Here is a 55,228-nt window from a genome sequence, read left to right on the forward strand (position 1 = left end):
GAACGATCAGGTCGTTTCTCTCATGGATACTCCCGTCCGGAAAGGATACCGGCCAAGAGCTCCAGACAGACAACCGCCGTCCACATTTCTCTTTCTTCTCAATCTTCAATTGTCAAAGAACACGCCACAAAACATGTGTCGTCGGATAAAACAGACAAAAGCCTGACATACCCTGAGGAGGGTCGCTATACCAGCGGCACTCGAAAAACAATGATGAGGCGGCGCGAATTCAAACCGGCCTGAACCTTTCGGTCCGAACCAGCTCTTGGCTCCCCGTCTGGGTCGCCCCGGCGCCGCCGCCGTCGTTGTTGAATGCTGTATAGGCGGTGCCCGATCCCCCTGTCAACGCCAACCTTCGCAAAAAGTTCAAAAACCTGCTCGGGCCCTGTCCGCGCCGCCTGTAGCGCCTGTCCGGCCGGGCCACACCCTGTCCTGCGCAGGTGAAGCGTCGAACCGGAGGCGTTGGCGACACGATACCCGTAAAGGCACCGGTGGCCGCCGATGGTATTGCCCGCGCCGTCACCGGCCCTCCCCCCGCCGGGACACCCACGCTTCGCGAATGCCGGCAGCCTCGCGCAGGTGACGTACCTGCGCACGAACCCGCGCGTGGATCTTGAGCCGTTGCAGTCGGGACGGTATGGCCGACGAAGGGTTCATCGTTCATAAGGATGGCGCGCGGCGGAATTCCGCCACCTTGTTGGTGGATGGCTGCCCACTGGAATGTAGGGGGATACCAAGCTTGCCGCAGGACAAGCCGTTCTTTGGCGACGAGCCAGCGCTCGTTGCCGATCGACGCCGCAGACCCGATCGCCGACAGGTGTCGGCGCGATGGCTTGCGGGCACTCTGCTGACCGGCCTGACCTCGACGGCCCTGATGGGCATCGCCCTCTCCGCCGCGCTCGACGGCTACCAGGGCGCGGCGCGGCCCGCCGGCCGCCTGGCCAGTCTCGCACTCCCCGCCGGGTCGTCTGAAAAGGGCGAGCGGGTCGTCGCGACGGCGATTCCGATCGCCCGCAGCCGGCAGATCCTCGAACTCTCGACCATGACCCGCGAGGGCGACCGCGAGGTCATCCGCACCCTGCCCTTCGGCTACGTCAACATGCTGCTGGCGGCGCGGCACCAGACCAGCACCGATTACCCGAGCTTCGACCCGCTGAACATGTTCGGCGATCCGGCCGACGCCGAGGCAGCCGCGGTCGAGCAGCAGGCCGCGCAGATCTACGGCGCCCGCGTCGAATCGGAACTGCGGCTCAAGGTCGAGCCCTTCACCTTCGATGCGGCGAGCTACCAGCCGGGTGGCGAGGTGGGCGTCGCGGAAGCCGAGCGGGCGATCCGCTCCGTCGAGCCGATCTTGTCCTACGAGCCGGTCCGCGTGGCGGCGCTGACGATGATCGATCCGCAGCGATTCGACCTCACCAGCGACGCCTCCGAATACGAGCCGGGTTCCGCCTTCCGGGTGATCGAGGAGAACGTCTCCCTCGCCGCGCCCGATGGTCCCGAAACGATGCCCCGCTTCCACGAAGAGATCATTCCGGTCCGCGAGAGCGCCGAGATCGCAGCGATTCTTGACCGCAACGGCCATACCGAGGAAGAAGGCGCCGAGGCGACGACCGCGCTCGTCGAGCTTCTGGGTGCCGCGGAGTTGAGCGCCGGGGACGCCCTGCGGGTCGGCGTCGAGACGACGGGTGATACCGCCCATGTGGTGCGGCTGTCCGCCTATCGCGGCGACGACCATCTCGCCACCGTCGCCGAGACCGAGGACGGGCCGTTCGAGCCCGCCCTGGCGCCCGAGCTCGGCGATTCGGTCGCGGACGCCTTCGACGACAACGAGGACGAGGCGCCGCTGCGGGCCGACATGCCCACCGTCTATGACGGCATCTACCAGGCGGGGCTTGCCTACGGTCTCAACGACCGGCTCTGCAGGCAGCTGCTGCAGATGCTGGCCAGCGAAGTCGATTTGCAGTCGCGGCTCGGCCCGACCGATCGCCTGGCTGCGTTCTTCTCGCTGGAAAAGGGCGAGGAAGTCGCCACCGACGCGTCCGAGATCCTGTTCGTGGACGTGCGCTTCGGCGAGAACACCCGCCGCTTCTACCGTTTCCGGCCGAACGACGCGGAGGCCGCCGACTTCTTCGATGAGGACGGCCGCAGCGCCAAGCAGTTCCTGCTGCGCAAGCCGCTGCCGAAAGGCCGCTTCACCTCGTCCTTCTCCACCGGCCGCAAGCATCCGGTGCTCGGCTATGTCCGGCCGCACTGGGGGGTCGACTGGGCAGCGCCCCGCGGCGCGCCGATCCTGGCGTCCGGCGACGGCGTCATCGAGAAGTCCGGCTGGTTCAGCGGCTACGGCCGGCAGACCGTCGTCCGCCATGCCAATGGCTACGTGACCTCCTATTCCCACCAGAGCGCCATCGCCAAGGGCATCAAGCCGGGCGTCAAGGTCCGGCAGGGACAGGTGATCGGCTATGTCGGTTCGACCGGCCTGTCGACCGGCAACCATCTTCACTACGAGGTCGAGGTCAACGGCCAGAAGGTCGACCCGATGCGCATCAAGCTGCCGTCGGGCAAGGTCTTGGCCGGGGCGGAACTCGAAAGCTTCCAGCACGAGCGCCAGCGGATCGACAGCCTGCTGCAAGAGCAGGTGGAATCGCCGCTCGTCGCCGGGCGCTGATCGCCCGGCACCAATCCAACCGTACTATTCCGACGGCTGAACCCGGGACTGGGCCCGCCAGAGATCGATCCCGCCTTCGGTGGCGTGGCGATCGATCGCGGCCAGTTCGTCGGCGGAGAAGTCGAGATTACTCAGCGCCTCGAGCGAATCGTCGAGCTGCTCGACGCTGCGCGCCCCGACCAGCGCCGAGGTGATCTCCGGCCGCCGCAGCACCCAGGCGATGGCCATCTGCGCCAGACTCTGGCCGCGCGCCTCGGCGATCGTCGCCAGCTGGCGGATCCGCGCGATATTCTCCTCGCTCAGCATCGCCGGTTTCAGCGAGCCTTCCCGCGTAGCGCGCGTGCCCGCTGGCACGCCGTGCAGATACTTGCGGGTCAACAGCCCCTGGGCCAACGGCGAGAACGCGATGCAGCCGAGGCCGAGCCCGGCGAGCGTATCGAGCAGCCCCTCCTCCACCCAGCGATTGAGCATCGAATAGGATGGCTGGTGGATGATGAAGGGCGTGCCCTGCGCGGCGAGGATCGCGTGGGCGCGATGGGTCAGCTCGGGCGAATAGGACGAGATGCCGACATAGAGCGCGCGGCCGGAGCGCACGATATGGTCGAGCGCGCCCATCGTCTCTTCCAGCGGCGTCTCGGGGTCGGGCCGGTGGTGGTAGAAGATGTCGACATAGTCGAGCCCCATGCGCTTCAGGCTCTGGTCGCAGGACGCCACGAGATACTTGCGCGAGCCGAGATCGCCGTAGGGCCCCGGCCACATGTCGTAGCCGGCCTTGGAACTGATGATCAGCTCGTCGCGATAGGGCTGGAAATCCTGCGCCATCCAGCGGCCGAAATTCTCTTCCGCCGAGCCGTAGGGCGGGCCGTAATTGTTGGCGAGATCGAAATGCGTGACGCCGCGGTCGAAGGCGCGCCGCAGGACGGCCCGCCCGGTCTCGAACACGTCGGCGCCGCCGAAATTCTGCCAGAGGCCGAGCGAGATCGCCGGCAGCTTCAGCCCGGATCGCCCGACCCGGCGATAGGGCATGGAATCGTAACGGCTGGCCTCGGCGAGATAGGGCATGGCAGATGCTTTCCGGACGGGATCGATGCCGCCGATATAGGCGTCACCGGCTGGCGGGAAAGTCCCGGCCTGCTGGCCCGCTACTTGCAGTAGGTCCCGTCGTTCTTCCGCGCGGCGATGTCGAGATGGAAATGCGTCGCATGGTCTGCGTCAGTGCCGGGCCCGAGGACCGTGCGGAACGGGCCGCAGGCGCCGACGCGCACCGCCCGCTGGAACTTCGCTTCGGGCGAACCCGGCGCCTGCGCCTCGACCGAGATGTCCGGCCCCTCGTCGAAGACGAAGGCCGCGATGTCCACGGCACTGCCGCGCGCATGCTCGGAAATGCCGCTCTCGGAGGCGCGCTTGCGGCAGACATAGGTCGAGGCGTGGCGGAACTCCGTCAACGCCCGATCCTCGAGATTGACCCTGGCCGCCGGCACCACGCTCGTCGTCATCCATTCGTCGAGCGCCAGCGCCGCGCGGCAGAGCAGCTGGGTCTTCGGCGAGACCGCGATGCCGGAGGAAAGCCGCTCGACATTGACCGGCCGCAGGACACCGCAGGCGCCTTCGCTGATGCTCGGCTCGACGGTGAAGACGACGCCGCGCTCGGTGAGTTCGGCCTCGCAGGCGACCGCGTCGGCGATGGCGGCGGCGGCGAGCACGCTCGCCGCCGGGGTCACGGACTGTTCGAGCTGCCGTAGGTTCGCCGGGGTCAACGGCTCCTCGTCCGCATCGGGAACCTCCGGCGTCACCGGCATGGCGTCGGGAATCGGCTGCGTCTGCCTTGCCGGCTCGTCTACCGTCGGCTCTGCAGGCGCGGAATCAACCGCCTCGGGCACCGGCTGAGGGTCCGCCGGCTCGTCCGAAGCGCGATCCGGCCGCGCATCCGGCGTCGGAATCTCGCCGGTGGGCGGGATCTCGGATAGGTCTGCAGGAGATGCGTCGGTCGGCTCGGGCCCCTCTGCCGCGGCGTCGTCGTCATCCGCCGGAGCCGATTCGCTCTCCTGCGGCGCGGCGACGGCGTCATCGTCAGCCGTTGTGTCCTCTGTCGAAGCTTCCCCGTCGGCTGGCGCAGCGCCTTCCTCTGGCGCGTCATCCTCTGCCGTATCGGGGCGGGCTTCCGGCGTCGGCACGGCGGCTTCGGCCGGCGCCTGCGCCACGACCGGCGCCTTGGGCGCTCGGCGCTTCTGCGCCGCAGCCGGGCGCGACGGCCGGTCAATCGACTGCAGCGGATTGGCGTCCGGCCAGGGCAGATTCTGCGCCAGGCCAGGCGTTACCGCCCCGACGCACAGGCATGCGGTGACCAGGAGATTGCTTCGGCGCAGAAGCCGGCTCAACCCTCGAACTCCACGACCGTGACGCCGGGCTCGACCAGCTTCGCGAGCGTCTCGGCGTCCCAGTTCGTCAACCGCACGCAGCCATGGCTGTTGCTCTTGTCGACGAGTTCGGGATGGGCCGTGCCGTGCAGGCCGAAGGTCGGCTGCGAGAGGTCGATCCACATCGAGCCGACCGGACCGTTCGGCCCAGCCGGAATGGTCAGCACCTCCTTGTTCTCCCCCTGCTGGAAGTTCGTCTCGGGCGAGTAATGGTAGGTCGGGTTCGGCGCAATCGCCTGCACCGTCAGGACGCCGTCCGGCGAGGGCGTGTCGGCGGAGCCGATCGTCACCGGATAGGCGAGGACGATGGCGCCGGCGGCGTCATAGGCGAAGAGCTCGCCGCGTGTCTTGTCGACGACGATCTTCGCCACCTTGGCTTCGGGACCCTTGCCGATGTTCGGCACCAGGATGGCCGTGCCCGATGCGTTGAAATCGGCGTTGGGATTGAGCTTCTTCAACAGGTCGGCATGGACGTGGAAGCGCTCAGCCAGCATCTCGACCGGATCGCGGTAGCCGAGCCATTCCATTTCGGCCATCTCGCCGTAGTCGCTCGGGATTTCCTCGACGAAGCGTTCCTCGAGGTCGGCCTCGGTGATCTCGTAGGTGGTCATCGCCTTGCCCTGATCCACGGCGAGGATGTTCCACAGATCGGCGTCCGGCTCGCCGTCGGCCGGCAGATCGCGCATCCGCTCATAAGCCTCGATGGCCTTGCGGGTGTTGTCGCCGAGATAGCCGTCGATCACGCCCGGCGAGGCGTAGGCCCGATCGAGCAGCACCTGCAGGCGGATGAGGAACGGGTCGGGGGTCTTCGGCTCGTCGGCGGTCTCGAGCGCCGCTTCATCCGGACCATCGGTCGAATAGGCCGGCGTCTCGACCACCTGCCCGGGCTCGTCGGTGACGGCGATCTCCGGGGGCGCGGGACTGTCGATGCCGTCGGCCGCCGAGGCGACGGTTTCCGGGTCGGTCGACGGGACGGCGGCCTCGTCGGGGCCCTCGGCTGCTTCGGTATCCGGGATCGTCGGATCGTTGCGCGCCGAGGCTGCGACCGAATCGGCTTCCTGCTGCTGCTGTGTCCACACGGCGAAGTCGGCCGTATCGATCGAGCTTTCCGAAAGCGGCTCCGAGAAGGCGTAAGCCGGCAGCGGCGCAAGGCCCGCCGCGAGGATCAGGAAAGCGGTCGAAACGGTCTTCATGAAAGTCCCCGAGGTGCCAAGCCGCTGTAAACAAAGGGAAACCATACGGCTTCCGTCGCCTTAGCTGGTATCATCGGCGTAGTTAACCAGAGGTTAATATCCGCTTCTACTCCTCGAACTCCACCGTCACGCCGGCCTTGACCATCTTGGCCAGCTCCGTCGCATCCCAGTTGGTCAGGCGGACACAGCCATGGCTGTTGGTCTTGCCGATCTTCGACGGTTCGGGGGTGCCATGAATGCCGTAGGTCGGCTTCGACAGCGCGATCCAGACCGTGCCGACCGGGCCGTTCGGTCCCGGCGGGATGGTCAGCACCTTGTTGTTCTCGCCCTGCTTGAAATTGACCTTCGGATTGTAGGTGTAGTTCGGGTCGAAAGCGATGCGGTTCACCTGGACGACGCCGGTGGGCGACGGGGTGTCGGAGGAGCCGATGGTGGAGGGATAGGCCGCGATGAGCGAGCCGTCGGCCGCATAGGCCCGGACCTGTTCGCGGCCCTTGTCGGCAACGATGCGGGCAACCTCGCCCGTCGCGCTCTCGCCCACCGACATCACCTTGAGCCGCGTGCCCTGGCGGTTGAAGTCGGCGCCGGGGTTGATCTCGATGAGATAGGCCTCGTCCATGTGGAACTTCTCGGCGAGCCGTTCGGAGACCCGCTCGAAGCTCATCTCCGGCAGCAGCGCCTTCTCGCCATAGTCGGCGGGGATCGACGCGACATAGGGGCCCGACACGTCTTCCGGGGTGATCTCGTAGGTGACGATGGCGGGACCGCCCGTCGCGTCGAGTTCCTCGGCGAGGGCCCGTGAATCGCCCGTCGGCAGCGTGCGCCCGTAGCGTTCCTGATAGGCCGCGACCGCCTTGTTGACGTTCGAGCCCATGCGGCCGTCGATGACGCCCGGCGACATGCCGGCGCGATCGAGCAGCACCTGCAGCGCGGCGATCTCGGCCTTGGCGTTCTTGCCGGTGGGCATCGCGACCTGCGGGGCGGGGTCGCTCTCTTCGATCGTCTGGCCCTCGACGATCGGCGCGCCCGGCGCCGGCAGGTCGGACGAGTAACCCGGCAGGTCCTGCATGCCGCGGGGCAGTTCCGCCTCCTGGACCGGTCCGCCGGCGTCGGGCAGCGGCGCGCCCTCGATCGCCGCGTTGTAGCCGCGGTCGTCCTCGTAGGGGCCGTCGTAATAGGGATCCGCCGACGGCGGCTGGCCGCCGAAACCGGGGTTGTCGAAAACGCCCGGAGGCGCTGGCAGGTCGACGCGCCCCTGCAGCGTCACGCCGGGCGGCGGCGGCGCGTCGATGATGGCGCCGCGCTCCTCGAACTGCCTGCGGCGCTCCTGGAAACGTTCGCGGCGCGGCTCCTCGATGGCGACGATGCGCCCGGCTTCGTCGATGACCACCCGCCGGCCGAACTCGTCGATGTAGATTTCCGCGATTCCGGCGTCGCCCGGCTCATAGTACTGGGCGAGTTGGACCGGCGCGTCCTGCGCCATCGCGACGGCCGGTAAAGCGAGCAGCGGCAGCAGTGCCGGGAGCAATCGCAGGTCTCGCATCATCGTCGTCTCTCCAGCCGGCTTTCGCGACCATCGTCTCACGGCCACACGTCAAGCTTGCGAAATGGCAGATGAACCGGACATGAAAATGTCCAAGCCGCAGATAAGTCTCACGAAGGCGACACCGCTCCAGCCTGGGGCAAGGCCGGGACGGCCGCAGCCTTGGCAAAGTCGCCGCCGCCGTTATGTCAGGCCCTATGAACACAGAGACCGGCAGAGACATGACCGACACGCTTCCCGACCGCCTTTCCTCCGATCCCGCCAGCGAGTTCCATGACGCGGCGCTGCTGGAGCGCGGCGTCGGCGTGCTCTTCAAGGGCGTCGAGAAGACCAATGTCGAGGAATATTGCGTCAGCGAGGGCTGGATCCGGGTGCAGGCCGGCAAGGCCAAGGACCGCAAGGGCCAGCCTCTGACAATCAAGTTGAAGGGGCCGGTCGAGGTCTTCTTCAAGGAAGACTGACCGACCCCGGAAGCGTCTGGCTCAGATGATCGCCAGCGGCTGCTTGCTGTGGGGTGGCGGGAAAGCCGCGTCGAGTTCGGCCATATCCTGTGCATCGAGCGTCAGATCGAGGGCCGCCGCGTTGTCGCGGACATGGTCCACGCTGCTGGCCTTCGGGATGGCGATGACGCCCTCCTGGCGGAGCACGAAGGCGAGTGCGACGCGTGCCGGCGTCGCGCCGTGGCGTTCGGCGATCCGCGCCAGCGTGGCGTCGTCGAGCAAGTCTCCGCCCTGCCCGATCGGTGAATAGGCCATCACCGGGATGCCCTGTTCGGTGAGCATCGGCAGGAGATCGTGCTCGATGCCGCGCTCTGACGGATTGTACAGCACCTGGTCGGTCTGCACGGCCTCGCCGCCGGCCGCCGCAAGCTCCGCCATGTCGTCGACGTCGAAGTTCGAGACGCCCCAGCGCAGGATCTTGCCGGAATCCTTCAGCGTCTCCAGCGCCGCGACTGTTTCCGCCAGCGGCACGCTGCCGCGCCAGTGCAGCAGATAGAGGTCGAGGCGGTCGGTGCCGAGCCGCTGCAGCGAGGCCTCGCAGGCGCGGATCGTGCCCTGCCGCGAGGCGTTGCCCGGCGCCACCTTGGAGACCAGGAACAGCGCGTCCCGGCGCCCCTCGATCGCTTCCGCCACCAGCTCCTCGGAGCGGCCATTGCCGTAGATCTCCGCCGTGTCGAGCAGCGTCATGCCGCGGTCGATCCCTTCGCGCAGGGCGGCGATCTCGGCGTCGCGGCGCCCCGGCTCGTCGCCCATCATCCAGGTGCCCTGGCCCAGCACCGGCACGGACGTGCCATCGGGAGTTCTGGTCTGTCGCATCGGTCTCTCCATCGATCGCTCGCCGTTCCGGCGAGGCCTGTGAGCGGAACGGGCACCTGGCCGAGGCGTTGCAAGAAAGAGAAATCCACGAAGGAGAAGACGTCATGTCATCGACCGAAGGGCAGAGCATCATGGGTACGGACGATCCGGCCGGCACCAGCGTCGGTGTCGACAACATCGAGGCGAGCCGGGTTTCCGGCACCGCCGTCTACAACACCGACGGCGACCATCTCGGGCACATCCACGATCTCGTGCTCGGCAAGCGCGACGGCAAGGTGAAATACGCCATCATGTCGTTCGGCGGCTTCCTCGGCATCGGGGAGGAATACCACCCGCTCCCTTGGGAGACGCTGAAATACGACGAGCGCCAGGGCGGCTACGTGGTCGGCATCACGATCGACCAGCTGCGCGAGGCGCCGCGCTACGCCGCGGGCGCCGCGCCGGACTGGGATCTCGAATACGGACGTCGCATCGACGACTTTTATCGGCCGGCCTACATCTGACCGGTAGGCTGAGGCAGGGCTGAAACCGAAACGGCCGCCGGGGATCTCGTCCCGGCGGCCGTTTCGTATCGGTGTCATCGTGCGCAGGCGGCGGCGGCCACTTGGCCGCTCAGGCCCACTCCTGGTCAGGCCGCGACCCGGTCTCCCGGTGCGCCGGACTTCGAGCCGACGACGTGGAAGATCAGGTGCTCGCCGCCGCCGGTGATCTTCACGATCGCCTCGTCGCCGATGTCGCCGAGCAGGATCCGTTCCGCCAGCGGGTCCTGGACCTCCCGCTGGATCACCCGCTTCAGCGGCCGCGCCCCGTAGGCCGGATCGTAGCCCTTCTGGGCCAGCCATTCCCGGCCGCTCTCGTCGAGCAGGATGGTGATCTTGCGGTCCGCCAGCAGCTTCTCCAGCCGCCCCATCTGGATATCGACGATCGCCCCCATCTCGGAGCGATGCAGGCGGTGGAACAAGATCGTCTCGTCGACGCGGTTGAGGAATTCCGGCCGGAACGACGCCCGCACCACCGCCATCACCTGCTCCCGCGCGGCCTCGGCATCCTCGTCGTCGCGCAGCGAGACGAGGTATTCGGCCCCGAGATTGGACGTCATGATGATCATCGTGTTGCGGAAGTCGACCGTCCGACCCTGTCCGTCCGTCAGGCGCCCGTCGTCGAGCACCTGCAGGAGGACATTGAACACGTCCGGATGCGCCTTCTCGATCTCGTCGAACAACACGACCTGATACGGCCGGCGCCGCACCGCCTCAGTCAGCGCGCCGCCCTCCTCGTAGCCGACATAGCCGGGAGGCGCCCCGATCAGCCGTGAGACCGAGTGCTTCTCCATGTATTCCGACATGTCGAGCCGCACCATCGCCGTCTCCTCGTCGAAGAGGAACGAGGCGAGCGCCTTGGTAAGCTCGGTCTTGCCGACGCCGGTCGGGCCGAGGAAGATGAACGAGCCGATCGGCCGGTTCGGGTCCTGCAGCCCGGCACGGGCCCGCCGCACCGCCCGCGACACGGCCTGCACCGCCTCGCCCTGGCCGACGACGCGCTTCTGCAGCTCGTCTTCCATCCGCAGCAGCTTGTCGCGCTCGCCCTCGAGCATGCGGTCGACCGGAATGCCGGTCCAGCGCGACACGACCTGGGCGATGTGATCGGCGGTGACCGTCTCCTCGACCATCGAACCGGCCGTGCCCTTGCCGTCCTGGGTCTCCGCCGTCTTCAGCTCGGCTTCCAGCTTCGGGATCACGTCGTAGGCCAGCTCGCCGGCGCGCTGGAACTCGCCGCGCCGCTGGGCGATGGCAAGATCGTTGCGGGCTTCGTCGAGCTGCCGCTTGAGGTCGGCGGCATGGCCGAGCTTCGACTTCTCCGCCTGCCAGGCCGAAGTGATGGCAGAGGACTCCTCCTCGAGGTTGACGAGTTCGCCTTCCAGCCGCTCGAGCCGGTTCCGGGACGCGTCGTCGTTTTCCTTCTTCAGGGCCTCGCGCTCGATCTTCAGCTGCATGATGCGCCGGTCGATCTCGTCCAGCACCTCGGGCTTGGAATCCACCTGCATCCGCAGCCGCGCCGCGCCCTCGTCGATCAGGTCGATCGCCTTGTCGGGCAGGAAACGGTCGGTGATATAGCGGTTCGACATCTGCGCCGCGGCGACCAGCGCCGAGTCGGAGATGCGCACCTGGTGGTGCTGCTCGTACTTCTCCTTCAGGCCGCGCAGGATCGAGATCGTGTCCTCGACCGTCGGCTCGGAGACGAACACCGGCTGGAAGCGCCGCGCCAGAGCGGCGTCCTTCTCGACATGCTTGCGATACTCGTCGAGCGTCGTCGCCCCGACGCAGTGCAACTCGCCGCGCGCCAGCGCCGGCTTCAGCAGGTTGGAGGCGTCCATCGCGCCATCCGCCTTGCCGGCGCCGACCAGCGTGTGCATCTCGTCGATGAACAGGATGATGCCGCCGGCGGCAGCCGTGATCTCCGACAAGACCGCCTTCAGCCGCTCCTCGAACTCGCCGCGATATTTCGCGCCGGCGATCAGCGAACCCATGTCGAGCGACATCAGCTGCTTGTCGCGCAGCGCCTCCGGCACGTCGCCATTGACGATGCGCTGCGCCAGGCCCTCGGCGATCGCGGTCTTGCCGACGCCGGGCTCGCCGATCAGCACCGGGTTGTTCTTGGTGCGCCGGGACAGGACCTGGATCGTCCGGCGGATCTCGTCGTCGCGCCCGATCACCGGGTCGAGCTTGCCCTCGCGCGCGGCCGTCGTCAGGTCGCGGGCATATTTCTTCAGCGCGTCGTAGCCGCTCTCGGCCGACTGCGAGTCGGCGGTGCGGCCCTTGCGCAGCGCGTTGATGGCCTCGTTCAGCCCGTTTGCCGTCAGCCCCGCCGCCTTGAGGATCTCGGATGTCTTGGCGGCCTTCTCGATCACCATCGCGAGCAGCAGCCGCTCGACGGTGACGAAGCTGTCGCCGGCCTTCTTGGCGATCTCCTCGGCCGTAGCGAAGACCTTCGCCAGCGGCTGCGCCAGGTACATCTGGCCGCCGCCGCCCGACACGCGGGGCAGCGCGTCCAGTGCGGCGTCCACCGCCAGCTTGACGTCGGCGGGGCGACCGCCAGCCTTCTCGATCAGGCCGGCCGCCATCCCCTCCTCGTCGTCGACGAGCACCTTCAGGAGGTGTTCGGGGGTGAACTGCTGGTGGTCCCGCGAGACCGCCAGGGTCTGCGCGGCCTGAATGAAGCCGCGCACGCGCTCGGTGTATTTTTCCAGATTCATGATGTCGCTCTCCTGCCGCGAACCTCCCTCACTGCAGAGGCAAGGTCCGAGTGTTCCTGGAGTCCGGCCCCCGTTCCGGCGAGCCGCCCAACCAACATATGGGGAAAGCGCATCGCCGCCGGAAGGGGCCCGACGCGCGACTGTTGCAGAACTGCACGTCCTGTCATTGCGCTATGTCAGGGCAATCCGGAAATCGCCAGGAGGCCACCGCCGAAACGACGAATGGCGCCGCGGAGACCGCGACGCCATTCGAATTCCTGCAGCCTGACCGCCCGCGGGCGGCTGGTCAGCCGTTGGACGCCAGCAGGAAGGAAGGCAATGCGTTGCCCTCGCCGTCGCTGGCGCCGCCCGAACCGTCCTCGGGCTTCTTCTTGCGCGGCCGGCCGGGCCGGCGCTTGACCGGGGCTTCGCCCTCCGGCGCATCGGCTTGCGCCGCCGGCTGCGTGTCGGCCGCCTCGATGGCGGGAGCCTGAGCCGGCGACGCGGCAACTGCCTCGTTCGAACCGGTCTCCTCGTCGCGGTTGCGACGCGGACGACCGCGACGCCGCGGCTGCGGTGCCTGCTCATCGGCCGAAGCGGACGCGCTGGTCGGCGCTGCGTTCACGACTTCCTCGGTCTCGCCGCTTCTGTCGGCGTCGCGGCGCGGCGCATTCTCGTCGCGTGGCACGGCGCCATTGCCGGCGTGGGCCGTTTCTTCGCGATCGCGTCGGCCGTCGGCCTCCTGGCGCGGTGCCCGCTCGTCGCGCTGACCGTCGCCATTGCGCGGCGCGTCATGGGCGATGACCGGCTGCGGCCCGGTGCCCTGCGGCTGGATGCGATCACGACGCTCGCGGTTGTCGCGGTTGCCATCTCGATCGCGGTTGCTGTCGCGGTTCCGGTTGCCGTCGCGATTGCCGTCGCGGTCACGGTTGCCCTCGCGATTGCTGTCCCGGTCCCGATTGCTGTCGCGATTGCGGTTCTGCTCGCGGTCGCGGTTGCCGTTGCCATCCCGGTTGCCGTCGCGGTCGCGGTTGGAATCGCGGTCGCGGAAACCGTCCCGGTCGGATTCGCGGGCGCCGTTGGAGGCCGGCCGCTCGTCGTTGCGGAACTCCTGCGAGTCCTGCGAATCGTCGTCGTCGTCGTCGCCGTCCCGCATGTCGCGGTCGTCGCGCTGCGGCTGGAACTGGCCCTGCGCCGCGGCGACGATGCGGTTGTAATGCTCGGCGTGCTGCAGATAGTTCTCGGCCATGACCCGGTCGCCGGCGCCGGAGGCGTCGCGCGCCAGCATGCCGTATTTCTCGGCGATGTGCTGCGCATTGCCCCTGATCTTCACGTCCGGACCGTTCGACTCGTAACTGCGAGACAGCGGGTTGGGACCCTTCCGGCCCCGACCGCGCATACGGTTCTTCTGCTGCTGCTGCTGCTGTCCTGGCCTCATGCTCTTCCCGTCTTCTGGATGTGCCGGCCGCGCCGGTCTGGCCCCTTGCCTGCGAACGCGCCAAGCGCGTTCATGCTCATCGGCCGCGCAGCTGCACAGCCGCCTCAGAGAGTTTTAAGTGTTTGCGCCTGGCGACACCCAATGCCGGCACGGACGACCTATCGGTCATCTCGAGCATCCCGCGCCGCACCACTGCGGCATCAATCGGGATGTCCCCCTCGAATGCTCGGCTATGGCCAGGACCCTAGAAGGGAAAACGTCCAGCCACAAGTGCTTTCTCGCCACTTCCCGAGCGGTTTGCACCGGTCGCACAGGCTTTTCTTGCAGGACTTTGCGGTTTAAACGCGACCCGGCGACCGAAACCGCAGCACGCGGTCTTTTCCGCCGAGATCCTTAGCCGTCCTGACAAAGACGAAGCCCTTGTCGCGGAAAATCTCTTCTATCGATGGTCCCTGGCCGATGCCGATCTCCACGATCACCTCGCCCCCGACACGAACCACGGCGGCAGCGAATTCGGCAATGGAGCGATAGGCGACCAGTCCGTCCGCGCCGCCATCGAGGGCCCTCAGCGGATCATGGTCGCGCACCTCGCGCGCCAGCGATGCAATGTCGTGGTGCGGAATATATGGGGGGTTCGACACCAGGAGATCAAGTGGCCCGGCCAATCCTGCGAGATAATCCATGCGGACCGGCAGCATGCGGCGCGCCACACCCGCGGCCTCTGCATTCTGTCGGGCGGTGACCAGCGCCGCCTCGCTGATGTCCGTGGCGAGGGCGGTCGCGGCCTCGTGCAGCGCGAGCAGCGAGACGGCGATGGCGCCGGTCCCCGTGCCGATATCGGCGAAGACGCACTGCCCGGTCACCGCGATGGAGGCCGCCACGGCCTCGGACGCCTCGTCGACGAGGATCTCCGTGTCCGGCCGCGGCTCGAGCGTATCGGGCGAAAGCAGGAATTCGTGATCGTAGAACGCCCGGCGCCCGATGATCCGGTGCACCGGCTCCCCCGCCAGCCGGCGCTCGAGAAACGCCGCGAATCGCGCGGGGAGATCCGGCGATGCCGCCAGCAGCGCATGGCGGTGCATCGCGCTGGCCGGCATCCCGGCCGCCTCGGCCAGGAGCAGGCGCGCGTCGAGATCGGGCGTCACCGCCCCGCCGGCCCGCAGCCGCGCGGCCGCCGGCTGGAGCAGGGCCTCGGCGGGGGCGCGCCCGCTCTCAGGCATCGGCGCCGACGGCGGCCAGCTGCTGCGCCTGGTGATCGGCGACCAGCGCCTCGACCAGCTCGTCCATCTCGCCCTCGATGACCCGGTCCAGCTTGTAGAGCGTCAGGTTGATTCGGTGGTCGGTCACGCGGCCCTGCGGAAAATTGTAGGTCCGGATGCGCTCCGAGCGGTCGCCGCTGCCGACCTGGCTCTTGCGGGCGGCCGAGCGCTCGTCGTCGGCGCGCTGCCGCTTCATGTCGAACAGCCGCGCCTTCAGCACCTGCATCGCCCTTGCGCGATTCTGGTGCTGCGACTTCTCCGACGAGGTCACGACGATACCGCTGGGGATATGGGTGATGCGCACGGCGGAATCGGTGGTGTTGACGTGCTGGCCGCCGGCGCCGGACGCGCGCATCGTGTCGATGCGGATGTCCTCGGGCCGCACCTCGACGTCGATGTCCTCCGCCTCCGGCAGCACGGCGACCGTCGCGGCGGACGTATGAATGCGCCCGCCCGATTCGGTCTCCGGCACCCGCTGCACACGGTGGACGCCCGATTCGAACTTCATCCGCGAGAAGACTCCCGCGCCCTTGATCGCGGCGATCACTTCCTTGTAGCCGCCGACCTCGCCCTCGCTGGCGGACAGGACGTCCACCTTCCAGCCGTGGAGCTCGGCATAGCGCTGGTACATGCGGAACAGGTCGCCGGCGAAGAGCCCGGCTTCCGAGCCTCCGGTGCCGGCGCGGATCTCGAGGATCGCGCCCTTTTCGTCGGCGGCGTCCTTGGGCAGCAGCAGGATGCGGATCTCGTCGGTCAGCCGCTCGAGCTCGGCCCGCAGGCTGTCGATCTCCATCTCGGCCAGCTCGCGCATCTCGCGATCGGCCGACGGATCGTCGCGCAGCGCCAGCGAGCCGGCGAGTTCACCCTCGATCCGTCGATACGAGCGGATGGCGGCGACCACCGGCTCGAGACCCGAATATTCCGCTGCCAGGCCCGCATAGATGCCGTGCTCCGGGCTCTTGGCCATCTCGTTCTCGAGATAGCCGAACCGGGACAGGATTTCGTTGAGTTTCGCGCTCGGCAAATTTGCCATGGGGTCCTGAATTGTCTGAAGCTGGAAGGACTGCGCGCCGTCGACCGGCGGTCGCGGGCGGAAGCGGAGCGCCGTGCCCCGTTGCGATCCGGGTCGCTAATGGGGGATCGAATGCGCCTTGGCGTATTCGAGCAGCATCTCGCGCAGGCCGCCCGCTCCGTGGGCCTCGCCCAGCTTCTCGCGCATCGCCTTCTCGAGATCGGCGACGTCCATCTCGACGATCATCGCCTTCACCGGCCCGATCGATGGGGGCGCCATGGATATGGAGCGGAAGCCGAGGCCGATCAACGCCATCGCGCTGAGCGGGCGCCCGGCCATTTCGCCGCACAGCGTCACCGGCACGTCGTGCCGGTTCCCGGCCTCGACGATGGTCCGCAGCGCCCTGAGGAAGGGCACCGACAGATCGTCGAAACGACCGGCGACGCGGGCATTGCCGCGATCGACGGCAGCGAAGAACTGGAACAGATCGTTCGAGCCGACCGAGACGAAGTCGAGCACCGCCATCAACTCGTCGAGCTGGAACAGCGTCGACGGCACCTCGATCATCGCACCGATCTTGAGCTCGGCGGGCATCGGATGGCCGAAGCGGGCGAGATGCTTGAGCTCCCGGTCGATCAGTTCGCGCGCCTGCTCCACCTCGCCGACGTCGGTCACCATCGGGAACATGACCCGCAGCTCCCGGCCGGCGGCGGCCTTGAGCAGCGCCCGCAGCTGCGTGCGCATCAGCCCCGGCCGGTCGAGCGCCAGTCGCAGAGCCCGGTAGCCGAGCGCCGGATTCTCCTCCGGCGACTGGCTGATATAGGGCAGCACCTTGTCGCCCCCGACATCGAGCGTGCGGAAGGTGACGGGCTTTTCTCCCGCGGCGTTGAGCACCGCCGCATAGAGCCGCTCCTGGTCGCTGGCCCGCGGCATGGTCGAGGCGACCATGAACTGCAGCTCGGTGCGGAACAGGCCGATCCCGGCCGCGCCGGATTCTTCCAGTTGCGGCAGGTCGACCAGCAGGCCGGCATTCATCTCGAGGTCGATCGCGACGCCGTCCTTGGTCCACGACGGCACGTCGCGGAGCGAGCGATAGCGCTCCTGGCGCCGCTCTCGGAACCGCGCCTTGTCGGAAAACAGGGCGGCCAGTTCGGACGGCGGGCGCAGATGCACCCCGCCATCCTCGCCGTCGACGATGATGAGGTCGCGGTTTTCCGACATGGAGACCGCGCCCTTCGCCTGCCCAACGACCGGGATGCCGAGCGCCCGGGCGACGATGACGACGTGGCTCGTCGCCGCGCCCTCTTCCAGCACCAGGCCGCGGATCATCTCCCGCCGGTAGTCCAGCAGTTCCGCCGCGCCCATCGAGCGCGCGACGATGACCGCGTCGCCCTCGGTGGAATCCTCGGGGTGGCCGTCGCGGCCGATCAGCTGGCGCAGCAGCCGGTTGGCGAGATCGTCGAAATCGTGCAGCCGCTCACGGATATAGGGGTCGGTCATGTGCATCATGCGCGCGCGCATGTCCGACTGCACCTTCTCGACCGCCGCCTCGGCAGTCAGGCCGTTGCGCACCGCCTCCTCCAGCCGGCGCACCCAGCCGCGATCATGGGCGAACATCCGGTAGGCTTCGAGCACCGCGCGGTGCTCGCCCTCGGCGGCGACGTCGCGCCGCGCCAGCATGTCCTCGATCGAGACGCGCAGGACGGCCAGCGCCTTGCCCAGCCGGTCGACCTCGGATTCGACGTCCTCGTTGAAGAGATTGGTCACGACGACGCGCGGCTCGTGCAGGATGACGTGGCCGATGCCGATCCCGTCGGACAGCGCCTCGCCGTCGAAACTCACCGGCCGCGACAGGTCGAGCGCGACGCCGGGCCGCGACAGGCCTTCCAGGCTGCCGGCCGCGATCATCTCGGCGACCACCATGGCGACCGTTTCCAGCGCCTCGGACTCCTCGTCGCGGTAGAGCCGCGCCGACTTGTTCTGCACCACCAGCACGCCGAGCGTGCGTCCGGCCCGCAGGATCGGCACGCCGAGGAACGAGTTGTAGATCTCCTCGCCGGTCTCCGGCAGGTAGGTGAAGGCGGGGTGCTTCTGGGCTTCCGAAAGGTTCAGCGGCCGCGCCGTCGCGGCGATCGTGCCGACGAGGCCCTCGCCGAGCTTCAGCTGCGCCAGGTGGACCGAACCCGGGTTCAGGCCCTCCGTGGCGTAGAGCTCGAGGATGGCGTCGGCCCGCAGGACATAGAGCGAGCAGACCTCGGCCACCATGTTCTGGGCGATCTGCCGGACGATCTGGTCGAGACGCGCCTGCGGGTCGAGCGGCTCGGCCATGAGCTCCCGAATGCGGCGCATGAGGACGCGCGGACCTGACATGTCGCTCCTGATCAACGCACTCTCTCGTTTTTTCCGGCGACGGCCGACCGCACCGGTAATCCGGTACGGTCCGACTCTCGTTCTATCAGATCACACTTCCGTGCCTCGGAGACAACCGAATGGCGGATGATCCACGATCCCCTGCGGACAACCCGCCTTGTGCCGCGTCTTACCTAGCGCAAGGTCGGGCTTCAACCCGAAGGGTCAGGGCTTGTCGAGCCCGTAGACCGAATGCAGCGCCCGGACCGCCAGCTCGGTGTACTCGCCGTCGATCAGGATCGAGATCTTGATCTCCGAGGTGGTGATTGCCCGGATGTTGATGCCGCGGCTGGCCAGCGCCTTGAAGGCGGTGGCCGCGACGCCGGTGTGGCTGCGCATGCCGACGCCGATGACCGATACCTTGGTCAGGCCCTGCTCGCTCTGGATGGCTTCGTAGCGCATCGCCGACTTCGCCGTCTCGAGCACCGCGGTGGCCTTCTGCAGGTCGCCTGCGGGCACCGTGAAGGTCATGTCGGTCGTGGCGCCCGATTCGGAGATGTTCTGGACGATCATGTCGACATTGACGCCGGCCTCGGCCAGCGGGCCGAAGATGGCCGCGGCGACGCCCGGCTGGTCCTCGACCCGGCGCAGCGAGATCTGCGCCTCGTCCCTGGCATAGGCGATCCCTGTGACGACCTGCTGTTCCACGATTTCATCCTCGTCGCAAATGAGCGTTCCCGGCGGGTTGTCGAAGTCTCCCATGCCGGGCGCGTCGGGGTCCTCGAATGACGAGCGCACGAACATGCGCACCTTGTGCACCATGGCGAGCTCGACGGAGCGGACCTGCAGCACCTTGGCGCCGAGCGAGGCCATCTCCAGCATCTCCTCGAACGAGATGCGGTTCATGCGGCGCGCCTTCGGCTCGATGCGCGGGTCGGTCGTATAGACGCCGTCGACGTCGGTATAGATGTCGCAGCGATCGGCCTTGATGGCCGCTGCCACCGCGACCGCGCTGGTATCGGAGCCACCACGCCCGAGCGTCGCGATGCGGTTGTCCGGCGCGATGCCCTGGAAGCCGGCGATCACCGCCACCTGGTTGTCGGCGAAGCGCCGCACGATCTCGGCCGCGTCGATCTCCTGGATCCGCGCCGCGCCATGCGCGCCATCCGTCTTGATGGCGATCTGCCAGCCCTGCCAGGAGCGCGCGTTGACGCCCATCGCCTGCAGCGTGATCGCCAGCAGTCCGGCCGTCACCTGCTCGCCGCTGGCGACCACGGCGTCGTATTCGCGCGCATCGTGGATCGGCGACGCCGCCCGACACCAGCCGACGAGCTCGTTGGTCTTGCCCGACATCGCCGACACCACGACGGCCACGTCGTGGCCGGCATCGACCTCGCGTTTGACATGCCGCGCGACGTTTTTGATGCGGTCGATATCGGCGACGGACGTGCCGCCGAATTTGAGAACGATGCGGGCCATGAAAGCGGATCGGTGTCGTATGAGGTGCGGGACGGTGTCCGACTGCTGTGAAACGGGCACGAGGCGAAGTGCCCGCCACCCCTGGCGACGAGCGGCCGTTCCGTAGCCGATGCGGCCCGGAACCGCAATCCGCCCGCCGCGGCGGCGCTGCCGATGGTCGCGGCCGCTTGACTTCGTGGCCTGCGGCGGAACATGCGCAGAAAGAAAACAAGGAGCGAGACGACGATGAACGCAAGCGAGGGCACCACCATCGATGCCGGCGAGGTCGAGCGGTTTTCGCGTCTGGCACAGGAATGGTGGAATCCGGCCGGCAAGTTCAAGCCGCTGCACAAGTTCAATCCGGTGCGGCTGGAATATATCCGCGAGCAGCTGGCGATGAACTTCGCCAGCGACCTGTCGCGCGGCAAGCCCTTCGAGGGCCTGTCGCTGCTCGACATCGGCTGCGGCGGCGGGCTGATCTGCGAGCCCATGGCGCGGCTCGGCGCCGATGTCGTCGGCGCCGACGCGTCGGAGACCAACATCGAGGTCGCGCGCCTGCACGCCTCCGAAAGCGGCCTGTCGATCGACTATCGCGCCACCACGGCCGAGGCGATCGCCGCCGGCGGCGAGAAATTCGACGTGGTCCTCGCCCTCGAGGTCGTCGAGCATGTCGCCGATGTCGACCTGTTTCTCTCCTCCTGCGCCGCGATGGTGAAGCCAGGCGGCCTGCTCTTCGTCGCCACCATCAACCGGACGCTGAAGGCCTACACTTTCGCCATCGTCGGCGCCGAATACGTCCTCGGCTGGCTGCCGAAGGGCACGCATCAGTTCTCCAAGCTGGTCCGCCCGGAGGAGATCGCCGCACCGGTCGAGCGCCAGGGCCTGTCGATGATCGACGAGGTCGGCGTGGTCTATCACCCGCTCGCCGATGCCTGGCGGCAGTCCCGCGACACCGACGTCAACTACATGGTCCTCGCCCGACGCCCCTCACTCTGAGCGGCGGGCGGGCAGAAACCCGGGGACATCCTGCAGCATCAGCCCGTTAGCCGGCTACCCGTAAGCTTTGGGCAAGCCCCAAGGGCGATTGTGGTCCAGCGGCGGGAACTGCGCCGCGTCAAGGCGGGCACTGACAATCCGGCACGAACAGACAACGATCCCGAGGGTGAGATGGTGGCGGCGAACAGAGACCAGGTCCCGAACGAAGCGACCTGCCCGGTGCCCCTCGAGGTGCTGGCCCTGCTGTTGCGGTCGGATGAACGAACGCGGATCGCGCTGATCCGCGAGATCGACCCGGAAGCCCGCGCCCGCCTCGCCTTCTTCTGCTACAACCGCGTGCACCTTCGGCCCCTGGCCTTCCGTATCGCCGGGCTCTGCGAGTTGCGCGACCTCCGGGTGATCGCCGGGATCAAGGGCGACCTGCTCTTCCAGCAAGCCACCGAGCAGGGCCTGTTCGAGGACGGCGGCCCCGGCCCGCGCAAGAAGGGCGTCACGCTGGCGAAATCCGCCCGCGGCTGAGATCGCAGGCTCCGGCCTGTCCCGGCATCGCATCTCGTTCATCGCGGACGTCGCGCTGACCGACCCTTTTGCGTCCCTGGGCGCAGCAGCTATGCGCGTTCTGCAGCGGGTGCGCCCCCTTCCAGCTTCGCCCGCAACCGCTCTTCCTGTTCGATGATCTCCGGGCCCGCGATCTCGGCGAAGTCGGCCATCTCGTAGAACGGCCGGATCTCGAGCTCGCTCGGGCCTGGCATCGGGTTCGGACAGCGCTTGGCCCATTCGACGGCCTCGGCCATGTCGCGGACTTCCCAGATCCAGAAGCCGGCGACCAGCTCGTTCGTCTGGGCGAAGGGCCCGTCGATGACCGTTCGGCTCGGACCGTCGAAGGCGATCCGCTTTCCCTGCGACGAGGGTTTCAGGCCGTCGCCGGTCCGCATGATGCCGGCATTGACCAGCTCCTCGTTGAACTTCCCCATCGCTTCGAACATCGCCGGCTCGGGCATCAGACCCGCCTCGGAATCCGTCGTCGCCTTCACCATCACCATCACGCGCATCGTCTTGCCTCCCCTGTCGAGGGCGCCGTCGCGGCCGCCCTGCCCATAGGACAAGCGAAGTTGGGCGAAATCTACGGTGGCTGCGGTTTTTTTGATCGTCCGGCCGGACATCGGGCGGCGTGATGGGAACGAGGCCGCTCGCGGCAGCCGAAACGGTCATGCCGCGCGGTAAATTTAGTTCTTGTCTTCCGGCAGCGACGGCAGCGGCAGCGCCGCGATGCCCTCTTCGCTGAGGCCCTTCACTTCCGACGGGGACGCCTCGCCGTAGATCTGTCGCGCTTCGCTTTCGCCGTAATGGATCCGCCGCGCCTCTTCCGCAAAGCGCGGGCCCACATAATCGGCCTTGGCGCGCAGTTCCCGGGCCATTTCCTGGAGCTTGGCATACACCTTGGCCGCTTCGGCGTTGACGTAGCCGCCGCCCGGCGCCGGGGCCGCTTGCATCGGATCGCCGGCGGCGGATGCCTTGCCGCCCTTGCCGATCGCCGGCCGCATCAGCGCCTTGGCGACGTCCGTCGTGCCACAGACCGGGCATTCCACCAGCTTGCGCTCCGCCTGCGCCTCGAAATCCTCGCCGGAGCGGAACCAGCCGTCGAAGCCATGGCCATGCGGTTCGCACCGGAGCGCAAAGCTGATCACTCCGCCGCCTCGGACGCGCCCGCGACGTCGTCACCCACCGCGCCGACCCGGAAGGGCCGGGCGTTCTTCAGATTGGGGATCTTCGCTCGCGCCGACGCGACCTCGGCCGTATCGATCCGCGCCAGCGCCACGCCCGGGCTGTCGCCGTCGACCTCGGCCACGATCCGGCCCCACGGGTCGACGATCAGCGAATGGCCGAACGTCTCGCGGCCGTCGTCGTGCAGGCCGCCCTGCGCCGCCGCGATCACATAGGCACCGTTCTCGATCGCCCGCGCCCGCAACAGCACGTGCCAGTGCGCCTCGCCGGTTTGGCGGGTGAAGGCCGCCGGCGCCGTGAGGATCTCCGCCCCGGCCAAGGCCTCCTCGCGGAACAGCTGCGGAAACCGCATGTCGTAGCAGACGGCAAAGCCGAGCCGCGCCGAGCCATCGTCGAAGGCGAGGTCGGCCAGCGCCGCGCATTCGCCCGGCCGATAGGTGCGCGATTCCCGCCAGCTCTCGCCATTGTCGAGGTCGACGTCGAACATGTGGATCTTGTCGTAGCGTGCCTTGAGCGAGCCGTCGGGCGCGTAGAGCACCGCGCGGTTGGCGACCTTGCCGTCGTCCAGCGCGATCGCCGTCGAGCCGACATGCAGATGGACGCGATGCTGGCGCGCCAGCCGGGCGGCCGCCGCCAGCACCAGGTCGTCATCCTCGCCGCGCAGCCGCTGCATCAGTTCGGCGCGGTCACGCTGCACCATGCCGGTCATCTCCGGCGACTGCAGGTAGTTCGCGCCCTGAGCGACGGCTTCCGCGACCAGTTCTTCCAGCGCGGCGACATTCGCCGCCGGCTCGAGGCCCGAGCGCATCTGCAGCACGGCGGCGGTAAAGACGGTCATCGCTTCGTTCCCCTAATCGGCTCAGGCAGCCAGCAGCGGGTCGAGCTTGCCGGCCCGCTCCAGCGCGTAGAGATCATCGCAGCCGCCGACATGGGTGTCACCGACGAATATCTGCGGGAAGGTCGCGGCGCCCTTGGTGCGCTGGATCATTTCCTGGCGCAGCTGCGGCGAGACGCTGGCGTCCTTCTCCTCGAAGGCGACGCCCTTCTCCTCGAGCAGGCGCTTGGCCCGCGTGCAGAAGCCACAGAGCTGGCGGGTATAGATGACGACGTCGGGCATGGGATTTCCGTGCAAATTTCGGTTCGCAAGGCATATGGCTTCACGCCGTGCCCCCCGCAACCCTGGCAAAGACCAGCACGTCGACATCCCGCGCCCCGGCCCGCTTCAGCGCCCTGGTGGCGCTCGCCGTGGTGGCGCCCGTCGTATAGACGTCGTCGACCAGCAGCACCCGCCGGCCCTGGATCTCCGGGCGCCGCGGATCGACCACCTTGAAGGCCCCCCGGACGTTCTCCTGGCGCTGGCTGGCGCCGAGCCCGACCTGGCTGCGGGTGGGCTTGACCCGCCTCAGCGCCAGCGCGGAATAGGCCGTGCCAGCCTCGCGGGCGATCCGCCGCGCCAGTTCGGCGGACTGGTTGAACCGGCGCCGCCACAGCCGGCCGGAGTGCAGCGGCACCGGCACGACGATGTCGGCATCCGCCAGGAGCTCCGCCCCCGCCCGTTGCATCCACCCGGCCATAAGCGGCACCAGATCCGTGCGGTCGCTGTATTTCAGCGCGCCCACCAGCCGGGCGGCGAGATCCTCGTAGATCACCGCTGCCCGCAGCCGCGCGAAGGGCGGCGGCTCGGCAATCGCCTCGGCGGAGAGGAACCCCTTGCCGAGATCGTAGGCGAAGGGCAGGCCGAGCACCTCGCAGAACGGCCGCTCGATGAAGCGCAGTTTCGGCCAGCATTCCGGGCAGACGGTCCCGGCGCCGGTCAGCGCCGCCTGGCAGCCGGGGCAGACCGGCGGAAACAGCAGCCGCCCGATCGACCCGCCGATCGCCATCGTCCCGCGCCTGATGAAGTTCATCGATCTCCGCCTCCCGGCCCCTTGCGGACCTGTCGGTGCAGCCATCCCATGCCCCGACGCCCTCCTCGAACCTCGCGGCATGCCGCTGGCCACCTTCGACCCTTGACGATACTCCTGCCGCGGGCAGCTACAAGCGCCTCATCGCCACACCTGTAAGAGACAGAGCACCATGCCGGACATGCCCGGACACCGCGTCTTCGACCGGGACCTCCTCGACAGCCGCCGCCGCCGCTGGCTGGATGCCGGCGCCCCGTCCGCCGTGCGGTTTCTGCTGCGGGCGGTCGCGGACGAACTGGCCGAACGACTGTCGCTGGTCGAGCGCCATTTTCCGGTAGCGGTGGATCTGGGTGGCCATACCGGCGAGATGGCGGCGCATCTTCGCGCCGCGGGCAAGGCCGATCGCGTCGTCCGGATTGAGCGGCTGGAAGCGCTGCTGGATGGGCCGGACCTTGCCGCCTTGGGCGACGAGGAGGCACTCCCGCTGGCCGAGGCGAGCGTCGACCTCGTCGTCTCGACCCTGTCGCTGCACCTGACCAACGACACGCCCGGCGTGCTCGTCCAGTGCCGCCGCGCTTTGCGGCCGGACGGCCTGTTCCTCTGCGGCTTCCTCGGCGGCGACACGCTGAGCGAGCTGCGGGCGTCCCTGTTTGCGGCGGAAGCCGAGCTGATGGGCGGCGTCTCCCCGCGGGTGGCCCCCTTCGCCGACATAAGGGACGCCGGTGCCCTGCTGCAGCGCGCCGGCTTCGCGCTGCCGGTCACCGACCAGGACCGGCTGACAGTCCGCTACGACAATCTGTTCCAGCTGATGCAGGATCTGCGGGCGATGGGCATGGCGAACATGCTGGTCGAGCGCTCGCGTCGGCCGTCCTCGCGGCGCCTGTTCCTGCGCGCGGCCGAGATCTATGCCGAGCGCTACGCCGATCAGGACGGCCGGATCCGCGCGACGTTCGACGTCATCTACATGTCGGGCTGGGCGCCGCACGAGAGCCAGCAGAAGCCGCTGCAGCCGGGCAGCGCCAAGGCGAGCCTGGCCGCCGCGCTGAAGGATCGCTCGGGTCCGTCCTGACCGGACAGGCTTCGCTCAGAAGGCGGCTGCGATCATCTGGAACGTCGCGACGAAGGCCTCGGTCAACGGCTGGATGCTGGTGACGAGGGCCGTGCCGAGGATCGCGGCGACCAGCGTGTATTCGACGGCAACGCCGCCGCTCCGGTTGCGGCGGAATGCGTCAAGACGGGCGGCGATGCGCCGGCGGGTCAGCATGCGCCCGATCTCCGGCCGCCGGCGTGGACGATGCAGGGCCCTGCGCCCGGCGCCTGCAGCACGCTGCGGTGGACCGTGTAGCGGCTGGCGCCGATCGAGCCGGTGGTCATCGTGTCAAGTTGCTGGCTGCTCGCGACATAGTCGACGCTCTTGCGGGCCGCCGGGACGACGACCAGCGCCAGCCCGAGCGTGATCGCCCCGAACAGCAGCGTCGCGCGCAGCAGGCCGGTCCGCAGCTCGCGGATGGACGCCTGCAGGCGGAAATCGTTCAGTTCGTCCTGGAATTCGCGCATCGTCGCCTCGCAACCGCACCAACCGGCTCAGGGTGACGGGCAAGGATAAAGAAAGATTGAATCAGATCTTAACGATCGCCGATTTTGCGGGGGCGGCTCAGAGCAGATCGACCAGATGGGCGATCAGCGGCTCGTCGGCCGGCGGCATCGGATAGTCGCGCAGCTGCGAGGCCCGCACCCATTTCAGCCGCTGCCCCTCGCGGCCCGAGGGGATCCCCTCGTAGCGGCGGCAGACATAGAGCGGCATCAGCAGATGGAAGCCGTCGTAGGAATGGCTGGCGAAGGTCAGCGGCGCGAGGCACGCCGCCTGCGTCTCGATCCCCAGCTCCTCGCGCAATTCGCGGATCAGCGCCGCCTCGGGCGTCTCGCCGGAATCGAGCTTGCCGCCCGGAAATTCCCAGAGCCCGGCCAGCGACTTGCCGGCCGGCCGCTCGGTCAGGAGGATCCGGTTGTCGGTGTCGATCAGCGCGCAGGCGACGACGACGAGCAGCGGGCGCTCGCCGTTCACGTCGCCTCACCAGGCGGGGCGCGATAGACGTAGCGATAGGCTGGCTTGAAGCCGAGCGCGTGGTAGAGCGACAGGCCCGCCGCGTTGTCCGCCTCGACCTGCACCCAGGCCGTCTTGGCGCCCTTGCGCACGGTGTAGCGCAGCGCCGTGGCGACGAGGTCGCGGCCGGTGCCCTGGCGCCGCTGGCTCGGCGCCACGGCGACATCGAGCAGGCCGGTCAGGTCGTTGTCGTGGATGGCGAGCGCCACCGCGACGGGCGCGCCGCCTTTGTCCTCCTGGACGAACATGCCGGTGGGCGGGCGGATCGCCTCGATGATCTCCGTCAGCCCGGCGCGCAGCTCCGCCGGCCGCTCGTGGACGATCAGGCTCGCCTCGATGTAGCGGGCGGTGTCTCTTATCGGGATCCGGTCGATGGCGCTGTCGAAGGAAAGTTTGGTCAGGTCGGCTGTCATCACCACGGATTCGCCGAAGCGGCTCCAGCCGTCGTCGTCGAGATGGCGCACGAGTTCGGGGGGCGCCAGCGGCGACTGCCGTACGATGAGCGTACGGCCATAGTCGATGAAGGTCTGGCGTGCCCGCTCGATGCGCTCCGGGATGTCTGCGTTGTCGGACGGATCGAGCGGATTGACCGAGTTGAGCCGCTTGGCCGGAAACGACTTGGTCAGCCGCACCGCCCACGTCCCGTCGAACGCCGTCGACGACGCCGGCCAGGCGCGGAAACCCGCTGCCTCGAGCCGGCGCACCACGGCCAGCTGTCGCAGCCTCTCAGCTTCGGTAATCGCCATTTATCGCGACATATTCCTTGGTGAGATCGCAGCTGTAGACGGTCCATCGCCCGGTGCCGAGGCCGAGCTCGACCCGGATCGGAATCTCGGGGCGCTGCATCACCGCCGAGGCGGCGGCTTCCGAATAGGCCGGATCGCGCTCGCCGTCGACCGCGACGCGGATGTCGCCGAAATGAATGGCGAGGCGGTCGCGGTCGGCTTCTTCCCCGGCCTTGCCGACGGCCATGACCACCCGGCCCCAGTTAGCGTCCTCGCCGGCCACGGCGGTCTTGACCAGCGGCGAGTTGGCGATCGACAGGGCGATGCGCTTGGCCGCGGCGTCGCTGGTCGCGCCCTCGACGGTCACCTGGATCTCCTTGCGGGCGCCCTCGCCGTCCCGCGCCACCTGCCGGGCGAGATCGAGCAGCAGATCGTCGAGCGCCGCGCGGAAATCGGCAGCTGCCGGGTCTTTCGCGTCGCTGATCGTCGGGCAGCCGCGCGCCGCGGCACGGCCGGTCGCAAACAGCAGCAGCGTGTCGGAGGTCGAGGTGTCGCTGTCGACGGTCACCGAGTTGAAGCTCGGGCCGACACCCTTGGCCAGCATCGCCTGCAGCGCCGGCGCGGCGATTGCCGCATCGGTCGCCACGAAGGAGAGCATCGTCGCCATGTCGGGGGCGATCATGCCGGCGCCCTTGGCGATGCCGTTGATCGTCACCGTCGCGCCGCCCAGCGTCACCTTGCGGGTCGTGAGCTTGGGATAGGTATCGGTGGTCATGATCGCCTCGGCGGCCTCGCGCCAGCCATCCTCGCGCGCCGCGTCCGTCAGGCCGGCGAGGAGATCCGAGAACCTGCCGGCGTCGAGCGGCTCGCCGATGACCCCGGTGGAAGCGAGGAAGATCGCGTCCGTCCCGCAATCGAGCGCCGCCGCGGCCGCCTCCGCCGTCAGCGCCGTCGTCTCGCGGCCGCGCCTGCCGGTGAAGGCGTTGGCGTTGCCGGAATTGACCACCAGCGCCCGCGCGGTGCCGCCCTTCAGGCTCTCGCGGCAGAAATCCACCGGCGCCGAGGGGCATTTCGAGGTGGTGAAGACGCCGGCGACGGTCGTCTGCGCGTCCAGCACCATCACCAGGAGGTCAGTTCGCCCCTTGTACTTGATGCCGGCCGCCGCCGTCGCGATGCGGACACCCTCGATCGGGGGAAGCTCAGGGATGCTGGCCGGGGCCAGAGGAGAGACAGGCGTCGTCATGAAATCCTTCGACGGCTAGGAACGGACGCCGGCCGGGCCGGGCCAAGGGTCGGGACGATGCGAAGGAGGACGGCGCGCCGGAAAGGCGCGCCGAGGACCCGCTACTCCGCCGGCGGCGTGTCGGAAGTCGGCGCGTCGGCCGGTGCCGGCTCCATCGCGCCTTCGATCGCCTCGATCTGCTGCTTCAGCGCCGGATCGACATATTCGACCGTCAGGTCGTTCCGGGCCTGGCTCACCAGCTCCATGTACTTCTCGCGCAACACGACCTGGCGGACCTGCTCCTTGACCTGCTCGTAGCTCGGCGGCTCGGCCTGGCGCTTCTCCTCGACCCGGATCACGTGCCAGCCGAACTGAGTCTCAACCGGCTCCTTGGTGTACTGGCCGGGCTCCAGGGCAAAGGCGGCCGTCTCGAAGGCCGGCACCATCTGCCCGGCGCTGAAGAAGCCCAGATCGCCGCCTTCCGGACCCGACGGGCCGGTCGACAGCTCCTGCGCGACGGTGGCGAAATCCGCGCCCTCGTCGAGCCGCTTGATCGCCGCGTCGGCCTCTTCCCTGGTCTTCACCAGGATGTGGCGCGCATGGACTTCCTCGGCGGTCGGCATCGCGCCGATCTCGGCGTCGTAGCGGGCCTTGAGTTCGTCCTCGGTCACGGTGGCGACGGCGTTCCTGGCGAAGAAGGCGTTATGCAGGGCACGATCGCGCTGGAAGTCGATCTCGCTGGCGACGGCCGGCTCGTCCTGCAGCTTGGCCTTCTCGGCTTCCTGCGCCAGTGCCTTGATGTCGATCAGCGCGGACAAGACGGCGAGCCGACGCTGTTCCTCGGGAAGCTGCTGGAACTGGGCGCCGATTTCGTTCTGCGCCGCGCTGAGGTCACCCTCGGTGATCTCGGCCGCGCCGACCTTCGCGACGATATCGGCGTCCGCGGCGCGGACGGGACCGGCCAGGAAGGTGAGAGCGATCGCGCTCGCGGCGAGCGTCAGGCGAAGATCGATGGTCATGGCAAAGAGCATCCTTTGCGGTTCGATGGGAGGATGGGGCTCTGGCTTCGCGTGCCCGCGCGCCTCTCGGGCGACGCTTCGATGGCCCCGGAATGCGGCATCCCCGGCAGGCGGGGCGCCGTTGACAACGGTTTGGCCCCCTCTTATCTCTCGCGCGATCCGAAAGTCCAGCCGCCTTCCGTAAAGTTTGAAGGCCCCGCAAGCGCAGGGATCGACCGGAACCAGCGACCGCGAACGGCGGCGTCGGGGACGGGGTCGGCAGATGCAGACACTCTGGAAGGTCCCTTCATGGTCAGTTTTGGCGGGCTAGCCCGCAAGTTGCTGGGTTCGGCGAATGACCGCATGGTCAAGCGCTACGATCAGCGCATTCGAGCCATCGCGGCCTATGAGGAAGAGTTCGCGGCCCTCACCGACGAGGAGCTTCGCGGCAAGACCGACGAATTCCGCGCCCAGCTGGCCGACGGCAAGACGGTCGACGACCTTCTCGCACCGGCTTTCGCCGTGGTCCGCGAGGGTGCCAAGCGGGCGCTCGGCATGCGTCACTTCGACGTCCAGATGATCGGCGGCATGGTGCTGAACTCCGGCGCCATCGCCGAGATGAAGACCGGCGAGGGCAAGACCCTCGTCGCCACCCTCGCAGTCTATCTCAACGCGCTCGAGGGCAAGGGCGTGCACGTCGTCACGGTCAACGACTACCTCGCCAGCCGCGACGCCGACTGGATGGGCCGGCTCTACCGCTTCCTCGGCCTCACCGTCGACACCATCGTCCACGGCATGTCCGACGACCAGCGCCGTGCGGCCTACGCCTGCGACGTCACCTACGCGACGAACAACGAGCTCGGCTTCGACTATCTGCGCGACAACATGAAGTACGAGCGGGGCCAGATGGTCCAGCGCGGTCATCATTACGCGATCGTCGACGAGGTCGACTCGATCCTGATCGACGAGGCACGCACGCCGCTGATCATCTCCGGGCCGCTCGACGACCGGTCCGATCTCTACAAGACCATCGACAAGTTCATCCCGCAGCTCGGCCCCGAGGATTACGACGTCGACGAGAAGCAGCGCCAGGTCTCGTTCACCGAGGACGGCACCGAGAAGCTCGAGCGCCTGCTCGAGGCGGCCGGGCACCTGCACGGCGACTCGCTCTACGACATCGAGAACGTCGCGATCGTCCACCACGTCAACAACGCCCTGAAGGCGCATCAGCTCTTCCAGCGCGACAAGGACTACATCGTCCGCAACGACGAGATCGTCATCATCGACGAATTCACCGGCCGCATGATGCCGGGCCGGCGTTATTCCGAAGGCCTGCATCAGGCCCTCGAGGCCAAGGAAGGGGTGACGGTCCAGCCCGAGAACCAGACACTCGCCTCGATCACCTTCCAGAACTATTTCCGCATGTACAAGAAGCTGGCCGGCATGACCGGCACGGCCCAGACCGAGGCGGCCGAGTTCGGCGACATCTACGGCCTGGACGTCATCGAGGTCCCGACCAACCAGCAGATCCAGCGTCTCGACGAGGACGACGAGGTCTATCGGACCTTCGAGGAGAAGTTCCGCGCCATCGCCCTGGAGATCAAGGATGCGGCGCTGCGCGGCCAGCCGATCCTCGTCGGCACGACCTCGATCGAGAAGTCCGAGATGCTCGCCGAGCGTCTGCGCAAGGAGGGACTCAAGGACTTCCAGGTGCTGAATGCCCGCTATCACGAGCAGGAAGCCTACATCGTCTCCCAGGCCGGCGTGCCGGGCGCGGTGACCATCGCCACCAACATGGCCGGCCGCGGCACCGACATCCAGCTCGGCGGCAACGCCGAGATGCGCATCGCGCGGGAACTGGGCGACATGCCCGAGGGCCCGGAGCGGACGGCGCTGGAGACCCAGATCACCGCCGACATCAAGCGGCTGAAGGAAGAGGCGATGGCCGCGGGCGGGCTCTACGTCCTCGCCACCGAACGCCACGAAAGCCGGCGCATCGACAACCAGCTGCGCGGCCGCTCCGGCCGCCAGGGCGATCCCGGCCGGTCGAAGTTCTATCTGTCGCTCCAGGACGACCTGATGCGCATCTTCGGGTCCGAGCGCATGGACTCCATGCTGACCAAGCTCGGCCTCAAGGAAGACGAGGCGATCGTCCACCCCTGGATCAACAAGGCGCTCGAGAAGGCGCAGAAGAAGGTCGAGGCGCGGAATTTCGACATCCGCAAGAACCTCCTGAAATACGACGACGTGATGAACGACCAGCGTCGGGTCATCTTCGAGCAGCGCATCGAACTGATGGACGCACCCGAGCTCGACGAGACCGTCGCGGACATGCGTCATGCCACGATCGACGCCATGGTCGCCCGGCACATCCCGGAGCGCGCCTATCCGGAGCAGTGGTCGACGCAGGAGCTGAAGGCCGAGGCCATCGATCTCCTCAATCTCGACCTGCCGATCCCCGAATGGGCCGAAGAGGAAGGCATCGCCGAGGACGACATCCGCGAGCGGATCCGCGAAGCCGCGGACAAGGCGGCGGCGGAAAAGGCCGAGCGCTTCGGCCGCGACGTCGCGATCTACATCCAGCGCAACGTCGTGCTGCAGACGATCGACACGCTGTGGCGCGAGCATCTGGTCAATCTCGACCATCTGCGCTCGGTCGTCGGCTTCCGCGGCTATGCCCAGCGCGATCCGCTCAACGAATATAAGTCGGAGGCGTTCGAGCTCTTCGAGTCGATGCTCGCCAATCTGCGGGAGCGTACCACCCAGCAGCTGATGCGGGTGGAACTTGTGCGCCCGCCGCAGGAGACTCAGCCGCCGCGGGTTCCGGAAATGGCCGGGCATCATGCCGATCCCACCACCGGCGAGGACGAGATGGGTGGCGGGGCGCAGATGATCACCGCCGGCGTGGCGCCTGCGGCCAACGGCATGCCGCGTGACGCGGAGAACCCGGAAGGCTGGGGCCATGTCGGCCGCAACGAGCCCTGCCCGTGCGGCTCCGGCAAGAAGTTCAAGCACTGCCACGGCGCCTTCGTCTGAAGACACCTCGAAGAGGCTTTGCCGGCACGCCTGATCGGTGTGTCGGCAGGTTTCGAGCAGCCGGTGGCACGGTCTCGGTGAAGCTGTCCGAAGAACCTGCGGTTCAGGCTGCGAGGCCGGCCGGGGCAGCGATCAGGACGGGATTGGCGATCATCGCCTCCAGCAGTTCCTCGTCGCTGAGGGCCGGATCGTCGAGTCCGAGCTCCACATAGGGCGTTCCCTCACGGCGCAGCATGTCCCGCGGCCGTGTGCCCATCATGCGCAGGATCTCCGCCAGCGCCTCCCGGCTCGGCGGGGCCGACAGATAGTCCCCGATGGCGAGCGCATTCCCGGCGGGGTGGTCGCCATGCGACGCGGCTTCAGGCTGATAGGTCGTCTGGGACATTGCGGCGTTCCCTTGCTCGAGACGAACGCCTGGCCGGCTCGTGGCCGAAACGTTCCGCCCTGACAGGCGCGGACCACAGGACTGATCCGGCGAGGATGGCCACAGCCATCCTCGCCGCTAAGCTCAGTTCAGGAAGCTCGAGAAGATTGACCCGCCGCTTTCCGAAGACGACGCGCCGGCGCGTCTGCCGCCGATGCGGTTGCCGTCGCGGTCGTAGCCCTTGCGGCGGTTCTGCTCCTGCGCATAGGCGTCCGCGGTGATCGGGTCGCCGGTGCGATAGGTGAAGCTCGACGTCACCGCGAATTCGCTGGGCTTCAGCCGCGCGGCGATCTGTTCTTCCTGGGCCGCGTCGGCGGCGACCTTGGCGGCGATCTCGGCCGGCGTCTGGAAGACCGGGCACGGCCCGTTCGGCGTCAGGCCGGCGACGGTCGCGGCGCTCTGGTCAAAAATGTAGCGGCTCTCGCAGACGCCGACATTCGGCGGACGCTTGGTGATCTCGAAATGATCCGAGCCCATCTTGAGCATCTTCCAGAACGCGTAGTGCTCGGACTTGCGGTGACGGGCGAGGTTCTTCGGCGTCATCCGGAACGGATAGGCCTGGATCTGGAACGCCCGCTGGCCGCCTTCGAAGGAATCGCGGGCGAGCGTGTAGATCTCCTGCACCTGCACGTCGTCCATGGCGTAGCAGCCGGACGAGTTGCACGAGCCGTGGATCATCAGATGGCTGCCTGTGCGGGCATTGGCCCGGTCATAGGCGTTCGGGTAGCCCATGTTGATGGCGAGATGGTAGTTCGAATTCGGGTTCAGCTGCGCCGGCGTCACCGTGTAGAAGCCCTCGGGCGCCTGACGGTCGCCTTCCTTCTTCTTCGGCCCGAGCTTTCCCGACCAGGCGCAGATCTCGTAGGTCTTCAGGAGCGCGTAGCTGCCGTCGGTCTTCTGCTTCCAGATCTCGAGTTCCGACTCTTCCTTGTAGAGCCGGACGAGAACGGGCGAATGGACCCCCATTCCCTGCGCCTTGATCGCCCGGACGAGATCGGCAGGCAGCGGCGCATTGGCCGGCACGAGGTCCTCGTACTGGCAGGCGGACAGCGCAAACATGCTGGCCGCAAGCGCGGCCGCCGTCACGAGGCGTCGGATAAACATCCCCTCAGTCCCCTATCGCACACGGCATCCAACCGACGCCGTCCCTCTCGATCCGGTGCACACCCCGCACGATCCGGATCCTTGCGATGGCGACACTTCGGCCAGGCCGAAGTCCCCATCGCGACTTCCCTCGACATTGGTACTGCCGGATTAAGAAGCCGTTAAGCCAATTCCTCGCCTGGCAGGTCAGGACCCCATTCTCCCGAACGGCGAGCATGGCTTCATTCTGGCAAATGCCGGAAGGGAAGTCAGTGGCCTGAGGGCAACAGGCTCACAGATTACGTCCGATGGCGAGGAACTTTTCCCGCCGATGTCGCCGCAGGGACTCACCATCGAGCGCCGAAAGCTCCGCAAAGGCTTTGCGAACATGGTCCGCCGCCGTGTCGACCGCGTCGTCGGAGGCGCGGTGCGCGCCGCCCAGCGGCTCCGGCACGATCTCGTCGATGACCCCGAATTCCTTCAGGTCCTGGGCGGTGATCTTCATCGCCTGGGCGACGTCGCGCGCCCGCGTCGAGTCGCGCCAGAGAATCGAGGCGCCGGCTTCCGGCGAGATCACCGAATAGATCGCGTGCTCGAGCATCAGCACCTTGTTCGCCGTCGCGATGGCGATGGCGCCGCCCGAGCCCCCCTCGCCGATGATCACGGAGACCATCGGCACCTTGAGATTGAGGCAGGCCTCGGTGGAACGGGCGATCGCCTCGGCCTGGCCCCGTTCTTCCGCGCCGATCCCCGGATAGGCGCCGGCCGTGTCGACCAGCGTCAGCACCGGGATGTCGAACCGCTCGGCGAGTTCCATGATCCGCACCGCCTTGCGGTAGCCCTCCGGTCGCGCCATGCCGAAATTGTGCTTCAGGCGGGTCTGCGTGTCGCTGCCCTTCTCCTGCCCGATCACGGCGACCGACCGGCCGTCGAAGCGGCCGAAGCCGGCGATGATGGCGTAATCCTCGGCGAAGAACCGGTCACCCGCCAGCGGCACGAAATCGGTGATCAGCCGCTGCAGGTAGTCGAGGCAATGCGGCCGGTCGGCGTGGCGCGCGACCTGCGTCTTCTGCCAGGGCGTCAGCTTGCGGTAGAGGTCGGCCAGCGCGTCCCGCGAGCGCCTCTCCAGCCGCTCGATCTCCTCGGTTACGTCGACCGCGTCTTCGCTCGACTCGATCTTCTTCAGCTCGAGGATCTGGCCTTCCAGATCGGCGACAGGCTTCTCGAAATCCAGATAATTGTGCATCAGATACGCGGCTTTGGCCGTCCTTTGGATTGTCGACCGAGGCGGCGGCCGGCCGGTTCGCACAGCCGGCCTGTCCGGCCCTGTGGGCCGCGCTTGCCTGGCACTCTGCTTGGAGATCTGCTTCGCGGCGGAAACTGGCGGCCGGGCGCAGCCTTGTCAAGAAAACCCTTGGGGCTTGGCGTCAATCGCGACTTTCCGCCGACAACGGGTGATGGTCGGTGACGAGGCGAATCAGCCGCTCCTCGAGCACATGGGTATAGATCTGTGTCGTCGAGATGTCGGCATGGCCGAGCAGTTCCTGCACCGAGCGGAGATCGGCGCCGTGCTTGAGCAGGTGGCTGGCGAAGGCGTGGCGCAGCACATGCGGCGAGATTCGTGCCGCCGGAATGCCCACCCGCGCGGCCAGCGCCTTGAGATCGCGCGCGAAGGCCTGGCGGGTCAGGTGGCCGCTCTCCGACAATGCCGGAAACAGCCAGGGCCCATCGCCAACGTTGGCGACACGCATCGCCTCGGCGAGACCCTGCAGCGCTTCTCGCGCGGCCTCGCCCACCGGCACCATGCGTTCCTTGTCGCCCTTGCCGCGCACGACGATCATCCGGTTCTTCGAGCGCAGCACCGAGCGCGGCAGGCTGACGAGTTCGGAGACCCGCATTCCGGTGGCGTAGAGGAGCTCGACCAGCGCATGCAGCCGCGCCGCCCGGACGGCCTTGCCCGGCGCGAGCGCCGGATCGGCGGCGTCGGCGGCAGCGAGGTCGAGCAGCGCGTCGACCTCGTCCTCGCTCATGATCTTCGGCAGCGGCCGCTTCTTGCGCGCGCCCTCGATCGGCCCGGTCGGATCGTCCCGGCGTCCGCCCTCGGTGAAGAGGAAGCGATAGAACTGCCGCAATGCCGACAGCCGGCGTGAGCGGCTCGACTCGGCAAAGCCGCGGGCCGCCATGCGCGCCACGTAGGCCCGCAGCGCATCGGTGGAGGCATCGTGCAGCGTCCCGCCCTTCCCGGACAGGAAGCCGGCGACGTCCTCGAGATCGCGGCGATAGGCGGCGACGGTGTTCTCCGCCGCGCCGCGCTCGACGGCCATCATCTCGAGAAACGATTCGATGTCGGCAGCGTCCCGCCCCGCGACCGCCGCTGCGGTGCTCACGGCCGCAGTTCCCCGGTTTCGGGTACGGGCGCAGGCTTCGTCTGCGGCAGCGGCACGTCGACGATCATCTCCCGGCGCGTCGGCTCGACGAAGTAGACGAGCGCCGCCATGATGCCGTAGATGATGCCGGCAACGATCAGAAGCGTCGTCAGGAGGCGGACGAGGGTCGGCATCGCGGTCTGGCGCACTCGCTCTGGATGATGTCCCGTATGACCTGTCGCTTCTAGTGGGAATGAGCGGCAACGCAAGCGGGCCGACGTCATCGTCGGGGCGGAGGAGCGGCGACGTGGGCGGCAAACCCCGCGCTCGCCCGGTGTGCGGATGCGGCGAAAGGCACGATGAGCAGGCAACAGCCTACGGACGCGGCGACGGCAGTCCTTCCCCTTCTCGAGAACCGTTCGGTGACGCTGATCGGGCTGATGGGTGCCGGCAAGACCACGGTTGGCCGCAAGCTCGCGAACTATCTGTCCGTGCCATTCCGCGACAGCGACGCGGAGATCGAGACCGTCTCCCGGATGAGCGTGCCGGAGCTGTTCGAGGCCTATGGCGAGCCGGAATTTCGCGCCCTGGAAGCGCGTGTCATCGCCCGGCTCGCGGCGGAGGGCCCGCAGGTCCTCGCCACCGGCGGCGGCGCCTTCATGCGGGAGGATACCCGCGCTGTGCTGGCCGAAAAGACCGTGACGGTCTGGCTGAAGGCCGACCTCGAGACGCTGATGGAGCGTGTCGGCAAGCGGCCCGGCCGTCCGCTGCTGCAGGCGCCGGATCCCGAAGCCGTGATGCGCAACCTGATGGACGTCCGCTATCCCGTCTATGCTAAGGCCGACATCACCGTGTGCACCCGCAACGTCAAGCGGGAGGTGATCGCTGCCGAGATCGTCGAGGCCCTGCACCATTATCTCGAGAAGGAAGTCGCGCGATGAAACGAGAGGCAGCCTTCGGCGCCGAGCCCCAGGGCACGGCCCCGCGTCGCCGAGTCGTCGTCGATCTCGGCGCGCGCTCCTATGACATCCTGATCGGCCCGGGCCTGATCGACGCGGCCGGCGCGGAGATCGTCGCCCGGCTTCCCGGCATCCGCGCCGCCATCGTCACCGACGAGACGGTGGGCCGGCTCTATCTGACGCGCCTGTCGGTCGCGCTCCGCGCCGCCGGCATCGAGCATGTCGAGATCGTCCTGCCCGCCGGCGAGAAGACCAAGTCCTTCGAGCAGCTCGCCCATGTGGTCGACGCGATCCTCGCCGCCCGGCTGGAGCGGGGCGACGCGGTGATCGCGCTCGGCGGCGGCGTGATCGGCGACCTCGCCGGCTTTGCCAGCGCCATCGTGCGGCGCGGCATGCGCTTCGTGCAGGTACCGACGACGCTGCTCGCCCAGGTCGATTCCTCCGTCGGCGGCAAGACCGGCATCAACTCGCCGCGCGGCAAGAACCTCGTCGGCGCCTTCCACCAGCCTTCGCTCGTCCTCGCCGATACGGCACTGCTCGACACGCTGAGCCCGCGCGAGTTCGCGGCCGGCTATGCCGAGATGGTCAAATACGGCCTGATCGACCGGCCGGCGTTCTTCGACATGCTGGAAGCCGACCTTGGCGGCGTCTTCGGCGGTGGCGCCGCGCGCGGCGAGGCGATCCGCGTCAGCTGCGAGGCCAAGGCCGCCGTCGTCGCCGCCGACGAGGAGGAGCATGGCAGCCGCGCGCTGCTCAATCTCGGCCACACGTTCGGCCACGCGCTGGAAGCCGCCGTCGGCTACGACGCGGCGCGGCTCGTCCATGGCGAGGGCGTCGCCATCGGCATGGTCCTCGCCCACCGCTTTTCGGCCGAACTCGGCTTCTGTCCGCCGGAGGACGCCGACCGTGTCGCCGCCCATCTTGCCGCGGCCGGCCTGCCGGTGCGGATCGGCGCCATTCCCGACGCGCCGCTGACCGTGGAGGAACTGATGCGCGGCATCGCCCAGGACAAGAAGGTCGAGAAGGGCCGCCTCACCTTCATCCTGACGCGCGGCATCGGTCGGGCCTTCGTCGCCAATGACGTCGATCCCGCCGCCGTCGAAGCCTTTCTTGCCAGGGAACTTGACCGATGACCGCCACGCTCTGGATCATGCTCGCCATCGTCGTGGTTCTGGTCTGCATCTCCGGCTTCTTCTCGGGCTCGGAGACGGCGCTGACGGCGGCCTCGCGCGCCCGACTGATGAGCCACGCCAAGAACGGCGACGCCCGCGCGACGCTCGTCCAGACGCTGATCGAGAAGAAGGACCGGCTGATCGGGGCGCTGCTGATCGGCAACAACCTCGTCAACATCCTCGCCTCGTCGCTGGCGACCACCGCCTTTCTCGGCCTGTTCGGCCAGTCCGGCGTCATCTACGCCACCATCGCGATGACGATCATCGTCGTGATCTTCGGCGAGGTCCTGCCGAAATCGGCGGCCATTGCCCGGCCCGACGCCTTCGCGCTGGCCATCGCCCGCCCGGTCAGCATCATCGTCACGCTGTTCGGGCCGCTCACCGGGGTGATCAACTGGATCGTCCGGCGCATCCTGGCGATGTTCGGCGTCAGCCTCGAATCCGGCGCCTCGCTGCTGACGGCGCACGAGGAGCTGCGCGGCGCGGTCGAGGTGCTGCATCGCGAGGGCTCGCTGGTCAATGCCGACCGCAACCGGCTGGGCGGCCTGCTCGACCTGCACGAGCTGGAAGTCTCGGACGTCATGGTCCACCGCACCTCGATGCGGCAGGTCAACGGCGACGACGACCCGGCGGACGTCGTCCGCCAGATCCTCGAAAGTCCCTATACGCGCATGCCGATCTGGCGGAACGACTACGACAACATCGTCGGCGTCGTGCATGCCAAGGACCTCCTGCGCGCCCTGCACGAGGTCGACAACGATCCCTCGAGGATCAACATCCTTAAGATCTGCAATCCGCCGTGGTTCGTGCCGGAGACCACCACGCTGCAGGACCAGCTCAACGCCTTCCTGCGCCGCAAGGGCCATTTCGCCATCGTCGTCGACGAATACGGCGAGGTCGAAGGCCTGATCACGCTCGAGGACATCCTGGAAGAGATCGTCGGCAACATCGCCGACGAGCACGATCTCGACATGCAGGGCGTCACCACCGAGGCCGACGGCTCGGTCGTGGTCGACGGCCAGGTCCCGATCCGCGATCTCAACCGCGCCCTCGACTGGAACCTGCCGGACGACGAGGCGGTGACCATCGCCGGCCTCGTGATCCACGAGACCCAGACGATCCCGGAGGAGCGCCAGGCCTTCACCTTCTTCCAGAAGCGCTTCACCGTGCTCAAGCGCGAGAAGAACCGCATCGCCAAGCTGCGCATCCGCCCCGCCACCATCCTCGTGCCGCCCAAGAAGCTCGGGACCCAGTCGCCGGGCGCCGGCGCGGTCGCGGTGTCGGAAGCCACCGACGGCGATTTCTACGACGAGGGCTACGACGATCTGGTCGAGATGAACGAGACCGAAGAAGCGGCGGCCACGGCTTCGGGCTGGGACGAAGCCGACGACCGGGCCGACCGCGACGAGGAGCCAGACCGCGTCGATGACACCGCGTCTCCCGTCTGGGACGAGACGCCATCCGACGAGCGAAAGCCCGACTGAGCCGAGCGCGGCCGGCGCGGCGCGTTAGGCCTGAGACGCCGGCGCCGCGTCCAGCTCCGCCCGCGCCGCGGCAACCGCCTCCGCCACCGTCGCGGTGAAGCGCAGCGGCGGCGCGCTCTTTCCCTGTTGAACGTCGAGCAGGCGCTGGGCCGCCTCGCTTGCCCCGGCGATCAGCAGCAGGGCCCCGTCGCGCCGTGCCTTGCGGGCGAAGGCGACGATGGTCGCCGCGGCCGAACTGTCGAGCAACGGCACTTCCGCGACATCGAGCACGAAAGCCCGCGGCCGCTCGGCGATCCGGTCGAGCACCGCGCCGACGCTGCCGGCCGCCGCGAAGAAGAACGCCCCGGAGATCCGGCAGACGAAGATGTCCGGGTCGCGGACCAGCGTCTCGTCGAACGGCCTTTCGCCCAGATCGCGATCGCCGTCGGCGCGGTCGGCCTCGACCAGCGGCGCATGTGCGCCCTCGACCGTCACCGCCCCGGCCATGCGATGCAGGAACAGCAGTGCGCCGAGCGAGAAGCCGACGACGATCCCGGTCGTCAGGTCGCGGAAGATCACCAGCAGGAAGGTGGTGGTCAGCACCACCGCGTCGCCGCGCGAGCTGCGCAGGAGGCTGAACACTTCGTGCCGCTCCGCCATGTTCCAGGCGACGAACAGGAGCACCGCTGCCAGCGCGGCGAGCGGCACATAGGCCGCCAGCGGCGCCGCCACGAGCACGAAGACCAAGAGGAACACCGCGTGCAGCATGCCGGCGACCGGGCTGCGGCCGCCGGCGCGGACGTTCGTCGCGGTGCGCGCGATGGTGCCGGTGACGCAGAAGCCGCCGAACAGCGACGCTCCGACATTGGCGATGCCCTGCGCCACCAGCTCGCAGTTCGAGCGATGGCGCCGGCCGCTCATCGAATCGGCGACGACCGCCGACAGCAGGCTCTCGATGGCGCCGAGCAGCGCGAAGGAGACGGCGGCTGGCAGCACCGCGACGACGAGGTCCCAGGAGAAGACCGGCAGATGCGGCATCGGCAGCGACGACGGAATGCCGCCGAAGCGGCTGCCGATCGTGGCGATGTCGAGCCCCGCAACCGTCGCCGCGATCGAGCCGGCGGCGACGGCGATCAGCAGCGACGGCCAGTGCGGCCGGAAATGGCGCACCAGGACGATCAGCGCCAGCGTCGTGAAGGCGATGGCCAGCGTCGACGGATCGAGCGTCGGCGCGGCAGCGGCCAGCGCGCCGAGCTTCTCCACCAGTTCGCCCGGCTCCGCGCCGGCCAGCGTCAGGCCGAAGAACTCCTTCAGCTGCGTCGCGGCGATGACGACGGCGATGCCGGCGGTGAAGCCGACGGTCACCGGATAGGGAATGTACTTGATGAACGTGCCGAGCCGCAGGGCGCCGAGCGCCGCCAGCATCAGCCCCGAGAGGAACGTCGCGACGATCAGCCCCTCGATCCCGTGCGCGGCGACGGTCGCGGCGACGAGCAGGATGAAGGCGCCCGCCGGCCCGCCGATCTGGAAGCGACTGCCGCCGAACAGCGACACCAGAAAGCCGCCGACGATGGCCGTGGTCAGCCCCCGGTCCGGCGACACGCCGGACGCGATGGCGATGGCCATCGAAAGCGGCAGCGCGACGATCGCCACGGTGAGGCCTGCCACGGCGTCGGCCTTGAACGCCGACAGGTCGTAGCCCTCGCGGAGCGTGGTCACGATCTTCGGCGTGAACATTTCCATTGTGCTGATCGGCGGCGCGGCAGCGGGCCTCGGCGATGTCTCGCCTCTGTCGTTCACCTGGCTCGGCGTGGTGGGTATGGTGGCCATGGCGTCAGACGAGCCCCGCTTCGGGAGTGGCGGCCTGCTTCAGCCGAACGCCGCGCCCGCTGCCGCGGCTCGGCACATGCTCGGACAACAGCTCGACGCCGGCGGCATCGAAGGCCGCGACCACCTTCTCCAGCGTGTCGACGACGCCGCGCACGGTCCCCTCGCTCGCCTCCATCCGCTGGATCGTCGGCAGCGACACGCCGGACAGCGCCGCCAGTTGGCGCTGGTCGAGACCGAGCAGCGCCCGGCCGGCACGCATCTGTGCGGAGGTGATCATCGGCAAGCCTGTCGGTTACGATCCGACTAAGCTACCACACGTCGATAGTGATGCACAGAACATCATCCATCACGTTTCATATGTGATAAGCCGCGCGACGCAGGGCGCACGCGGGACCGTGGGCTACCGCCGTGTCGGCTCGCCCGGCGCCGCCGCCTCGATCGCCAGCGCATGGACGCCGGCCGCCAATTCGTCCCGCAGAACCTGGTTGATCGCCCGGTGGCGTTCGATCCGGCTTTTGCCGGCAAACGCGTCGCTGACCAGCCGCACGCGGAAATGCGTCTCGCCCGAACCGTCGAAGGCGGCGTGGTGGTCGCTCTCGCCGTGGTGGTGGCCGGCGTGGAGATGGCTTTCGTCAATCACCGCCAGTGTCTCGGGGGCAAAAGCCTCGGTGAGTTTTGCCTCGATCGTTGCCCGGGTACTCATCGAATGCCGCTCCTTGTCCTGCCATTCCGGCCTGTAGCGCCCTGCCCGCCGCGACGAAGCTTGCGCGAAACAGCCGGAGCCCTTGAATTTCGGGCTTTTTCCGATCTGTCAATTCTTGTTCGACCGATGCTGCAGCACCATAATCGCCGGTGATGAAACTCGACTCCAAATATTTCGACGCGATCCGCGTCAAAGGCAAACGCTCAGCCGAGCCTCCGCGCGCGCCCGAATGCGCGTGGGAAGGCTGCGACCAGGCAGGTATCTACAAGGCTCCGATGGGGCGGGATCACGAGGGCCAGTACCTGAATTTCTGCGTCGACCACGTCCGGCAGTACAACAAGTCGTACAATTATTTCTCCGGACTGAACGACAAGGACATCCAGCGTCACCTGAAGGACAGCCTGACCGGCGACCGGCCGACCTGGACGATGGGGCATAATGGCACGGCGGGCGACGCCGCCCGTGCCGCGACGGCCGCCCGCACGCGACGCTGGAACGGCCGCGCCCGCGATCCGTTCGGCCTGTTCGGCGCCGAGGCGGCGGCCGCCCGCAAGACCGCAGCGCGCCGCCCGAAGCTGCGCTCCCTGGAAGTGAAGGCGCTCGAAACGCTCGACCTCGAGCGCGACGCGACTGGCGAAGCCATACGCGGGCGCTATAAGAACCTCGTCAAGCAGCTGCACCCCGACGCCAATGGCGGCGACCGCAGCACCGAGGACAAGCTGCGCGAAGTGATCCAGGCCTACAAGCTTTTGAAGCAGTCCGGTTTTTGCTAACCGTTGACTGACCGCTTCGGGCTCGGCCTGATCGCGGCGGGCCGCGACGCGACCAGGCGACCCCGCTCTCGTTCGAGGACGGGCAACATCAGAGAATGGACATGGTCCGGCCGGCCCCGACGGGCACCGGGCCTCTGGAGGTATGATGAGTGCAGCGGAACTGGAAGTGGCCCCCCTCCCGGATGCCACGATCTCCGTCCGCGAAACCTTCGGTTTCGATAGCGACCTGACCGTCCCGGCCTTTTCGGAGGCCGACCCGCACGTTCCCGAGCTGGACCCCGACTACATCTTCGACAAGCCGACGACGCTGGCGATCCTCGCCGGCTTCGCCAAGAACCGGCGCGTCATGGTCTCGGGCTATCACGGCACCGGCAAGTCGACCCATATCGAGCAGGTCGCGGCGCGCCTCAACTGGCCGTGCGTGCGCATCAATCTCGACAGCCATGTCAGCCGCATCGATCTCGTCGGCAAGGACGCGATCGTCGTGCGCGACGGCATGCAGGTCACCGAATTCCGCGATGGCATCCTGCCCTGGGCCTACCAGCGCAACGTCGCCCTCGTCTTCGACGAATACGATGCGGGCCGGCCCGACGTGATGTTCGTCATCCAGCGCGTGCTGGAATCCTCCGGCCGCCTGACCCTGCTCGACCAGAGCCGCGTGGTGCGCCCGCATCCGGCCTTCCGGCTCTTCGCGACGGCCAACACCGTCGGCCTCGGCGATACGACCGGCCTCTATCACGGCACCCAACAGATCAACCAGGCGCAGATGGATCGCTGGTCGATCGTCACCGTGCTGAACTATCTGCCGCACGACACCGAGGTCTCGATCGTCGCCGCCAAGGCGCGCAGCTACGACACCAAGGAAGGCCGCCAGACCATCTCCAAGATGGTCCGCGTCGCCGACCTCACCCGCTCGGCCTTCGTCAACGGCGACCTCTCGACCGTCATGAGCCCGCGCACCGTCATCACCTGGGCGGAGAATGCCGAGATCTTCGGCGATCTCGGCATGGCCTTCCGCCTCACCTTCCTCAACAAGTGCGACGACCTCGAACGCCCGCTGGTCGCGGAGTTCTACCAGCGCGCGCTTGGCGAGGAGCTGCCGGAATCGGCGGCGAACCTCGTTCTGGACTGAACCGAGACCGTGGCCCGCATCGGCGACAACCAGCGTCCCCCCGGCTCTCCGCCGGCCGACCGCGAGCCGTTCCGGCGCGCCGTCGCCGGCTGCCTGCGGGCGATCGCCGGCGAGGCCGATCTCGAGATCACCTTCGGCTCCGAGCGTCCCGGCCTGTCCGGCAGCCGCGCCAAGCTCCCCGAACTGACCAAGCGGCCGACCCGCAACGATCTTGCCGTGACCCGCGGCCTCGCCGACGCCATGGCGCTGCGCAAGGCGCGCCACGACGCGCGGATGCATGCGAGCCTCGCGCCCGACAGCAAGGGCGCGCGCGCCGTCTATGACGCCGTCGAGCAGGCCCGCGTCGAGGCGATCGGCGCCAATGCGATGCAGGGCGTGGGCGACAATCTCGGCGCCATGCTCGAGGACAAGTATTTCCGCTCCAACCTCTCCGACGTCACCGACCGCGCCGAGGCGCCGATCGAGGATGCCGTGGCGCTGATGGTGCGCGAGCGGCTGACCGGCCGACCGGTGCCCCCGAGCGCCCAGGCGCTGGTCGACGTCTGGCGCGACTTCGTCGAGGACAAGGCCGGGCCGAAGTTCGACCGCCTGTCGGAGACCGTCGAGGACCAGCAATCCTTCGCGCGGGCGCTGCGCGACATGCTGGTCTCGCTGGAGATGGCCGAGGAGCTCGGTGATTCGGACGACAGCGAGGGCAGCGACGACGACGAGGAGTCCGGCGACAACCAGACCCGCGACAACGAGGAAGGCGGCTCCGAGAAGGAGAGCGGCAGCGACGAGGCGATGCCGCAGGAGAGCGAGACCGAAGGCGAGAACCAGGAGACGGCCGAGCCGGAATCCTCCGAGGTCACGGCCGACGATCCCGCCGACGACGACAGCCAGGACAGCGAGACGCCCGGCGAGACCCGCCGGCCGCACCAGCCTTTGTCCAACCAGCTGCTCGATTCCGACTACCAGGTCTTCACCAAGGCCTTCGACGAGATGGTCGGCGCCGAGGAACTCTGCGACGAGGCCGAGCTCGACCGCCTGCGCGCGTTTCTCGACAAGCAGCTGGCCTCGCTCCAGGGCGTCGTTGGCCGCCTCGCCAACCGCCTGCAGCGCCGCCTGATGGCGCAGCAGAGCCGCTCCTGGGACTTCGACCTCGAGGAAGGCTATCTCGATCCCGCCCGGCTGGTCCGGCTGGTGATCGACCCGATGCAGCCGCTCTCCTACAAGATGGAGCGCGACACCGATTTCCGCGACACGATCGTCACGCTCTTGATCGACAATTCCGGCTCGATGCGCGGCCGGCCGATCACCGTCGCGGCGACCTGCGCCGACATTCTCGCCCGCACGCTGGAGCGCTGCGGCGTCAAGGTCGAGGTTCTCGGCTTCACGACGCGCGCCTGGAAGGGCGGCCAGTCGCGCGAGGCCTGGCTGAAAGCCGGCAAGCCGGGCAAGCCCGGACGGCTCAACGATCTGCGCCACATCGTCTACAAGTCGGCCGACGCGCCCTGGCGGCGCGCCCGGCGCAATCTCGGCCTGATGATGCGCGAGGGCCTGCTGAAGGAAAACATCGACGGCGAGGCGCTGATCTGGGCGCATAACCGCCTCCTCGCCCGCCCCGAGCAGCGCCGCATCCTGATGATGATCTCGGACGGTGCGCCGGTCGACGATTCGACCCTGTCGGTGAATCCCGGCAACTATCTCGAGCGGCATCTGCGCGCCGTCATCGAGGAGATCGAGACCCGCTCGCCGGTCGAGCTGCTGGCCATCGGCATCGGCCACGACGTCACGCGCTACTACCGCCGCGCCGTCACCATCGTCGACGCTGAGGAACTGGCCGGCGCGATGACCGAGCAGCTGGCCGACCTGTTCGAGCAGGAAGGCGCACCGCGTAGCGGCCATGGCAGCCGCCGCCGTGCCGCGATGGGCGGCCGTCGCTGACCGGCGGGCCGTAACCCGCCGGACGTCGAACTCAGTGGAAGAAGATCAGACGGATGCGCCCGCGTCGACCGAACGGTACGGCGCGAATTGCTGCATGATGAGCCGGTAGGGCACCAGCGCCAGCACAGCGATGGCAAGCTTGACCGTCAGGTCGCCGAGCGCCCACGAAACCCAGCGCGGTGCCTCGGTGGCGAATACGCCGAACAACGGCGCCGCCTCCAGCGCGAAGCCGTCGTTCGGCCCGACAAAGGCGAAGACCGGCGCGAAGGCGATGGTGAAGAAGAGGAAGGTGTCGACCACCGATCCGCTCACCGACGAGGCCGCCGGCGCCCGCCACCAGCCGGCCTGCCGCAGCCGGTTGAACACCGCGATGTCGAGCAGCTGCGCGACGAGGAATGCGCCGCCGGAGGCGAGCGCGATGCGCAGCAGGCGATCGCCCGTGGTCGCGTATTCGAGCCAGCCGAGATCGTAGAGGATCGGCGGCACGACGACCGAGCAGAGGATCGCCGTCGCAAAGCCCGCCATCACCACGCGGCGCGCCACGGCTGCGCCGTAGCGACGGTTGGTCAGGTCGGTGACGAGGAAGGCGAAGCCGTAGGTGAAGGCGCCCCAGGTCAGAACGTCGGCGAGCTGGAGGCTGCCAATCTGGGCAAAGACCGGAAACTGCACGGCGACATTCGACGCGAGGACGATCGCCGTCATCGCTGCCACGGGCAGGAGATAGGTGCGTAGGGATGTCATTTTTTTAGCCTGGGTGATGGAACCAGTGCCGAGCCCGAAGGCCCGGCGGATTTGGTCAGTCGGTCACGGCAGCCTTACGCGGCTTCGGTGGCGACCTTCTTGGCGATCTGGCGCTTGAGCAGACGGGCGCGCTGCGACAGCTCCGCCTCGTCGGCCTTGGCGAGGAACGCGTCGAGACCGCCGCGATGCTCGACCGAACGCAGCGCGTAGGCCGACACACGGAGCCGGAAGCGCTGGCCGAGCGCGTCGGAGATCAGCGAAACGTTGCACAGATTCGGCAGGAAGCGGCGACGCGTACGGTTGTTCGCGTGGCTCACATTGTTGCCGGACTGGACAGCTTTGCCGGTCAGTTCGCAGGCGCGTGACATCAGATCACCTTTCAGCTTAACCTAGAACCCGACGGGGACGCGCCGCCGCTAATAACGGCGCGATCATCGCTGTCGGGCATGATCGGAAATTCGACCGGCTCTATAAGCCCTGAGAACCGCAGCGTCAAGCCACAACAACTTTGCGGGATCGGCGCGGCTGGCCACAAAAGCGCGCCGTTCCTGCGCTCAGACGGTCGCAACGGCGTGCCCCTGCTTTTATGGATAGACCAATGATGCGCAAGCGATTCCTTTTCGGCATGCTCGGCCTCGTCCTTCTCGGCGCCTCGGGCGCCGCCGCCGAGACGGCCCGGATCACCACCAGCTACGGCATGGCGGTGATCGGCCTGCCGATCGGCAAGGCGTCCTTCGACACCGTCATCGAAGGCGGCCGCTTCAGCGTTTCGGGGCAGCTCTCCTCCAGCGGGCTCGGCAGCCTCGTGACCGACACCGGCGGCACCAGCAAGGTGTCCGGGACCGTCACGCGCCGCGGCTTTGCCGCCGAACGCTATGCGCTGGACTATTCCAGCGACCGCAAGCGCTGGTCGAGCGACGTCGCCTTCGCCGGCGGCCGGGTGACGTCGAGCGCCGTCAGCCCGAAGCGCGACAAGCCGAAGCCGAGCTACGTTCCGGTGGCCAAGTCCCAGCTTACCTCCGTCGTCGATCCGCTCAGCGGCCTGATGATCCGCACCGGCGACGCCGCATCCGTCTGCAATCGCACGCTGCCGCTCTATGACGGCTGGTCACGGCTCGATCTCGTCCTCTCCTCCGGCGGCACCAACAATTATTCGATGACCGGGTTTTCCGGCGAGGCCGTGGTCTGCAACGCCCGGATCCGGCCGGTCAGCGGCTACGACAAGGACTCCAAGGGGCTCAAGTTCCTGAAGGACCAGACGATCCAGGTGTGGTTCGCGCCGATCGCCCAGCCGGATGTGTTCGTCCCGGTCTATGCCCGCATTCCGACGCAGGTCGGCCCGCTGACGCTGAGCGCCCTCTCCGTCGCGGTACGGTAACGAGAGCCGCTGACGCCGCGGGAAAGTCGCGGCGCTCGGGCTCGCCCCCGCATTGACCGCACCCGGGCCGCTCGCTAGACCCGCGCCATTGCCGGACGGGGACGCGGCCTTGGGGACATTGCTCGGATTTGCCGCGGTGCTGATGTGGTCGCTGCTGGCGCTCCTGACCGCGCGGAGCGGCAGCGTGCCGCCCTTCCTCCTCGCCGCCCTGACCTTCGCGATCGCCACGCTGATCGGCATCGCCGTGTTCTTCGCGCGCGGCGCGCCGTGGCGGGTGTTCCGCCAGCCAGCGGTCGTCTGGCTCGTCGGCGTCGCCGGCCTGTTCGGCTACCATGCGCTGTATTTCGCCGCGCTCCGCAACGCGCCGGCCGCCCAGGCGAGCCTTATCGCCTATCTCTGGCCGCTGCTGATCGTCCTCGGCTCCGCCATGCTGCCCGGCGAGCGGCTGCGCTGGTTCCATGCGCTCGGCGCCCTGCTCGGCCTCGCCGGCGCCGGCATCATCGTCACCGGCGGCGAGGGCTTGTCGCTCTCGGCGGAAAACGGCCTCGGCTACGCCCTCGCCGGCCTTTGCGCCCTGACCTGGTCGGGCTATTCGCTGCTGTCGCGCCGCTTCGGCGACGTGCCGACCGACGTCGTCACCGGTTTCTGCGCCGCCACCGCGCTATTCTCGCTCGCCGCGCATCTCGCCTTCGAGACCACCGTGCTGCCGGCCACCAACGGCGAATGGCTCGCCGTCCTGCTGCTCGGCCTGATGCCGGTCGGCGCGGCGTTCTACGTCTGGGATTACGCGGTCAAGCGCGGCGACATCCAGGTCATCGGCGCCGCCAGCTATGCCGCGCCGCTGCTGTCGACGCTGATCCTCGTTGCGGCGGGCGAAGCCGCGATGAGCCTCGGCGTCGTCGCCGCGGCGATCCTCATCACCGGCGGCGCGGGTCTCGCCGCGCTGCCGCTGTTCGCGCGCCTCGCCCGACGCGACGCCTGATCTCCGGCCTACTTCCGACCCGCCTCGCGCGGCGTCGGCCGCCAGTCCGGCGGCGCCATCTCGAAGGCCGCGAAATCGAAGCCCGGCGCCACCGTGCAGCCGACCAGCGTGTATTCGCCGAGGCTCGTCGCGGTCTGCCACCAGCCCGCCGGCACGACGAATTGCGGCGCCTCGTGCTCGCCGATATCCGGACCCAGCCGATGCGCCGAAGCGTCGTGGCCGTTCTCCGACACGGTGATCACCATCGGCGCGCCGGCATACCAGTGCCAGACCTCGGCGGCGTCCCGCACCCGATGCCATTCGGACGTCTCCCCCGCCTCGAGGAGATAATAGATCGCCGTCGAGCGGGCCCGGCCTGCCGCGTCGACCGCTTCGTCCCGAAACGTCTCGCGGTACCAGCCGCCTTCGGGATGCGGCTTCAGGCCGAGCGTGCGGACGAGGCGAAGTGCGGAGGAGCTCATCAGTACTGGTCCCTCTTCTTGCGGATCGCGGCGAAGACGGCGGCCGGCTCGGCGCCCGCCATCCCCATGTCGTTCGCCAGCTCCGGGTCGTCGGCGCGCAGGAACGGATTGGTCGCCTTCTCCTGCCCGAGCCTGACCGGCAGCGTCGGCTTGCCGGCGATCCGCAGCGTCTCGACCTCCCTCACCCGTTCGCGCAGCTGGGTATTGTCCGGATCGACGGCGATCGCGCACTTGGCATTGGTCGCGGTATATTCGTGCCCGCAATAGAGCATCGTGTCGTCGGGCAGCGCCCGCAGCCGCTTGAGCGATTCCCACATCATCGCCGCGTCGCCCTCGAACAGCCGGCCACAGCCGAGCGAGAACAGCGCGTCGGCCGCAAACAGGGCCTTGGCCTCCGGCAAATAATAGGAAATCTCGCCCAACGTGTGCCCCGGCGTGTCGATCGCCTCGATGGCGATGCCGCCGAGCTCGATCCTGTCGCCACCGGTCACTGTCCGGTCGATCCCCGGGATCCGGTCGCGCTCCTTCTCCGGCCCGACGATCTCGACGCCGAAACGCTGCTTCAGCGCCTCGTTGGCGGCCACGTGGTCGCCGTGATGGTGGGTGGTCAGGATATGGGTCAGCGTCCAGCCGGTGTTGGCGAGCGCGGCGAGGATCGGCGCCTCTTCCGGCGCATCGATGGAGATGGTGGCGCCGGTGTCCTTGTTGTGGACGAGGACACCGAAATTGTCGGTTCGGCACGGAAACTGCCTGATCTCGATCGAAGCCATAGGTTACTCGCTGTTGGGATCCTGTTGGGGTCGAGTTAGGGCGCCGAGCGTTCCTGTCAGCATCGGGGCGCGATACGCTGCTGGAGTTTCGGGCCAGCTTGCTGCTGTTCTATGCGGGCCGGTCTATAGTGGCCGGCCGAACCGCGACTGCCCGAGGGACCCTGCAGCTGACCACCAACGCCGACATCAACGACCTGATCGCGTTCTACGCCTCGCCGCTCGGCCAGGCCGCCGCGCGCGCCGTGTCGCTCGCGTTGACGCCGGTCTGGCGCCACATTCCGGACGAGCGGCTGGTCGGGCTCGGCTACGCGGTGCCCTATATCGATCGCTTCGCGTCCGACGCCGAGCGGGCGCTGGCCTTCATGCCGGCCGCCCAGGGCGCGCAGAACTGGCCGCCCTTCGCCGCGTCCCGCACCGTGCTGGTCGGCTCGGAAGATCTGCCGCTCGGCGATTCGTCCGTAGACCGCATCCTGATGGTGCATTCGCTGGAATTCGCCGAGAGCCCCGAACTCATGATGGCCGAGGCCTGGCGGGTGCTGGCGCCGGGCGGGCGCATCGTCATCCTCGTGCCGCACCGCAGGGGCGTCTGGGCGCGCTTCGAGCACACGCCGTGGGGGTCGGGCCGGCCGTGGTCGCGGGGCCAGCTGACGCGGCTCCTGCGCGACGCCATGTTCACGCCGAGCTCCTGGTCGGAGGCGCTCTTGTTTCCGCCCTTCCGCAAGCGCCCGCTGCTTGGCCTCTCCGCGCCGCTGGAGCGTCTCGGCCGCGATTTCTGGCCGGTCTTCGCCGGCGTCGTCATCATCGAGGCGACCAAGCAGCTCTATCGCGGCCTGCCGGTCGCCTCGACCGCCCGCGAACGCCGCCGGGCGATCAAGCCGGTACTGGTCCCGGCCGGCGCCGGCGCGGGCGCCCGGACATGCCGGAGTGATGGCCTCTGAGGGGAGCGCGGCCGCCGTCCGTCCCGAGCTTTGAACCTATCGTCCGCGATCCGGCTTGCCTGCCGCCCGGACGCCATTAGTGTGGGGCGCGTGTCGCATGCGCTGGCCCATGCTGGAGTTGCCGTGTCGTTTCGCCCGTTTGCCGTCGCCCTGGCGGTGCTGCTGCTGACTGCCCCTGCCGCGTCCGACGTGAAGAGCCGGATCGCGGCTCTCGCGCCATCGGGGCTGGTGCTCGTGCTGGACGAGGACGGCAACGAGCTGATCGCGCAGAATGCCGACGAACCCTTCGTTCCGGCTTCCGTGGCCAAGATCGTCACGGCGTGGCTCGCCATGGAGGTCCTCGGCGGCGACTATCGCTTCGAGACGAGCTTCTACCTCGACGACGACCGGGTGCTTTATGTCCGCGGTGGCGGCGACCCGTTCCTGGTCTCCGAGGAACTGGCGCTGCTCGCGCCGCAGCTCCTCGCCGAAACCGGCACGGAGCCCTTCCGCGGCATCGTCCTCGACGCGAGCTACTATCCCGCCGCGCTTCGCATTCCGGGCATCGAGGTCACCGACGAGGCCTATGACGCGCTGAACGCGGCGCTGGCGGCGAACTTCAACACGATTGCCGCTGTCCGCGACGGGGACACCGTCCGTTCCGCCGAAGAGCAGACCCCGATCACGCCGCTGGCGATCAGCGAATTCCGTGCGCGCGGTCCCAACGGCAGGGGCCGCATCAGCCTGACCCAGGAAGACCCGAGCGTCGGCGTGCGCTATGCCGGCGAACTCATCGCCGCCTTCATCGAGCGGGCCGGCGGCAGCGTCGACGGCGAAATAACGACAGGCGCCGTTCCGGCCGGGCTGGAGCCGGTCCATGTCCACCGCCAGTCGCGCGACCTCACCGAAATCCTGCGGCTGATGCTCATCGGCTCGAACAACTACATGGCCAACCAGGTCTTCCTGGAAGTCGGCGCCAGCCGCCTCGGCCCGCCGGTCAGCCTCGACAAGTCGCTCAAGGTCGCGCGCGAGATGCTGGCGGATCTCGGCATCGCCGATGAAATTCAGCTGGTGGAAGGCTCGGGCATCAGCCGCGACAACCGCTTCACCGCCCATGGTCTCGCCGCAGTCCTCGACCGCTTCGCGCCCCACGCCGAACTGCTGACTGAGAGCCGGCGCGGTTCGCGCTACAAGACCGGCACCTTCTCCGGCGTCAGGACGCTGACGGGCTACGCCAGGACCACCGACCACGGCGACGCGCGCTTCGTGATCTCGCTGAAAGAGGGCGGCGGCCAGCTCCGCTTCGAGCTGCTGGAAATGCTCGAGCGCGGGCTGTAGCGATCGAGGCGGAAGGGCCGCGCTTAATCGCGATCAGCGCCTTCCGGCAGTAGGACGAGAACAGATGCGCATAGAGTGCATGATCGTCTTCCCAGCCGGATCAAGCCCTTACCGCCGCAGCACGAACACAGCCTGCTGGCCGAACAGGTTCCAGAACGCCCAGGGCATCTGCATCCCCATCTTCTGGCCCGTGGCATTGATGGCCACGGCGTTCTCCACTGTCGCCCCCAGTTCCTCGGCAAGCCCGACGAAATCGCGGATGGTGCAGAAATGGATGTTCGGCGTCTCGTACCAGGCATGCTGGAGGTTCGCCGTCACCGGCATCCGGCCGCGCGCCAGCAATGAAAGTCGGATCGACCAGTGGCCGAAATTCGGGAACGACACGATCGCCCGCTCGCCGATTCGCAGCAGTTCCGCCAGCACCGTCTTCGGGTTGCGCGTCGCCTGGATGGTCTGGGAGAGGATGACGTAGTCGAAGGCGTCGTCCGGATAGTGGACCAGGTCGCGGTCGGCGTCGCCCTGGATCACCGACAGGCCGCGCGCCACGCATTCGTTGACGCCTTCCTGGCTGAGTTCGATGCCGCGGCCGTCGACGCCCCGCCGCTGCTCCAGCAGCGACAGCAGCAGCCCGTCGCCACAGCCGACGTCGAGCACGCGGGCACCGCGCGGGACGAGATCGGCGATCAGCTCGAGATCGACACGCGCCGTGGCCGTTGCCCCGGCCCTTGCTGCCTCGGCGTTCAGTTCCGCGACTGCCATCGTCAGAGCCCCCGTGCCCGCGCCGCGGACGAGACGAACCCGTCGATCGCGGCGAAGAAATGCGGCTCTTCCAGGAGAAACGCGTCGTGGCCGCGATCGGTCTCGATCTCGACGAACGATACCGAGGCCGCCGCGGCGTTCAGCGCGTGGACCACGGCGCGATTCTCCTCGGTCGGAAACAGCCAGTCGGAGGAGAAGGAGACGAGGCAGAACCGCGTCTTGGCACCGAGGAACGCGTTGGCGAGCCTTCCGCCGAAATCGCCGGCGATGTCGAAATAATCCATCGCCCGGGTCATGTAGAGATAGGAATTGGCGTCGAAGCGGTCGACGAAGGTCATGCCCTGGTGCCGCAGATAGCTCTCGATCTGGAAGTCGGCATCGAAGCCGAAGCCGAGCGTCTCGCGGTCCTGCAGATTGCGACCGAACTTCCGGTGCAACGCCATTTCCGACAGATAGGTGACATGCGCCGCCATCCGCGCCACCGCGAGCCCCTTGCGCGGCCGTTTGCCGACGGCAAAATAGCGCCCGCCATGCCAGTCGGGATCGGCCATCACCGCCTGCCGGCCGACCTCGTGGAAGGCGATGTTCTGCGAAGAATGCCGCGCCCCGGTGGCGATCGGCAGGGCCGCGAACACCTTGTCCGGGTAGCTCACCGTCCACTGCAGCACCTGCATGCCGCCCATCGACCCGCCGATGACCGCGAACAGCGTGTCGATGCCGAGCCGCTCGACCAGCATCGCCTGCGCCCGCACCATGTCGCGGATGGTGATCACCGGCAGGTCGAGCCCGTAGGGCTCGCCCGTCGCCGGGTCGATCGAGGCCGGTCCGGTCGAGCCCATGCAGCCGCCGATGACGTTCGAGCAGATGACGAAGAACCGGTCGGTGTCGATCGGCTTGCCGGGACCGATGATCGACGACCACCAGCCGGGCTTGCCGGTCACCGGCGACTGACTGGCGGCGTAATGATCGCCGGTCAGCGCGTGGCAGACCAGCACCGCGTTGGACTTGGCCTCGTTCAGCGTGCCGTAGGTGTTGTAGGCGATCTGGAAGGGCGACAGCGCGCGGCCGGCGTCGAGCAGCAGCGGCTCGTCCGCGCCGAAATGCGCCACCGGGCTCGACGGGTCGTACACCTCGCGGTTGCCGGCGGCGTTTTCCAGGTCCTGGCGGGCGGTATCGGCGATCGTCGTCGGCATGGTGATCGGTGGCCTTCCGTGCGGCTTTGCCCGGACCGGCCTCCCCTTCGCTCCGTATCAATGAGGCCTCAGATACGCATTTGCGGCAGCCCCGGCAATGATGTCGCGCCCCGACGGGCATATCGGCCGGGCCGGCGACCCTCGACATCGGCCCGGCCGGCGGTTATTCCGCGCGTGTCCGGCCTGCCCTGAAGGCAGCTTCCGGGCCATCCGCAAGCGAAAGATCAGGACGATGCGACCCGTTCCGAACAGGGGTATCCTGGACA

The 55,228-nt window shown here is 68.1% G+C and carries 55 protein-coding genes (1 of these 55 cut by a window edge); 19 read left to right on the top strand and 36 right to left on the bottom strand.

Going from position 1 to position 55,228, the window contains the following annotated elements; all coding sequences use genetic code 11:
* Positions 1 to 243, top strand: a 243-nt coding sequence (locus GTW51_RS23610) for a hypothetical protein (RefSeq protein ID WP_203566168.1), incomplete at its 5' end; no start/stop codon positions are given.
* A 496-nt stretch (positions 244 to 739) separates the two neighbouring features.
* A complete protein-coding gene (locus GTW51_RS18385; protein ID WP_246233263.1) occupies positions 740 to 2,665 on the top strand; it encodes a M23 family metallopeptidase in 1,926 nt (641 codons plus the stop codon).
* Between the two features lie 24 nt (positions 2,666 to 2,689).
* On the opposite strand, the gene mgrA is transcribed toward GTW51_RS18385, so the two are convergent.
* The 4 genes from mgrA to GTW51_RS18405 all read right to left on the bottom strand — a co-directional run bounded on the left by mgrA (position 2,690) and on the right by GTW51_RS18405 (position 7,821).
* Complete coding sequence (gene mgrA, locus GTW51_RS18390; RefSeq protein ID WP_163045526.1) at positions 2,690 to 3,727, bottom strand: L-glyceraldehyde 3-phosphate reductase; 1,038 nt, start codon at positions 3,725 to 3,727, stop codon at positions 2,690 to 2,692.
* 80 nt (positions 3,728 to 3,807) lie between these two features.
* Positions 3,808 to 5,043, bottom strand: coding sequence for an extensin-like domain-containing protein (locus GTW51_RS18395; protein WP_163045527.1), 1,236 nt, complete (start codon positions 5,041 to 5,043; stop codon positions 3,808 to 3,810).
* Complete coding sequence (locus tag GTW51_RS18400) at positions 5,040 to 6,275, bottom strand: L,D-transpeptidase family protein (RefSeq protein ID WP_246233264.1); 1,236 nt, start codon at positions 6,273 to 6,275, stop codon at positions 5,040 to 5,042. The genes GTW51_RS18395 and GTW51_RS18400 overlap by 4 nt, the downstream gene beginning before the upstream one ends.
* A gap of 106 nt (positions 6,276 to 6,381) precedes the next feature.
* A complete protein-coding gene (locus tag GTW51_RS18405) occupies positions 6,382 to 7,821 on the bottom strand; it encodes a L,D-transpeptidase family protein (RefSeq protein WP_163045528.1) in 1,440 nt (479 codons plus the stop codon).
* A gap of 218 nt (positions 7,822 to 8,039) precedes the next feature.
* Between GTW51_RS18405 and GTW51_RS18410 the strand changes: the two genes are divergently transcribed.
* Positions 8,040 to 8,279 (top strand): DUF3297 family protein, encoded by a 240-nt coding sequence (locus GTW51_RS18410; RefSeq protein WP_163045529.1) that lies wholly within the window; start codon positions 8,040 to 8,042, stop codon positions 8,277 to 8,279.
* Between the two features lie 21 nt (positions 8,280 to 8,300).
* On the opposite strand, the gene GTW51_RS18415 is transcribed toward GTW51_RS18410, so the two are convergent.
* Positions 8,301 to 9,146, bottom strand: coding sequence for an aldo/keto reductase (locus GTW51_RS18415; protein WP_203566169.1), 846 nt, complete (start codon positions 9,144 to 9,146; stop codon positions 8,301 to 8,303).
* Positions 9,147 to 9,265: 119 nt separating this feature from the next.
* Here GTW51_RS18415 and GTW51_RS18420 point away from each other — a divergent pair, with 119 nt between their 5' ends.
* Complete coding sequence (locus tag GTW51_RS18420) at positions 9,266 to 9,637, top strand: PRC-barrel domain-containing protein (RefSeq protein ID WP_163045596.1); 372 nt, start codon at positions 9,266 to 9,268, stop codon at positions 9,635 to 9,637.
* A gap of 125 nt (positions 9,638 to 9,762) precedes the next feature.
* Here GTW51_RS18420 and clpB read toward each other — a convergent pair whose 3' ends face one another.
* The 6 genes from clpB to GTW51_RS18450 all read right to left on the bottom strand — a co-directional run bounded on the left by clpB (position 9,763) and on the right by GTW51_RS18450 (position 19,903).
* Entirely contained in the window at positions 9,763 to 12,387 is a 2,625-nt protein-coding gene (clpB, locus tag GTW51_RS18425; protein ID WP_163045531.1) for an ATP-dependent chaperone ClpB, read from the bottom strand.
* 286 nt (positions 12,388 to 12,673) lie between these two features.
* A complete protein-coding gene (locus GTW51_RS18430) occupies positions 12,674 to 13,765 on the bottom strand; it encodes a DUF4167 domain-containing protein (RefSeq protein WP_203566170.1) in 1,092 nt (363 codons plus the stop codon).
* Between the two features lie 377 nt (positions 13,766 to 14,142).
* Positions 14,143 to 15,024: a peptide chain release factor N(5)-glutamine methyltransferase gene (gene prmC / locus GTW51_RS18435; RefSeq protein ID WP_163045533.1), complete on the bottom strand. Its 882-nt coding sequence runs from the start codon at positions 15,022 to 15,024 to the stop codon at positions 14,143 to 14,145.
* Positions 15,017 to 16,096, bottom strand: a complete 1,080-nt coding sequence (gene prfA, locus GTW51_RS18440; RefSeq protein WP_163045534.1) for a peptide chain release factor 1 — start codon at positions 16,094 to 16,096, stop codon at positions 15,017 to 15,019. The genes prmC and prfA overlap by 8 nt, the downstream gene beginning before the upstream one ends.
* Positions 16,097 to 16,192: 96 nt before the next feature.
* On the bottom strand, positions 16,193 to 18,445 hold the full coding sequence (gene ptsP, locus GTW51_RS18445; RefSeq protein ID WP_203566171.1) for a phosphoenolpyruvate--protein phosphotransferase: 2,253 nt from the start codon (positions 18,443 to 18,445) through the stop codon (positions 16,193 to 16,195).
* A gap of 204 nt (positions 18,446 to 18,649) precedes the next feature.
* A complete protein-coding gene (locus tag GTW51_RS18450; RefSeq protein WP_163045535.1) occupies positions 18,650 to 19,903 on the bottom strand; it encodes an aspartate kinase in 1,254 nt (417 codons plus the stop codon).
* A 225-nt stretch (positions 19,904 to 20,128) separates the two neighbouring features.
* Here GTW51_RS18450 and ubiG point away from each other — a divergent pair, with 225 nt between their 5' ends.
* Both ubiG and GTW51_RS18460 read left to right on the top strand, forming a co-directional pair.
* Complete coding sequence (gene ubiG / locus GTW51_RS18455; protein ID WP_163045536.1) at positions 20,129 to 20,878, top strand: bifunctional 2-polyprenyl-6-hydroxyphenol methylase/3-demethylubiquinol 3-O-methyltransferase UbiG; 750 nt, start codon at positions 20,129 to 20,131, stop codon at positions 20,876 to 20,878.
* A gap of 90 nt (positions 20,879 to 20,968) precedes the next feature.
* The gene (locus GTW51_RS18460) at positions 20,969 to 21,397 is read left to right on the top strand and encodes a hypothetical protein (protein WP_163045537.1); all 429 of its coding nucleotides are present in this window, start codon (positions 20,969 to 20,971) and stop codon (positions 21,395 to 21,397) included.
* A gap of 89 nt (positions 21,398 to 21,486) precedes the next feature.
* Here GTW51_RS18460 and GTW51_RS18465 read toward each other — a convergent pair whose 3' ends face one another.
* From GTW51_RS18465 to GTW51_RS18485, 5 genes are all read right to left on the bottom strand, one after another.
* A complete protein-coding gene (locus GTW51_RS18465; protein ID WP_163045538.1) occupies positions 21,487 to 21,930 on the bottom strand; it encodes a YciI family protein in 444 nt (147 codons plus the stop codon).
* Between the two features lie 174 nt (positions 21,931 to 22,104).
* A complete protein-coding gene (locus GTW51_RS18470; RefSeq protein WP_163045539.1) occupies positions 22,105 to 22,566 on the bottom strand; it encodes a DUF1178 family protein in 462 nt (153 codons plus the stop codon).
* Positions 22,563 to 23,441 (bottom strand): carbon-nitrogen hydrolase family protein, encoded by an 879-nt coding sequence (locus tag GTW51_RS18475; protein WP_163045540.1) that lies wholly within the window; start codon positions 23,439 to 23,441, stop codon positions 22,563 to 22,565. The genes GTW51_RS18470 and GTW51_RS18475 overlap by 4 nt, the downstream gene beginning before the upstream one ends.
* Positions 23,442 to 23,462: 21 nt before the next feature.
* Positions 23,463 to 23,720 (bottom strand): glutaredoxin 3, encoded by a 258-nt coding sequence (gene grxC / locus GTW51_RS18480; RefSeq protein WP_163045541.1) that lies wholly within the window; start codon positions 23,718 to 23,720, stop codon positions 23,463 to 23,465.
* A gap of 40 nt (positions 23,721 to 23,760) precedes the next feature.
* Positions 23,761 to 24,510, bottom strand: a complete 750-nt coding sequence (locus GTW51_RS18485; RefSeq protein ID WP_163045542.1) for a ComF family protein — start codon at positions 24,508 to 24,510, stop codon at positions 23,761 to 23,763.
* Positions 24,511 to 24,679: 169 nt separating this feature from the next.
* Here GTW51_RS18485 and GTW51_RS18490 point away from each other — a divergent pair, with 169 nt between their 5' ends.
* A complete protein-coding gene (locus GTW51_RS18490) occupies positions 24,680 to 25,576 on the top strand; it encodes a class I SAM-dependent methyltransferase (protein WP_163045543.1) in 897 nt (298 codons plus the stop codon).
* 15 nt (positions 25,577 to 25,591) lie between these two features.
* On the opposite strand, the gene GTW51_RS18495 is transcribed toward GTW51_RS18490, so the two are convergent.
* The 6 genes from GTW51_RS18495 to GTW51_RS18520 all read right to left on the bottom strand — a co-directional run bounded on the left by GTW51_RS18495 (position 25,592) and on the right by GTW51_RS18520 (position 29,577).
* Positions 25,592 to 25,771: a Flp family type IVb pilin gene (locus GTW51_RS18495; RefSeq protein ID WP_163045544.1), complete on the bottom strand. Its 180-nt coding sequence runs from the start codon at positions 25,769 to 25,771 to the stop codon at positions 25,592 to 25,594.
* Positions 25,765 to 26,064, bottom strand: coding sequence for a hypothetical protein (locus GTW51_RS18500; RefSeq protein ID WP_163045545.1), 300 nt, complete (start codon positions 26,062 to 26,064; stop codon positions 25,765 to 25,767). The genes GTW51_RS18495 and GTW51_RS18500 overlap by 7 nt, the downstream gene beginning before the upstream one ends.
* Positions 26,065 to 26,161: 97 nt before the next feature.
* A complete protein-coding gene (mutT, locus tag GTW51_RS18505) occupies positions 26,162 to 26,572 on the bottom strand; it encodes an 8-oxo-dGTP diphosphatase MutT (protein ID WP_163045546.1) in 411 nt (136 codons plus the stop codon).
* Positions 26,569 to 27,357 carry a GNAT family N-acetyltransferase gene (locus tag GTW51_RS18510; protein ID WP_163045547.1) on the bottom strand — a complete coding sequence of 263 codons (789 nt, stop codon included), beginning with the start codon at positions 27,355 to 27,357 and terminating at the stop codon, positions 26,569 to 26,571. Before GTW51_RS18510 ends, mutT begins: the two co-directional genes overlap by 4 nt.
* The gene (gene argJ / locus GTW51_RS18515; RefSeq protein ID WP_163045548.1) at positions 27,338 to 28,579 is read right to left on the bottom strand and encodes a bifunctional glutamate N-acetyltransferase/amino-acid acetyltransferase ArgJ; all 1,242 of its coding nucleotides are present in this window, start codon (positions 28,577 to 28,579) and stop codon (positions 27,338 to 27,340) included. The genes GTW51_RS18510 and argJ overlap by 20 nt, the downstream gene beginning before the upstream one ends.
* Before the next feature lie 101 nt (positions 28,580 to 28,680).
* Positions 28,681 to 29,577, bottom strand: coding sequence for a peptidylprolyl isomerase (locus tag GTW51_RS18520; RefSeq protein ID WP_163045549.1), 897 nt, complete (start codon positions 29,575 to 29,577; stop codon positions 28,681 to 28,683).
* Between the two features lie 288 nt (positions 29,578 to 29,865).
* On the opposite strand from GTW51_RS18520, the gene secA reads away from it, so the two are divergent.
* A complete protein-coding gene (gene secA, locus GTW51_RS18525) occupies positions 29,866 to 32,592 on the top strand; it encodes a preprotein translocase subunit SecA (RefSeq protein ID WP_163045550.1) in 2,727 nt (908 codons plus the stop codon).
* Between the two features lie 103 nt (positions 32,593 to 32,695).
* On the opposite strand, the gene GTW51_RS18530 is transcribed toward secA, so the two are convergent.
* The 5 genes from GTW51_RS18530 to GTW51_RS18550 all read right to left on the bottom strand — a co-directional run bounded on the left by GTW51_RS18530 (position 32,696) and on the right by GTW51_RS18550 (position 36,659).
* Complete coding sequence (locus GTW51_RS18530; RefSeq protein WP_163045551.1) at positions 32,696 to 32,977, bottom strand: ArsC/Spx/MgsR family protein; 282 nt, start codon at positions 32,975 to 32,977, stop codon at positions 32,696 to 32,698.
* A 123-nt stretch (positions 32,978 to 33,100) separates the two neighbouring features.
* The gene (locus GTW51_RS24550) at positions 33,101 to 34,120 is read right to left on the bottom strand and encodes a L,D-transpeptidase family protein (protein ID WP_163045552.1); all 1,020 of its coding nucleotides are present in this window, start codon (positions 34,118 to 34,120) and stop codon (positions 33,101 to 33,103) included.
* 271 nt (positions 34,121 to 34,391) lie between these two features.
* Positions 34,392 to 35,345: an acetyl-CoA carboxylase carboxyltransferase subunit alpha gene (locus tag GTW51_RS18540; RefSeq protein WP_163045553.1), complete on the bottom strand. Its 954-nt coding sequence runs from the start codon at positions 35,343 to 35,345 to the stop codon at positions 34,392 to 34,394.
* 181 nt (positions 35,346 to 35,526) lie between these two features.
* Positions 35,527 to 36,486 (bottom strand): site-specific tyrosine recombinase XerD, encoded by a 960-nt coding sequence (locus GTW51_RS18545; RefSeq protein ID WP_343034060.1) that lies wholly within the window; start codon positions 36,484 to 36,486, stop codon positions 35,527 to 35,529.
* Positions 36,483 to 36,659: a histidine kinase gene (locus GTW51_RS18550; protein WP_163045554.1), complete on the bottom strand. Its 177-nt coding sequence runs from the start codon at positions 36,657 to 36,659 to the stop codon at positions 36,483 to 36,485. The genes GTW51_RS18545 and GTW51_RS18550 overlap by 4 nt, the downstream gene beginning before the upstream one ends.
* 165 nt (positions 36,660 to 36,824) lie before the next feature.
* Here GTW51_RS18550 and GTW51_RS18555 point away from each other — a divergent pair, with 165 nt between their 5' ends.
* The 3 genes from GTW51_RS18555 to GTW51_RS18565 are packed head-to-tail and all read left to right on the top strand — an operon-like array spanning position 36,825 to position 40,080.
* Positions 36,825 to 37,406, top strand: a complete 582-nt coding sequence (locus GTW51_RS18555) for a shikimate kinase (protein ID WP_163045555.1) — start codon at positions 36,825 to 36,827, stop codon at positions 37,404 to 37,406.
* Positions 37,403 to 38,557, top strand: coding sequence for a 3-dehydroquinate synthase (gene aroB, locus GTW51_RS18560; RefSeq protein ID WP_163045556.1), 1,155 nt, complete (start codon positions 37,403 to 37,405; stop codon positions 38,555 to 38,557). Before GTW51_RS18555 ends, aroB begins: the two co-directional genes overlap by 4 nt.
* Entirely contained in the window at positions 38,554 to 40,080 is a 1,527-nt protein-coding gene (locus GTW51_RS18565) for an HlyC/CorC family transporter (RefSeq protein ID WP_163045557.1), read from the top strand. The genes aroB and GTW51_RS18565 overlap by 4 nt, the downstream gene beginning before the upstream one ends.
* A 24-nt stretch (positions 40,081 to 40,104) precedes the next feature.
* Here the strand turns inward: GTW51_RS18565 and GTW51_RS18570 are convergent, their stop codons facing one another.
* From GTW51_RS18570 to GTW51_RS18580, 3 genes are all read right to left on the bottom strand, one after another.
* Complete coding sequence (locus GTW51_RS18570) at positions 40,105 to 41,802, bottom strand: SulP family inorganic anion transporter (protein ID WP_163045558.1); 1,698 nt, start codon at positions 41,800 to 41,802, stop codon at positions 40,105 to 40,107.
* A 91-nt stretch (positions 41,803 to 41,893) separates the two neighbouring features.
* Positions 41,894 to 42,166 carry a helix-turn-helix domain-containing protein gene (locus tag GTW51_RS18575; protein WP_163045559.1) on the bottom strand — a complete coding sequence of 91 codons (273 nt, stop codon included), beginning with the start codon at positions 42,164 to 42,166 and terminating at the stop codon, positions 41,894 to 41,896.
* Between the two features lie 123 nt (positions 42,167 to 42,289).
* Positions 42,290 to 42,592, bottom strand: coding sequence for a BolA family protein (locus GTW51_RS18580; protein WP_163045560.1), 303 nt, complete (start codon positions 42,590 to 42,592; stop codon positions 42,290 to 42,292).
* A 152-nt stretch (positions 42,593 to 42,744) separates the two neighbouring features.
* Here GTW51_RS18580 and GTW51_RS18585 point away from each other — a divergent pair, with 152 nt between their 5' ends.
* The 3 genes from GTW51_RS18585 to cobT all read left to right on the top strand — a co-directional run bounded on the left by GTW51_RS18585 (position 42,745) and on the right by cobT (position 46,423).
* A complete protein-coding gene (locus GTW51_RS18585; protein ID WP_163045561.1) occupies positions 42,745 to 43,365 on the top strand; it encodes a J domain-containing protein in 621 nt (206 codons plus the stop codon).
* Between the two features lie 145 nt (positions 43,366 to 43,510).
* Complete coding sequence (gene cobS, locus GTW51_RS18590) at positions 43,511 to 44,497, top strand: cobaltochelatase subunit CobS (RefSeq protein WP_163045562.1); 987 nt, start codon at positions 43,511 to 43,513, stop codon at positions 44,495 to 44,497.
* Positions 44,498 to 44,506: 9 nt separating this feature from the next.
* Positions 44,507 to 46,423 carry a cobaltochelatase subunit CobT gene (cobT, locus tag GTW51_RS18595; RefSeq protein WP_163045563.1) on the top strand — a complete coding sequence of 639 codons (1,917 nt, stop codon included), beginning with the start codon at positions 44,507 to 44,509 and terminating at the stop codon, positions 46,421 to 46,423.
* Between the two features lie 45 nt (positions 46,424 to 46,468).
* Here the strand turns inward: cobT and GTW51_RS18600 are convergent, their stop codons facing one another.
* On the bottom strand, positions 46,469 to 47,164 hold the full coding sequence (locus GTW51_RS18600) for a queuosine precursor transporter (protein WP_163045564.1): 696 nt from the start codon (positions 47,162 to 47,164) through the stop codon (positions 46,469 to 46,471).
* 74 nt (positions 47,165 to 47,238) lie between these two features.
* Positions 47,239 to 47,532, bottom strand: coding sequence for a 50S ribosomal protein L28 (gene rpmB / locus GTW51_RS18605; protein ID WP_163045565.1), 294 nt, complete (start codon positions 47,530 to 47,532; stop codon positions 47,239 to 47,241).
* Between the two features lie 230 nt (positions 47,533 to 47,762).
* On the opposite strand from rpmB, the gene GTW51_RS18610 reads away from it, so the two are divergent.
* Both GTW51_RS18610 and yddG read left to right on the top strand, forming a co-directional pair.
* Positions 47,763 to 48,542, top strand: coding sequence for a DUF3108 domain-containing protein (locus GTW51_RS18610; RefSeq protein ID WP_246233265.1), 780 nt, complete (start codon positions 47,763 to 47,765; stop codon positions 48,540 to 48,542).
* Positions 48,543 to 48,651: 109 nt separating this feature from the next.
* Entirely contained in the window at positions 48,652 to 49,524 is an 873-nt protein-coding gene (gene yddG, locus GTW51_RS18615) for an aromatic amino acid exporter YddG (RefSeq protein ID WP_163045567.1), read from the top strand.
* Positions 49,525 to 49,532: 8 nt separating this feature from the next.
* Here the strand turns inward: yddG and GTW51_RS18620 are convergent, their stop codons facing one another.
* Entirely contained in the window at positions 49,533 to 49,985 is a 453-nt protein-coding gene (locus GTW51_RS18620; protein WP_163045568.1) for a cupin domain-containing protein, read from the bottom strand.
* Positions 49,985 to 50,755 carry a hydroxyacylglutathione hydrolase gene (gloB, locus tag GTW51_RS18625; RefSeq protein WP_163045569.1) on the bottom strand — a complete coding sequence of 257 codons (771 nt, stop codon included), beginning with the start codon at positions 50,753 to 50,755 and terminating at the stop codon, positions 49,985 to 49,987. The genes GTW51_RS18620 and gloB overlap by 1 nt, the downstream gene beginning before the upstream one ends.
* Before the next feature lie 167 nt (positions 50,756 to 50,922).
* Between gloB and GTW51_RS18630 the strand changes: the two genes are divergently transcribed.
* Together GTW51_RS18630 and GTW51_RS18635 are read left to right on the top strand one after the other, a co-directional pair.
* Positions 50,923 to 51,693, top strand: coding sequence for a methyltransferase domain-containing protein (locus GTW51_RS18630; RefSeq protein WP_163045599.1), 771 nt, complete (start codon positions 50,923 to 50,925; stop codon positions 51,691 to 51,693).
* A gap of 123 nt (positions 51,694 to 51,816) precedes the next feature.
* Positions 51,817 to 53,010, top strand: a complete 1,194-nt coding sequence (locus GTW51_RS18635) for a D-alanyl-D-alanine carboxypeptidase/D-alanyl-D-alanine-endopeptidase (RefSeq protein ID WP_343034061.1) — start codon at positions 51,817 to 51,819, stop codon at positions 53,008 to 53,010.
* Positions 53,011 to 53,118: 108 nt separating this feature from the next.
* Here the strand turns inward: GTW51_RS18635 and metW are convergent, their stop codons facing one another.
* Together metW and metX are read right to left on the bottom strand one after the other, a co-directional pair.
* Positions 53,119 to 53,769, bottom strand: coding sequence for a methionine biosynthesis protein MetW (gene metW / locus GTW51_RS18640; RefSeq protein WP_163045571.1), 651 nt, complete (start codon positions 53,767 to 53,769; stop codon positions 53,119 to 53,121).
* A gap of 2 nt (positions 53,770 to 53,771) precedes the next feature.
* The gene (metX, locus tag GTW51_RS18645; RefSeq protein WP_163045572.1) at positions 53,772 to 54,962 is read right to left on the bottom strand and encodes a homoserine O-acetyltransferase MetX; all 1,191 of its coding nucleotides are present in this window, start codon (positions 54,960 to 54,962) and stop codon (positions 53,772 to 53,774) included.
* 232 nt (positions 54,963 to 55,194) lie between these two features.
* Here metX and hisC point away from each other — a divergent pair, with 232 nt between their 5' ends.
* Positions 55,195 to 55,228, top strand: the beginning of a protein-coding gene (hisC, locus tag GTW51_RS18650; protein ID WP_163045573.1) for a histidinol-phosphate transaminase. It continues 1,064 nt past the right edge of the window; only the first 34 of its 1,098 coding nucleotides appear in the window; it begins with the start codon at positions 55,195 to 55,197; its stop codon lies beyond the right edge, outside the window.

It is taken from the genome of Aurantimonas aggregata, assembly GCF_010500835.1.
GTDB lineage: Bacteria > Pseudomonadota > Alphaproteobacteria > Rhizobiales > Rhizobiaceae > Aurantimonas > Aurantimonas aggregata.

Excerpts from the sequence above, each read along its gene's own strand:
- mgrA (WP_163045526.1), bottom strand. The coding sequence starts at position 3,727 with ATGCCCTATCTCGCCGAGGCCAGCCGTTACGATTCCATGCCCTATCGC.
- GTW51_RS18400 (WP_246233264.1), bottom strand. The coding sequence starts at position 6,275 with ATGAAGACCGTTTCGACCGCTTTCCTGATCCTCGCGGCGGGCCTTGCG.
- GTW51_RS18405 (WP_163045528.1), bottom strand. The coding sequence starts at position 7,821 with ATGATGCGAGACCTGCGATTGCTCCCGGCACTGCTGCCGCTGCTCGCT.
- GTW51_RS18410 (WP_163045529.1), top strand. The coding sequence starts at position 8,040 with ATGACCGACACGCTTCCCGACCGCCTTTCCTCCGATCCCGCCAGCGAG.
- GTW51_RS18415 (WP_203566169.1), bottom strand. The coding sequence starts at position 9,146 with ATGGAGAGACCGATGCGACAGACCAGAACTCCCGATGGCACGTCCGTG.
- GTW51_RS18420 (WP_163045596.1), top strand. The coding sequence starts at position 9,266 with ATGGGTACGGACGATCCGGCCGGCACCAGCGTCGGTGTCGACAACATC.
- clpB (WP_163045531.1), bottom strand. The coding sequence starts at position 12,387 with ATGAATCTGGAAAAATACACCGAGCGCGTGCGCGGCTTCATTCAGGCC.
- GTW51_RS18430 (WP_203566170.1), bottom strand. The coding sequence starts at position 13,765 with ATGCGCGGTCGGGGCCGGAAGGGTCCCAACCCGCTGTCTCGCAGTTAC.
- prmC (WP_163045533.1), bottom strand. The coding sequence starts at position 15,024 with ATGCCTGAGAGCGGGCGCGCCCCCGCCGAGGCCCTGCTCCAGCCGGCG.
- prfA (WP_163045534.1), bottom strand. The coding sequence starts at position 16,096 with ATGGCAAATTTGCCGAGCGCGAAACTCAACGAAATCCTGTCCCGGTTC.
- ptsP (WP_203566171.1), bottom strand. The coding sequence starts at position 18,445 with ATGTCAGGTCCGCGCGTCCTCATGCGCCGCATTCGGGAGCTCATGGCC.
- GTW51_RS18450 (WP_163045535.1), bottom strand. The coding sequence starts at position 19,903 with ATGGCCCGCATCGTTCTCAAATTCGGCGGCACGTCCGTCGCCGATATC.
- ubiG (WP_163045536.1), top strand. The coding sequence starts at position 20,129 with ATGAACGCAAGCGAGGGCACCACCATCGATGCCGGCGAGGTCGAGCGG.
- GTW51_RS18465 (WP_163045538.1), bottom strand. The coding sequence starts at position 21,930 with ATGCGCGTGATGGTGATGGTGAAGGCGACGACGGATTCCGAGGCGGGT.
- GTW51_RS18475 (WP_163045540.1), bottom strand. The coding sequence starts at position 23,441 with ATGACCGTCTTTACCGCCGCCGTGCTGCAGATGCGCTCGGGCCTCGAG.
- grxC (WP_163045541.1), bottom strand. The coding sequence starts at position 23,720 with ATGCCCGACGTCGTCATCTATACCCGCCAGCTCTGTGGCTTCTGCACG.
- GTW51_RS18485 (WP_163045542.1), bottom strand. The coding sequence starts at position 24,510 with ATGAACTTCATCAGGCGCGGGACGATGGCGATCGGCGGGTCGATCGGG.
- GTW51_RS18490 (WP_163045543.1), top strand. The coding sequence starts at position 24,680 with ATGCCGGACATGCCCGGACACCGCGTCTTCGACCGGGACCTCCTCGAC.
- GTW51_RS18495 (WP_163045544.1), bottom strand. The coding sequence starts at position 25,771 with ATGCTGACCCGCCGGCGCATCGCCGCCCGTCTTGACGCATTCCGCCGC.
- GTW51_RS18500 (WP_163045545.1), bottom strand. The coding sequence starts at position 26,064 with ATGCGCGAATTCCAGGACGAACTGAACGATTTCCGCCTGCAGGCGTCC.
- GTW51_RS18510 (WP_163045547.1), bottom strand. The coding sequence starts at position 27,357 with ATGGCGATTACCGAAGCTGAGAGGCTGCGACAGCTGGCCGTGGTGCGC.
- argJ (WP_163045548.1), bottom strand. The coding sequence starts at position 28,579 with ATGACGACGCCTGTCTCTCCTCTGGCCCCGGCCAGCATCCCTGAGCTT.
- GTW51_RS18520 (WP_163045549.1), bottom strand. The coding sequence starts at position 29,577 with ATGACCATCGATCTTCGCCTGACGCTCGCCGCGAGCGCGATCGCTCTC.
- secA (WP_163045550.1), top strand. The coding sequence starts at position 29,866 with ATGGTCAGTTTTGGCGGGCTAGCCCGCAAGTTGCTGGGTTCGGCGAAT.
- GTW51_RS18530 (WP_163045551.1), bottom strand. The coding sequence starts at position 32,977 with ATGTCCCAGACGACCTATCAGCCTGAAGCCGCGTCGCATGGCGACCAC.
- GTW51_RS24550 (WP_163045552.1), bottom strand. The coding sequence starts at position 34,120 with ATGTTTATCCGACGCCTCGTGACGGCGGCCGCGCTTGCGGCCAGCATG.
- GTW51_RS18540 (WP_163045553.1), bottom strand. The coding sequence starts at position 35,345 with ATGCACAATTATCTGGATTTCGAGAAGCCTGTCGCCGATCTGGAAGGC.
- GTW51_RS18550 (WP_163045554.1), bottom strand. The coding sequence starts at position 36,659 with ATGCCGACCCTCGTCCGCCTCCTGACGACGCTTCTGATCGTTGCCGGC.
- GTW51_RS18555 (WP_163045555.1), top strand. The coding sequence starts at position 36,825 with ATGAGCAGGCAACAGCCTACGGACGCGGCGACGGCAGTCCTTCCCCTT.
- aroB (WP_163045556.1), top strand. The coding sequence starts at position 37,403 with ATGAAACGAGAGGCAGCCTTCGGCGCCGAGCCCCAGGGCACGGCCCCG.
- GTW51_RS18565 (WP_163045557.1), top strand. The coding sequence starts at position 38,554 with ATGACCGCCACGCTCTGGATCATGCTCGCCATCGTCGTGGTTCTGGTC.
- GTW51_RS18570 (WP_163045558.1), bottom strand. The coding sequence starts at position 41,802 with ATGGAAATGTTCACGCCGAAGATCGTGACCACGCTCCGCGAGGGCTAC.
- GTW51_RS18575 (WP_163045559.1), bottom strand. The coding sequence starts at position 42,166 with ATGATCACCTCCGCACAGATGCGTGCCGGCCGGGCGCTGCTCGGTCTC.
- GTW51_RS18580 (WP_163045560.1), bottom strand. The coding sequence starts at position 42,592 with ATGAGTACCCGGGCAACGATCGAGGCAAAACTCACCGAGGCTTTTGCC.
- GTW51_RS18585 (WP_163045561.1), top strand. The coding sequence starts at position 42,745 with ATGAAACTCGACTCCAAATATTTCGACGCGATCCGCGTCAAAGGCAAA.
- cobS (WP_163045562.1), top strand. The coding sequence starts at position 43,511 with ATGAGTGCAGCGGAACTGGAAGTGGCCCCCCTCCCGGATGCCACGATC.
- GTW51_RS18600 (WP_163045564.1), bottom strand. The coding sequence starts at position 47,164 with ATGACATCCCTACGCACCTATCTCCTGCCCGTGGCAGCGATGACGGCG.
- rpmB (WP_163045565.1), bottom strand. The coding sequence starts at position 47,532 with ATGTCACGCGCCTGCGAACTGACCGGCAAAGCTGTCCAGTCCGGCAAC.
- GTW51_RS18610 (WP_246233265.1), top strand. The coding sequence starts at position 47,763 with ATGATGCGCAAGCGATTCCTTTTCGGCATGCTCGGCCTCGTCCTTCTC.
- GTW51_RS18620 (WP_163045568.1), bottom strand. The coding sequence starts at position 49,985 with ATGAGCTCCTCCGCACTTCGCCTCGTCCGCACGCTCGGCCTGAAGCCG.
- gloB (WP_163045569.1), bottom strand. The coding sequence starts at position 50,755 with ATGGCTTCGATCGAGATCAGGCAGTTTCCGTGCCGAACCGACAATTTC.
- metW (WP_163045571.1), bottom strand. The coding sequence starts at position 53,769 with ATGGCAGTCGCGGAACTGAACGCCGAGGCAGCAAGGGCCGGGGCAACG.
- metX (WP_163045572.1), bottom strand. The coding sequence starts at position 54,962 with ATGCCGACGACGATCGCCGATACCGCCCGCCAGGACCTGGAAAACGCC.